The organism is Burkholderia sp. AU16741 (assembly GCF_002223345.1).
In the GTDB taxonomy this organism is placed as follows: Bacteria; Pseudomonadota; Gammaproteobacteria; order Burkholderiales; family Burkholderiaceae; genus Burkholderia; species Burkholderia sola.
Map to the genome: position 1 here is coordinate 510,087 of NZ_NKEZ01000005.1, position 56,504 is coordinate 566,590.

Annotated in this window: 54 protein-coding genes and 1 pseudogene (2 of these 55 cut by a window edge); 22 read left to right on the forward strand and 33 right to left on the reverse strand. The window is 66.3% G+C overall.

The window, feature by feature from the left end:
* Positions 1-1,000 carry the 5' portion of a class I SAM-dependent methyltransferase gene (locus CFB89_RS15590; RefSeq protein WP_089468632.1) on the reverse strand. It extends 191 nt beyond the left edge of the window, so 1,000 of the gene's 1,191 nt are visible here — the first part of the coding sequence; it begins with the start codon at positions 998-1,000; the stop codon falls past the left edge of the window.
* 13 nt (positions 1,001-1,013) lie between these two features.
* On the opposite strand from CFB89_RS15590, the gene CFB89_RS15595 reads away from it, so the two are divergent.
* The 9 genes from CFB89_RS15595 to CFB89_RS15635 all read left to right on the forward strand — a co-directional run bounded on the left by CFB89_RS15595 (position 1,014) and on the right by CFB89_RS15635 (position 8,125).
* Positions 1,014-1,757, forward strand: coding sequence for an SDR family oxidoreductase (locus CFB89_RS15595; RefSeq protein WP_089468633.1), 744 nt, complete (start codon positions 1,014-1,016; stop codon positions 1,755-1,757).
* A gap of 75 nt (positions 1,758-1,832) precedes the next feature.
* Positions 1,833-2,237 (forward strand): dihydroneopterin aldolase, encoded by a 405-nt coding sequence (locus CFB89_RS15600; RefSeq protein ID WP_059576406.1) that lies wholly within the window; start codon positions 1,833-1,835, stop codon positions 2,235-2,237.
* Positions 2,234-3,214, forward strand: coding sequence for a tRNA 2-thiocytidine(32) synthetase TtcA (ttcA, locus tag CFB89_RS15605; protein WP_089468634.1), 981 nt, complete (start codon positions 2,234-2,236; stop codon positions 3,212-3,214). Before CFB89_RS15600 ends, ttcA begins: the two co-directional genes overlap by 4 nt.
* Positions 3,215-3,348: 134 nt before the next feature.
* Complete coding sequence (gene glmU / locus CFB89_RS15610) at positions 3,349-4,710, forward strand: bifunctional UDP-N-acetylglucosamine diphosphorylase/glucosamine-1-phosphate N-acetyltransferase GlmU (RefSeq protein WP_089468635.1); 1,362 nt, start codon at positions 3,349-3,351, stop codon at positions 4,708-4,710.
* A gap of 54 nt (positions 4,711-4,764) precedes the next feature.
* On the forward strand, positions 4,765-6,582 hold the full coding sequence (gene glmS / locus CFB89_RS15615; RefSeq protein WP_089468636.1) for a glutamine--fructose-6-phosphate transaminase (isomerizing): 1,818 nt from the start codon (positions 4,765-4,767) through the stop codon (positions 6,580-6,582).
* A gap of 128 nt (positions 6,583-6,710) precedes the next feature.
* The gene (locus CFB89_RS15620; RefSeq protein ID WP_089468637.1) at positions 6,711-7,076 is read left to right on the forward strand and encodes a type II toxin-antitoxin system RelE/ParE family toxin; all 366 of its coding nucleotides are present in this window, start codon (positions 6,711-6,713) and stop codon (positions 7,074-7,076) included.
* On the forward strand, positions 7,069-7,389 hold the full coding sequence (locus tag CFB89_RS15625; RefSeq protein ID WP_089468638.1) for a DNA-binding transcriptional regulator: 321 nt from the start codon (positions 7,069-7,071) through the stop codon (positions 7,387-7,389). The genes CFB89_RS15620 and CFB89_RS15625 overlap by 8 nt, the downstream gene beginning before the upstream one ends.
* A 71-nt stretch (positions 7,390-7,460) precedes the next feature.
* Positions 7,461-7,907: a hypothetical protein gene (locus CFB89_RS15630; protein WP_089468639.1), complete on the forward strand. Its 447-nt coding sequence runs from the start codon at positions 7,461-7,463 to the stop codon at positions 7,905-7,907.
* Positions 7,907-8,125 (forward strand): hypothetical protein, encoded by a 219-nt coding sequence (locus CFB89_RS15635; RefSeq protein WP_006477594.1) that lies wholly within the window; start codon positions 7,907-7,909, stop codon positions 8,123-8,125. Before CFB89_RS15630 ends, CFB89_RS15635 begins: the two co-directional genes overlap by 1 nt.
* A gap of 127 nt (positions 8,126-8,252) precedes the next feature.
* Here CFB89_RS15635 and CFB89_RS15640 read toward each other — a convergent pair whose 3' ends face one another.
* Positions 8,253-9,089, reverse strand: coding sequence for an FTR1 family protein (locus tag CFB89_RS15640; protein WP_089468640.1), 837 nt, complete (start codon positions 9,087-9,089; stop codon positions 8,253-8,255).
* 12 nt (positions 9,090-9,101) lie between these two features.
* Positions 9,102-9,434, reverse strand: coding sequence for a cupredoxin domain-containing protein (locus CFB89_RS15645; protein ID WP_006488047.1), 333 nt, complete (start codon positions 9,432-9,434; stop codon positions 9,102-9,104).
* A 330-nt stretch (positions 9,435-9,764) separates the two neighbouring features.
* On the opposite strand from CFB89_RS15645, the gene CFB89_RS15655 reads away from it, so the two are divergent.
* Positions 9,765-9,965: a heavy-metal-associated domain-containing protein gene (locus CFB89_RS15655; protein WP_089468642.1), complete on the forward strand. Its 201-nt coding sequence runs from the start codon at positions 9,765-9,767 to the stop codon at positions 9,963-9,965.
* A 59-nt stretch (positions 9,966-10,024) separates the two neighbouring features.
* On the opposite strand, the gene CFB89_RS15660 is transcribed toward CFB89_RS15655, so the two are convergent.
* The gene (locus tag CFB89_RS15660; protein ID WP_089468643.1) at positions 10,025-11,515 is read right to left on the reverse strand and encodes an aldehyde dehydrogenase; all 1,491 of its coding nucleotides are present in this window, start codon (positions 11,513-11,515) and stop codon (positions 10,025-10,027) included.
* 88 nt (positions 11,516-11,603) lie between these two features.
* Positions 11,604-12,155 (reverse strand): cupin domain-containing protein, encoded by a 552-nt coding sequence (locus tag CFB89_RS15665; RefSeq protein ID WP_089468799.1) that lies wholly within the window; start codon positions 12,153-12,155, stop codon positions 11,604-11,606.
* A gap of 455 nt (positions 12,156-12,610) precedes the next feature.
* Between CFB89_RS15665 and CFB89_RS35335 the strand changes: the two genes are divergently transcribed.
* From CFB89_RS35335 to CFB89_RS15720, 11 genes are all read left to right on the forward strand, one after another.
* Positions 12,611-12,793, forward strand: a complete 183-nt coding sequence (locus CFB89_RS35335; RefSeq protein ID WP_006488040.1) for a hypothetical protein — start codon at positions 12,611-12,613, stop codon at positions 12,791-12,793.
* Positions 12,794-13,076: 283 nt separating this feature from the next.
* Positions 13,077-13,862, forward strand: a complete 786-nt coding sequence (locus CFB89_RS15675) for a gamma-glutamyl-gamma-aminobutyrate hydrolase family protein (protein WP_089468644.1) — start codon at positions 13,077-13,079, stop codon at positions 13,860-13,862.
* A 28-nt stretch (positions 13,863-13,890) separates the two neighbouring features.
* The gene (locus CFB89_RS15680) at positions 13,891-15,228 is read left to right on the forward strand and encodes a glutamine synthetase family protein (RefSeq protein ID WP_089468645.1); all 1,338 of its coding nucleotides are present in this window, start codon (positions 13,891-13,893) and stop codon (positions 15,226-15,228) included.
* A gap of 35 nt (positions 15,229-15,263) precedes the next feature.
* Positions 15,264-16,706: an aspartate aminotransferase family protein gene (locus tag CFB89_RS15685; RefSeq protein WP_089468646.1), complete on the forward strand. Its 1,443-nt coding sequence runs from the start codon at positions 15,264-15,266 to the stop codon at positions 16,704-16,706.
* Between the two features lie 62 nt (positions 16,707-16,768).
* Complete coding sequence (locus CFB89_RS15690; RefSeq protein WP_089468647.1) at positions 16,769-17,884, forward strand: polyamine ABC transporter substrate-binding protein; 1,116 nt, start codon at positions 16,769-16,771, stop codon at positions 17,882-17,884.
* 186 nt (positions 17,885-18,070) lie between these two features.
* A complete protein-coding gene (locus tag CFB89_RS15695) occupies positions 18,071-19,225 on the forward strand; it encodes an ABC transporter ATP-binding protein (protein ID WP_089468648.1) in 1,155 nt (384 codons plus the stop codon).
* 10 nt (positions 19,226-19,235) lie between these two features.
* Complete coding sequence (locus tag CFB89_RS15700) at positions 19,236-20,222, forward strand: ABC transporter permease subunit (protein ID WP_089468649.1); 987 nt, start codon at positions 19,236-19,238, stop codon at positions 20,220-20,222.
* A complete protein-coding gene (locus CFB89_RS15705) occupies positions 20,219-21,058 on the forward strand; it encodes an ABC transporter permease subunit (protein WP_089468650.1) in 840 nt (279 codons plus the stop codon). Before CFB89_RS15700 ends, CFB89_RS15705 begins: the two co-directional genes overlap by 4 nt.
* 115 nt (positions 21,059-21,173) lie before the next feature.
* The gene (locus tag CFB89_RS15710) at positions 21,174-22,763 is read left to right on the forward strand and encodes a DUF3138 family protein (RefSeq protein WP_089468651.1); all 1,590 of its coding nucleotides are present in this window, start codon (positions 21,174-21,176) and stop codon (positions 22,761-22,763) included.
* 94 nt (positions 22,764-22,857) lie between these two features.
* Complete coding sequence (locus tag CFB89_RS15715; RefSeq protein ID WP_089468652.1) at positions 22,858-24,162, forward strand: FAD-binding oxidoreductase; 1,305 nt, start codon at positions 22,858-22,860, stop codon at positions 24,160-24,162.
* A gap of 25 nt (positions 24,163-24,187) precedes the next feature.
* On the forward strand, positions 24,188-25,489 hold the full coding sequence (locus CFB89_RS15720) for an FAD-binding oxidoreductase (RefSeq protein WP_089468653.1): 1,302 nt from the start codon (positions 24,188-24,190) through the stop codon (positions 25,487-25,489).
* 125 nt (positions 25,490-25,614) lie between these two features.
* Here the strand turns inward: CFB89_RS15720 and CFB89_RS15725 are convergent, their stop codons facing one another.
* The 9 genes from CFB89_RS15725 to CFB89_RS15765 all read right to left on the reverse strand — a co-directional run bounded on the left by CFB89_RS15725 (position 25,615) and on the right by CFB89_RS15765 (position 33,733).
* Positions 25,615-26,280 (reverse strand): DUF799 domain-containing protein, encoded by a 666-nt coding sequence (locus CFB89_RS15725; RefSeq protein ID WP_089468654.1) that lies wholly within the window; start codon positions 26,278-26,280, stop codon positions 25,615-25,617.
* A 14-nt stretch (positions 26,281-26,294) separates the two neighbouring features.
* Positions 26,295-26,753: a DUF4810 domain-containing protein gene (locus CFB89_RS15730; protein WP_089468655.1), complete on the reverse strand. Its 459-nt coding sequence runs from the start codon at positions 26,751-26,753 to the stop codon at positions 26,295-26,297.
* Between the two features lie 92 nt (positions 26,754-26,845).
* Entirely contained in the window at positions 26,846-27,517 is a 672-nt protein-coding gene (locus tag CFB89_RS15735) for a CsgG/HfaB family protein (protein ID WP_218828347.1), read from the reverse strand.
* Positions 27,518-28,041: 524 nt separating this feature from the next.
* A complete protein-coding gene (gor, locus tag CFB89_RS15740) occupies positions 28,042-29,397 on the reverse strand; it encodes a glutathione-disulfide reductase (protein ID WP_089468657.1) in 1,356 nt (451 codons plus the stop codon).
* Between the two features lie 239 nt (positions 29,398-29,636).
* A complete protein-coding gene (locus CFB89_RS15745) occupies positions 29,637-29,861 on the reverse strand; it encodes a hypothetical protein (RefSeq protein WP_089468800.1) in 225 nt (74 codons plus the stop codon).
* A 373-nt stretch (positions 29,862-30,234) separates the two neighbouring features.
* Positions 30,235-31,356 carry a porin gene (locus CFB89_RS15750; protein WP_011546404.1) on the reverse strand — a complete coding sequence of 374 codons (1,122 nt, stop codon included), beginning with the start codon at positions 31,354-31,356 and terminating at the stop codon, positions 30,235-30,237.
* A 382-nt stretch (positions 31,357-31,738) separates the two neighbouring features.
* Positions 31,739-32,482 carry a YoaK family protein gene (locus CFB89_RS15755; RefSeq protein WP_089468658.1) on the reverse strand — a complete coding sequence of 248 codons (744 nt, stop codon included), beginning with the start codon at positions 32,480-32,482 and terminating at the stop codon, positions 31,739-31,741.
* Between the two features lie 58 nt (positions 32,483-32,540).
* Positions 32,541-33,068, reverse strand: coding sequence for a chromate transporter (locus CFB89_RS15760; RefSeq protein WP_050014278.1), 528 nt, complete (start codon positions 33,066-33,068; stop codon positions 32,541-32,543).
* Complete coding sequence (locus CFB89_RS15765; protein ID WP_089468659.1) at positions 33,065-33,733, reverse strand: chromate transporter; 669 nt, start codon at positions 33,731-33,733, stop codon at positions 33,065-33,067. Before CFB89_RS15765 ends, CFB89_RS15760 begins: the two co-directional genes overlap by 4 nt.
* Positions 33,734-33,829: 96 nt before the next feature.
* Here CFB89_RS15765 and CFB89_RS15770 point away from each other — a divergent pair, with 96 nt between their 5' ends.
* The gene (locus CFB89_RS15770) at positions 33,830-34,714 is read left to right on the forward strand and encodes a transcriptional regulator GcvA (protein ID WP_089468660.1); all 885 of its coding nucleotides are present in this window, start codon (positions 33,830-33,832) and stop codon (positions 34,712-34,714) included.
* Positions 34,715-34,847: 133 nt separating this feature from the next.
* Here CFB89_RS15770 and tssF read toward each other — a convergent pair whose 3' ends face one another.
* The 19 genes and pseudogenes from tssF to flgF form a co-directional block, all read right to left on the reverse strand.
* A complete protein-coding gene (gene tssF, locus CFB89_RS15775) occupies positions 34,848-36,725 on the reverse strand; it encodes a type VI secretion system baseplate subunit TssF (protein ID WP_089468661.1) in 1,878 nt (625 codons plus the stop codon).
* A gap of 4 nt (positions 36,726-36,729) precedes the next feature.
* Positions 36,730-37,869 (reverse strand): hypothetical protein, encoded by a 1,140-nt coding sequence (locus CFB89_RS15780; RefSeq protein WP_089468662.1) that lies wholly within the window; start codon positions 37,867-37,869, stop codon positions 36,730-36,732.
* 11 nt (positions 37,870-37,880) lie between these two features.
* Positions 37,881-38,141, reverse strand: a complete 261-nt coding sequence (locus CFB89_RS15785) for a PAAR domain-containing protein (RefSeq protein WP_089468801.1) — start codon at positions 38,139-38,141, stop codon at positions 37,881-37,883.
* A 69-nt stretch (positions 38,142-38,210) separates the two neighbouring features.
* A complete protein-coding gene (locus CFB89_RS34255) occupies positions 38,211-38,702 on the reverse strand; it encodes a hypothetical protein (protein ID WP_144030112.1) in 492 nt (163 codons plus the stop codon).
* Positions 38,703-38,711: 9 nt separating this feature from the next.
* Positions 38,712-39,782, reverse strand: coding sequence for a DUF6708 domain-containing protein (locus CFB89_RS15790; RefSeq protein WP_256979677.1), 1,071 nt, complete (start codon positions 39,780-39,782; stop codon positions 38,712-38,714).
* An 18-nt stretch (positions 39,783-39,800) separates the two neighbouring features.
* A complete protein-coding gene (locus CFB89_RS15795) occupies positions 39,801-42,041 on the reverse strand; it encodes a T6SS effector BTH_I2691 family protein (protein WP_306427128.1) in 2,241 nt (746 codons plus the stop codon).
* Positions 41,974-42,369 carry a toxin VasX gene (locus tag CFB89_RS35340; RefSeq protein WP_256979679.1) on the reverse strand — a complete coding sequence of 132 codons (396 nt, stop codon included), beginning with the start codon at positions 42,367-42,369 and terminating at the stop codon, positions 41,974-41,976. Before CFB89_RS35340 ends, CFB89_RS15795 begins: the two co-directional genes overlap by 68 nt.
* Positions 42,370-42,409: 40 nt before the next feature.
* On the reverse strand, positions 42,410-43,162 hold the full coding sequence (locus tag CFB89_RS15800; RefSeq protein ID WP_256979680.1) for a DUF4123 domain-containing protein: 753 nt from the start codon (positions 43,160-43,162) through the stop codon (positions 42,410-42,412).
* Positions 43,163-43,173: 11 nt separating this feature from the next.
* The gene (locus CFB89_RS35345) at positions 43,174-43,755 is read right to left on the reverse strand and encodes a DUF2345 domain-containing protein (protein ID WP_256979685.1); all 582 of its coding nucleotides are present in this window, start codon (positions 43,753-43,755) and stop codon (positions 43,174-43,176) included.
* Between the two features lie 78 nt (positions 43,756-43,833).
* Positions 43,834-45,714, reverse strand: a pseudogene (locus CFB89_RS15805) (type VI secretion system Vgr family protein); the annotation flags it as partial.
* Positions 45,715-46,200: 486 nt separating this feature from the next.
* Positions 46,201-47,508: a solute carrier family 23 protein gene (locus tag CFB89_RS15810; protein ID WP_089468664.1), complete on the reverse strand. Its 1,308-nt coding sequence runs from the start codon at positions 47,506-47,508 to the stop codon at positions 46,201-46,203.
* Between the two features lie 271 nt (positions 47,509-47,779).
* On the reverse strand, positions 47,780-49,021 hold the full coding sequence (gene flgL, locus CFB89_RS15815) for a flagellar hook-associated protein FlgL (protein ID WP_089468665.1): 1,242 nt from the start codon (positions 49,019-49,021) through the stop codon (positions 47,780-47,782).
* Between the two features lie 22 nt (positions 49,022-49,043).
* Positions 49,044-51,044 carry a flagellar hook-associated protein FlgK gene (flgK, locus tag CFB89_RS15820; RefSeq protein WP_089468666.1) on the reverse strand — a complete coding sequence of 667 codons (2,001 nt, stop codon included), beginning with the start codon at positions 51,042-51,044 and terminating at the stop codon, positions 49,044-49,046.
* A 193-nt stretch (positions 51,045-51,237) separates the two neighbouring features.
* Positions 51,238-51,993 (reverse strand): flagellar brake protein, encoded by a 756-nt coding sequence (locus CFB89_RS15825; RefSeq protein WP_069621009.1) that lies wholly within the window; start codon positions 51,991-51,993, stop codon positions 51,238-51,240.
* A 218-nt stretch (positions 51,994-52,211) separates the two neighbouring features.
* A complete protein-coding gene (gene flgJ / locus CFB89_RS15830) occupies positions 52,212-53,195 on the reverse strand; it encodes a flagellar assembly peptidoglycan hydrolase FlgJ (RefSeq protein ID WP_089468667.1) in 984 nt (327 codons plus the stop codon).
* The gene (locus tag CFB89_RS15835) at positions 53,196-54,353 is read right to left on the reverse strand and encodes a flagellar basal body P-ring protein FlgI (protein ID WP_089468803.1); all 1,158 of its coding nucleotides are present in this window, start codon (positions 54,351-54,353) and stop codon (positions 53,196-53,198) included.
* Between the two features lie 5 nt (positions 54,354-54,358).
* Positions 54,359-55,048 (reverse strand): flagellar basal body L-ring protein FlgH, encoded by a 690-nt coding sequence (gene flgH / locus CFB89_RS15840; RefSeq protein WP_034208600.1) that lies wholly within the window; start codon positions 55,046-55,048, stop codon positions 54,359-54,361.
* 21 nt (positions 55,049-55,069) lie between these two features.
* On the reverse strand, positions 55,070-55,858 hold the full coding sequence (gene flgG / locus CFB89_RS15845) for a flagellar basal-body rod protein FlgG (protein WP_006477564.1): 789 nt from the start codon (positions 55,856-55,858) through the stop codon (positions 55,070-55,072).
* A 34-nt stretch (positions 55,859-55,892) separates the two neighbouring features.
* Positions 55,893-56,504: the 3' portion of a flagellar basal-body rod protein FlgF gene (gene flgF / locus CFB89_RS15850; RefSeq protein WP_050014265.1), read on the reverse strand. Its footprint extends 147 nt past the window's final position; 612 of the gene's 759 nt are visible here — the last part of the coding sequence; its start codon lies beyond the right edge, outside the window — the gene reads right to left on this strand; its stop codon occupies positions 55,893-55,895.

Sequence of the window (56,504 nt, forward strand, 5' to 3'; positions counted from 1 at the left end):
CGTTCAACAGGAAGCGTGCCTGCGACGTGTAGCCGAGCAGATCGGCGCCGGTCGCGACGCCCGCGTCGTAGATGCCGGTGAATTCGACGTGCGCGGTGATGTCCTGCAGGCCCGGGTACACGAACGGATCGTCGTGCGCGTGGTGCCGGTAGTGGCACATCAGCGTGCCGCGGTCGCGCTGCGGGTGGTAGTACTCGTGCGCCGGAAAACCATAGTCGATCAGCAGCACCGCGCCGCGCGCGAGCATCGTGCAGACGGTGCGCGTGAACGCGAGCGCGGCCTCGTGCGTTTCGGTCACGTAGCCGTCGCCGACGTCGAGCGTCGCGAGCACCGCCGGCAGGCCGGCTGCGCCGACCGGCCGGTCGTCGAACACGAACGCCTGCCGCGCGTCGAGCGCGACGCCGCGCTCGCGCCACGCGCCGTCCGCCTTCGCGAAGAGGCGCACCGGCATCGCGTCGAGCACCTCGTTGCCGACCACGACGCCGTCGAACCGCTCGGGCAGCGCATCGAGCCAGCGCACCTTCGCGGCCAGCGCCGGCACCGCGGCTTCGATCGTGTCGCGCTGCCGTTCGCGCAGTTCGCCGGACAGGTCGACGATCAGGTATTCGTCGAGTTCGACGCCCGTCGCGTCGAGCGCGGCGATCAGGCCGGCCGCGAGCTTGCCGGTGCCGGCGCCGAATTCCATCACGCGACGCGTGCCGCTCGCCGCGAGCGCTTCGGCGATGGGATTCGCGAGCGTCTGCGCGAACAGCGGCGACAGCTCGGGCGCGGTGACGAAGTCGCTGCCGTCGTCGGCGCGGCGCCCGAACTTGCGCGCGCCGCCGCTGTAATAACCGAGGCCCGGCGCATACAGCGCGCGCTCCATGAAGCGGTCGAACGGCAGCCAGCCGCCGGCCGCCGCGATTTCGTCGCGCAGTTGCGCGGCGAGGGTTTCGGACTGCGCGAGCGCGTCGGGGCCGGGAGCAGGTAAACTAGCGGGTTCGTGAGCTTTCGGGTTCATCCCGGCATTGTAAATGACCGTTTCAGCCGATACGTCGACCCCACGCGTGGTGCTCGTCACGGGCGCCCTGGGCAGCGCGGCCGACGCCGCGTCGATCGGCCGCGCGCTCGCGACGGGTTTCGCCCGCCGCGGCTGGGACGTCGCGCTGCAGCGCAGCCCGGGCGCGCCGCGCGCGGCCGCCGATGCGCTCGTCGCCGAAGTCGCCGCGCACGGCCGCCGCGCGGCGGTGCTCGACGCCGATCCGGCCCTGGAAGCCGATGCCGCGGCCCTCGTCGCCGCGTGCGGCGAAGCGCTCGGCCGGCCCGCGTGCGCGGTATTCGTCAGCGCCAGCGCCGGCGCCGACGACGCGCACACGGTCGATGGCGCGTCGCTCGCCGCCGCGCTCGCGCGCAACGTGACCGCACCGCTGGCGCTGGCCCGCGCGCTCGCCGACGCGACACCGGACGCCGCGCGCGACGACGAAACGCTGCGCGCGTGCGCGATTCACGTACTGGATCAGGCCCTGTTTCACCCGGCGCCGGCGCAGTTGTCGCATGCGCTGATGCAGGCCGCGCTGAACCGCGCGACGTCGGCGCTCGCGCTGGCGCTCGCGCCGAAGGTGCGGGTCGCGGCGCTCGTGCGCGGCCACGCGCCGCACGCGGACGACATCGCGGCGGCCGCCTGCTATCTCGCGAGCGCGCCCGGCGTGACGGGCGCGACGCTGACCGTCGACGGCGGCGAGCACCTGGTGCCGCCCGCCGCCGGCCCGAATGAATGAACCGCGCGGGCGCGGCCTGACAGCCGCCGCCCGCGCCGCTTTGCGTGCGCGCACGCCAATTTGACTGGGACGACCATGTTTTCCGCTCTCCTGCACCCCCGCCTCGCGGATTGCCGCAGGCTCTACCTGCGCGACTACGAGGTGCACATCAACATCGGGGCCTTCGAACACGAGAAGCGCGGCGAGCAACGCGTCGTCATCAACATCGACCTGTTCGTGCCGCTCGCGCTGTCCACCCCCGTCGACGACCGGCTGCACGAAGTCGTCGACTACGACCTGATGAAGCAGAGCGTCGCGCAGTGTCTGGCGCGCGGCCACATCCACCTGCAGGAAACGCTGTGCGATTCGATCGCCGCGCACCTGCTGGCGCACGACACCGTGCGCGCGGTACGCGTCCGTACCGAGAAACCGGACGCCTATCCGGACTGCGACGCCGTCGGCGTCGAAGTCTTTCGCATCAAGGACGAGGAGCGCGCATGAACGCCCCCCACATGAACGACACGGCGGCCGACGCCGCCACCGCCGAAACCGGCCGCCCCGCGCTGACGCGCCGCGAGCAGAAGGAAGCGTACGAGAACAACAAGCTGTTCAAGCGGATCGTGCGCCAGGTCGGCCAGGCGATCGGCGATTTCAACATGATCGAGCAGGGCGACAAGGTGATGGTGTGCCTGTCGGGCGGCAAGGACAGCTACGCGATGCTCGACGTGCTGCTGCGCCTGCGCGAGCGCGCGCCGATCGACTTCGACATCGTCGCGGTGAACCTCGACCAGAAGCAGCCGGGCTTCCCCGAGCACGTGCTGCCCGAATACCTGAAGCAGGTCGGCGTGCCGTTCCACATCGAGAACCAGGACACCTACAGCATCGTCAAGCGGCTCGTGCCGGAAGGCAAGACGACCTGCTCGCTGTGCTCGCGGCTGCGCCGCGGGATCCTGTACCGCGTGGCCGGCGAGCTCGGCGCGACCAAGATCGCGCTCGGCCATCACCGCGACGACATCGTGCAGACGCTGCTGCTGAACATGTTCTACGGCGGCAAGCTGAAGGGGATGCCGCCGAAGCTGCAGTCGGACGACGGCAAGAACATCGTGATCCGCCCGCTCGCGTACGTGAAGGAAACCGATCTCGAGAAATACGCGGAGCTGCGCGAATTCCCGATCATCCCGTGCAACCTGTGCGGCAGCCAGCCGAACCTGAAGCGCGCGGAAATGAAGGCGCTGATCCGCGACTGGGACAAACGCTTCCCGGGCCGCGTCGACAACATGTTCAACGCGCTCGCGAAGGTCGTGCCGTCGCACCTGATGGACACGACGCTGTACCCGTTCCAGTCGCTGCGCGCGACGGGCGAGGCCGATCCGCAAGGCGACATCGCGTTCGACGAGGAGCCGTGCGCATCGGGCGACGATGCGGCCGCGCCGGGCGCCGCCCAACCGATCTCGATCGTCCAGTTCGACGACCTGTAAGCAGGGACCGAACACCCGCCGAGACCGGGGCCGGCGGCCTCGTTTCGGCGGTGTCGCCGCGCCGCGACAGGCCCGGAGCGACAAGGGCCGCATGCTAAAATGGACGGCTTCGAACTCTGACCCACGCGCGCGCCATGAATATCGTGATTTTGGCGGCAGGCACCGGCAAGCGCATGCGTTCCGCGCTGCCGAAAGTGCTTCACCCCCTGGCCGGCAGGCCGCTCCTTTCCCACGTCATCGACACCGCGCGCACGCTGCAGCCGTCCCGGCTCGTCGTCGTCGTCGGCCACGGCGCCGAGCAGGTCCAGGCCGCCGTCGCCGCGCCCGACGTCCAGTTCGCGGTGCAGGCCGAGCAGCTCGGCACCGGCCACGCGGTCCGCCAGGCGCTGCCGCTCCTCGATCCCGCGCAACCGACGCTCGTGCTGTACGGCGACGTGCCGCTCACGCGCGCGTCGACGCTGCGGCGCCTGGTCGACGCCGCGCGCGACGGCCGCTACGGGATTCTGACCGTCACGCTCGACGACCCGACCGGCTACGGCCGCATCGTGCGCGACGCGGCCGGCTTCGTCACGCGCATCGTCGAGCAGAAGGATGCGTCGCCGGACGAACTGCGGATCGCCGAGATCAACACCGGCATCATCGTCACGCCGACGGCCCAGCTGTCGATGTGGCTCGGCGCGCTGAAGAACGAAAACGCGCAGGGCGAGTACTACCTGACCGACGTCGTCGAACTCGCGATCGAGGCCGGCTTCGAGGTCGTCACGTCGCAGCCCGACGACGAATGGGAAACGCTCGGCGTGAACAGCAAGGCGCAGCTCGCGGAGCTCGAACGCATTCACCAGCGCAACGTCGCCGATGCGCTGCTCGTCGACGGCGTGACGCTCGCCGATCCGGCGCGCGTCGACGTGCGCGGCACGCTGCGCTGCGGCCGCGACGTGTCGATCGACGTGAACTGCGTGTTCGAAGGCAACGTGACGCTCGCCGACGACGTGACGATCGGCCCGAACTGCGTGATCCGCAACGCATCGATCGGCGCGGGCACGCGTATCGACGCGTTCACGCACATCGACGGCGCCGAGCTCGGCGCGCACACCGTGATCGGCCCGTATGCGCGGTTGCGCCCGGGCGCGCAGCTCGCGGACGAAGCGCACGTCGGCAACTTCGTCGAGGTGAAGAACGCGGTGATCGGCCACGGCTCGAAGGCGAACCACCTCACGTACATCGGCGACGCCGACATCGGCGCGCGCGTGAACATCGGCGCGGGCACGATCACCTGCAACTACGACGGCGCGAACAAGTTCCGCACCGTGATCGAGGACGACGTGTTCGTCGGCTCCGACACGCAGCTCGTCGCGCCCGTGCGCGTGGGCCGCGGCGTGACGATCGCGGCCGGCACGACGATCTGGAAGGACGTCGCCGAAGGCGTCCTCGCGTTGAACGAGAAGACGCAGACCGCGAAGAGCGGCTACGTCCGCCCGGTCAAGAAAAAGAGCTGAACCATTTGCGGGCGCCCGCGCGGCGCCCGCTTCGACTGACAGGATTGACCATTCATGTGCGGCATTGTCGGCGCAGTTGCGCAGCGTAATATCGTTCCGGTGCTGATCGAAGGATTGCGGCGCCTCGAATACCGTGGCTACGACTCGTGCGGCGTCGCCGTGCTCGAGCCGGACGCACCGAAGCGCGCGCGCAGCGTCGCGCGCGTCGCCGATCTCGATGCGCAGGTGCGCGACACGCACCTCGAAGGCGCGACCGGCGTCGCGCACACGCGCTGGGCCACGCACGGCGCGCCGGTCACGCACAACGCGCACCCGATCTTCTCGTCGAACGCGCTCGCGCTCGTGCACAACGGCATCATCGAGAACTTCGAGACGCTGCGCGAAGCGCTGCGCGCGAAGGGCTACGAATTCGTGTCGCAGACCGACACCGAAGTGATCGCGCACCTCGTGCACAGCCTGTATCGCGGCAACCTGTTCGACGCGGTGCGCGAAGCCGTGCAGCAACTGCACGGCGCGTATGCGATCGCGGTGACGCACAAGGACCAGCCGCACACCGTCGTCGGCGCGCGCCAGGGTTCGCCGCTCGTCGTCGGTCACGGCGACGGCGAGAACTTCCTCGCGTCCGACGCGCTCGCGCTGGCCGGCAGCACCGACCGCTTCACGTTCCTCGAGGAAGGCGACGTGTGCGAGCTGTCGCTCGACGGCGTGACGATCGTCGACCGTCACGGCGCCACCGTGCAGCGTGAAATCCGCGTGGTCAGCGCATACGGCGGCGCGGTCGAGCTTGGGCCCTATCGCCACTTCATGCAGAAGGAAATCTTCGAGCAGCCGCGCGCGATCGGCGACACGGTGCCGCAAACCGAAGCCTTCGACGCAACGCTGTTCGGCGATGCGGCACCCGCCGCGTTCGCGGCGATCGACAGCCTGCTGATCCTCGCGTGCGGCACGAGCTACTACTCGGGCCTCACCGCGAAGTACTGGCTCGAATCGATCGCGAAGATCCCGACCCAGGTCGAAATCGCGAGCGAATACCGCTACCGCGAATCGGTGCCGAACCCGCGCCAGCTCGTGCTGGTGATCTCGCAATCGGGCGAGACGGCCGACACGCTCGCCGCGCTCAAGCACGCGCAGTCGCTCGGCCACACGCATACGCTCGCGGTGTGCAACGTCGCGACGAGCGCGATGGTGCGCCTGACCGAAATGCAGTTCCTGACGCACGCGGGCACCGAAATCGGCGTCGCGTCGACCAAGGCGTTCACGACGCAGCTCGTCGCGCTGTTCGTGCTGGCCGCGACGCTCGGCAAACTGCGCGGGCACGTCGACGCCGCGCAGGAAGCGCAATTCCTGAAGGAGCTGCGCCACCTGCCGGCCGCGCTGAACAGCGTGCTCGCGCTCGAGCCGCAGATCATCGCGTGGTCGGATGAATTCGCGCGCAAGGAAAACGCGCTGTTCCTCGGCCGCGGGCTGCACTACCCGATCGCGCTCGAAGGCGCGCTGAAGCTGAAGGAAATCTCGTACATCCACGCCGAGGCCTATCCGGCCGGCGAGTTGAAGCACGGGCCGCTCGCGCTCGTCACGGAAGCGATGCCGGTCGTCACGGTCGCGCCGAACGACACGCTGCTCGAGAAGCTGAAGTCGAACATGCAGGAAGTGCGCGCGCGCGGCGGCGAGCTGTACGTGTTCGCGGATGCCGACACGCAGATCGTCAACGACGACGGCCTGCACGTGATCCGGATGCCGGAGCACTACGGGCAACTGTCGCCGATCCTGCACGTCGTGCCGCTGCAACTGCTCGCGTATCACACCGCGTGTGCGCGCGGCACCGACGTCGACAAGCCGCGCAACCTCGCGAAGTCGGTGACGGTGGAGTAACCAGGCGACGGGATGGCCCCGTGCCGGGTCGTCTCGACCGCGTGCGGGCGCAAGGCAGGCCGTTTGGCCAGGTCGAAATATGTACCACGTAGTGGTATATAATCCTGTGCTAATTCGACCGGTTCGACATGTCTGCTTCCGTACGACGCGTCTTCAAGACGAAGTGGTTTCACAAGGCAGCCGGGAAAGCGGGAATCGCCGACGACGAGCTTTGCCGCGCGGTGCGGGAGCTGGCCCGCGGTCAGGGCGTCGATCTCGGCGGCAACGTCTGGAAGAAGCGCCTCGACGGCAATCGGCAGCGCGGGATCGTGCTGGGCAAGGTCGGGCACACGTGGGTGTTCGTGTTCCTGTTCGCGAAATGCGACCGCGACGACATCGACGCACGCGAACTGCGCGCCTTCAGAAAGCTCGCCGCGGATGTCGGCCGACACACCGACAGCGACATCGCGACGCTGGTTACCCTGAAAGAGTGGGTGGAGATTTGCAATGGCTAAGAGTCGATTCAAGAGCGACGCGACGGAGGCGGTCCACAGCGCCGCGTCGGGCCTTTATCGTGCGCAACTGATCGACAAGAAGACGATGCGCGAATACGACGATCTCTGCATCGAAGCCGCGCCGCAATTCGATCCGGAAGCGATCGCCCGCATCCGCAAGTCGGTCAACGTCAGCCAGAGCGTGTTCGCGCTCTACCTGAACACGACGACATCGACGATCCGCCAATGGGAACAGGGCGACAAGCGGCCGAGCGGCATCGCCGCGCGCATGCTCCAGATCGTCGAGAAACACGGGCTCGAGGTGTTCTCCTGAGCCGGCATTCCCCGAATGCCCCTGCACGGCCCCGGCTGGACGCGCGCCGCAACGAATATGACGGAGAGACAATGGTAAGACTGTTTGGATGCGGATTGCTGGCGCTGACGTTCGCGTCGTCGGGCTGGGCCGCCGAGCACTACGTCGAGGTCTGGAACCCGCCCGAGGCGCGGCAGCCTGCGGCGCGTACGCCAGGTGCCCGCACGGGCGCCGACGCACGCACCGGCAAGAGCGCGGAGAAGCACGCGAGCGCCACGCCGAAACCCACCGCGAAACCGCACAAGCGCCGCGTCGCGCAGGCCGTGAAAGCCGGCGCGCACCGCCCGGCCACGGCCGACACCCCGGCCGCCCCGCGCCCCGTCGCGCAACCCGCACCCGGGCGTCTCACGGTGATGCAGCCTGCCGCACCGGACGCGACGCGCGCACTCACCTTCTCCGACATCCCGCGTCAATACACGCCGGACGGCAACGTGCTGCAGGTCGGCACGCACGGCCGCTCCGCGGAGGTGACTCGATAATGGAAGCGCAGACCTACCACGGCTACCAGATCTGGGGCCACGCGATCCTGCAGCAGGACGAGATCATGCAGCCCGAGCGCTTCGCGGCGAGCGGCACGATCACGCAGAACAACCGGCTCGTCGAGGCGTCGGGCGTGCTCGGCGTGTTCGACACCGAAGACGACGCGCGCGACGCGGGGCTCGAATGGGCGCGCGCGTGGATCGACAACCACAGCTGACCGAACCCGGCAGCGCGCATCCGCGGCCGCCGTCGCCGGCGCTGCGCCGGGGCGTCGCGCGTCGCAAATGAACGAAGGGGCGTCGATGACGCCCCTTCTTTCGTTCGCCCCCGGAAGCCCGGAACACTCACGCCGCGGCGTGCGGCGGCCTCACCGTCTGCCGCGGCCGGCCGACGAGCCGTGCCAGCACGAGGATCGCCACCAGCGTCGCGACGTACGCGGCGATCTGGATGCCTGCCGGCCGCGCCGTATAGCCGATCAGCGTATGCAGCGCCTTGCCGACGATGCTCGATTCCTTGAGCAGCCACGACGTGTCCCAGACCACGTCGCCCCAGGACGGCACGAAGCCGGCGGCCAGCAGGAAGCCGACGCACTGGCTCGCCATGCCCGCGGCGAGCAGCACGATCAGCGCGTTGGTGACGGAGAACAGGCGCTTCAACGGGATCTGCAGCAGGCCCGCATACATCGCGTAGCCGAGCCCGGCGCCGCCGAGCACGCCAAGCAGCCCGCCGGCGATCATCTGCGGCGTCTGCCCGGGCTCGCCCGCCGCGATCCCGTACAGGAACAGCACGGCCTCGGAGCCCTCGCGTAATACCGCGACGCCGACCACGATCGCGAGCCCGGTCAACGGCCGGCTGCCGGCCGCGACCGCGCGGCCGACCTCGCCCATGTGCAGCGCCATTTCCCGGCCGTGGCGGCTCATCCAGATGCAGTGCCACGCGAGCATCAGCGTCGCGACGAACATCACGCCCGCGTTGAAGACTTCCTGCCCCATGCCGGATGCCCATTGCGAGATCACGTCGGCGAACGCCGCGATCAGGCCGGCGCCGACCACGCCGCCGACCAGCCCGCCGCCGACCCACCAGCCGCGCCGCGGCACGCCCTTGGTGGCGGCCATCACAATCGAGACCACCAGCGCAGCCTCGAGCACTTCACGAAAGACGATCAGGGCAGTGGACAGCATGTCGGTATCGGCTTACTTGACGGTCAGGTGCGTCTTCGACTGCGCTTCGTGATACTCGTCGTGGAACTCGTAGGTGCCGGCCTTCAGCGGCCCGACCAGGATCTCGACCGACTTGCCGGCCGGCACGACCTTCTCCGCCTTGAAGTCGTCGCTTTCGAATTCCGCGGGCGTCGCGTCGAGGTTCTTCACGACGAACTTCACCTTCTTGCCGGCAGGGATCGTCACGCCGTCGGGCGAAAACTTGTGGTCCTTCAACGTCAGGTTGACGACGTCGTCGGCCGCGAAAGCGGACGTGGCCGAGGCGCCCAGCAGGGCCAGCGCGAAACCGATAGCGAAACGGGTCATGGGTGTAATGAGCGGAAATATGGAAGGGAATCGATACTAAGATCGATTCGCATTTTCACCTCGGAGTACCCTTACATGGAGCATGGAGATCATGCTCCATCGATCCCGCGTGCGCGTGGCCACGCAAGGCTTCGCCGGATTTCGCCGACAATGTGCAGTCGTCAATCGGGAAAAATTCCGACTGACGCGCCTACACCAATGGCTATTCGTCAGACTTCAGCATGACAAACGACTGATGCGATGTGCATCACCGCATGCGGCGCTTGACCTTCCCACCATGGCAAGCTTCATGCTGAACATACTCATCCACCACCTACCCGGGAGAACACGATGGAATTCGAAGTCCAGGACATGACCTGCGGCGGCTGCGCCAACGCCATCACGCGCGCGGTGACGGCTGCCGACCCCGCCGCGAAGCTCGACATCGACGTCGCGGCGAAGATCGTCAAGGTCGACTCGGCGCAAGGCGCCGAGCGCGTGCAGTCGGTCATCGAGGCCGCCGGCTTCCATCCCGCGCTGCGCACCGCGTAACGCGCGCCGAAGGCCGCGGGCGCAGCGCCGGACGGCGCGCGCCCGCGCCGGGCGGCGTGTCAGCGCAGCCGGATCAGCGTCGACTTCAGTTCGGTGTACTTCTCGAGCGCATGCAGCGACTTGTCGCGGCCGTTGCCCGACTGCTTGTAGCCGCCGAACGGGAAGTTCATGTCGCCGCCCTCGTCGTAGCAGTTCACCCACACGGTGCCCGCACGCAGGCGGCGCGACACGTCGTGCGCGGTCGTCAGGTTCGACGTCCACACGGCCGCGGCCAGCCCGTATTCGGTGTCGTTCGCGATCCGCACGGCCTCGTCGACGTCGTCGAACACGATCACCGACAGCACCGGCCCGAAGATTTCCTCGCGCGCGATCTTCGCGTCGGGCTTCACCTCGAACACCGTCGGCTCCACGTAGAAGCCGCCCGTTTCCGCGTTCACGCGCGCACCGCCCGTGACGAGCCGGCCTTCGCCGCGCCCCGCCTCGATGTAACCGAGCACGCGCTCGAGCTGGATGCCGTCGACGATCGCACCCATCGATACCGACGGATCGAGCGGATTGCCCGGCACGTACGCGCGGGCGGCCGCGACGAGCTTCTCGATGAACGCGTCCTTGATGTCGCGATGCACGAGCAGCCGCGAGCCGGCCGTGCACATCTCGCCCATGTTGTAGAAGATCGCGCCGGCCGCCGTTTGCGCCGCGCGGTCGAGATCGGGGCAATCGGGCAGCACGATGTTCGGCGACTTGCCGCCGAGCTCGAGCCACGCGCGCTTCAGGTTCGACTGCGCCGCGTACTGCATGATCAGCTTGCCGACCGCCGTCGAGCCGGTGAACGCGATGCAGTCGACGTCGCGATGCAGCGCGAGCAGCTTGCCCGGCTCGCCCGCGCCCGGCACGACGTTGAACACGCCGGCCGGCATGCCGGCCTCGAACGCGAGCTGCGCGACGCGGATCGCGGTCAGCGGCGATTTCTCCGACGGCTTCAGCACGACGCTGTTGCCGGCCGCGAGCGCGGGGCCGAATTTCCATGCGGCCATCAGGATCGGGAAATTCCACGGCACGACGGCGGCCACAACGCCGACCGGCTCCCGCGTGACGAGACCGACGAGATGGTGATCGGCCGGCGCGACCTCGCCGCCGACCTTGTCGATCGCCTCGGCGAACCATTCGACGCAGTACGCGGCGCCCGGCACGTCGACCGTCGTCGTGTCGCCGATCGGCTTGCCCGCGTCGAGCGTCTCGAGCAGCGACAGTTCGTCGAGATGCTCGCGCATCAGCGCGGCCCAGCGCAGCAGCACGGCCTTGCGCGCGCGCGGGTTCAGGCCGGCCCATACCCCTGCGTCGAACGCGCGGCGTGCGGCCGCGACCGCGGCGTTCACGTCCGCTTCGCCGCAGTCGGCGACCTTCGCCAGCACGCGGCCGTCGATCGGGCTCACGCAGTCGAACGTCTTGCCGCCGTGCGCGTCGCGCGACGCGCCATCGATGAATGCGCGCCCTTCGATCTCGAGCGACGCCGCCTTGTGTTGCCAGTCAGCCAAAGTCAACTTGTTCATCAGGATGCCTCAATGTGGTGACATTCGCGATGCGGCACGCCGCGCGCGTGGCGCGCCGGCGGCCCGCCGCGAATGCAGTGACGCGCGGTCAGAAGGTTGCCGGCGAATTGGCCGACACGACCTCGCAGATCAGTTCCGCGCTGGGATTGCGAAAACGATGCGGCAAACGGCTTTCGAAGTAGTAGCCGTCTCCGGGGTCGAGCAGCCACGTCGCGCTATCGACGGTCAGCTCGAGCCGGCCCGACACGACGACGCCGCCCTCGTGCCCCGCGTGCACCAGCATCTCGGGCCCGGTGTCGGCGAGCGGCTGGTAGATCTCGCGCAGGATGCACATGTTGCGATCCTTCACGTTCGCGCCGACCAGATGAAACGCGAGCGTCTCGTTGCCGAGGTTCGGCATCTCGTCGCGACGCGACACGACCGCGCGCGATTCGACGAGCTCGAACGTGAAGAACTCCGCGAGACTCATCGGGATGCATTCGAGCAGTTTCTTCAGCGAGCCGACCGACGGGCTCACGCGGCCCTGTTCGATCAGCGAGATCGTGCCGTTGGTGACGCCGGCGCGTTTCGCGAGTTCGCGCTGCGACAGGCCATGCTTGTTGCGCACGAAACGCAGGCGCTCGGCGACTTCGGTGGACATCGATTCGGTTTCGGACACGATAAGTGCGATGACAAAGTGAAACGACGCGGTGGACTGCCGTTGAATATTCTAATCACTTTATGCCGCACATCAGCGGGGAAAACCCTGAAAGGCGTTCGAAATAATGGACGGCGCGTCGATTATTCCTTTTGCGAATCTTTTGTTCGTATTGCTCGGGAAAGCCCTGATGCAGGACCGATAAAAAACATTTGACGCCGTTATTGGCTCGTATATGCTGGCTCTCAGGTCAGCGTCATCAGGCTTTCACAGGCGTCGAAAAGCGTTATCGCAACGCAACAATCGACGCCCGTGAATGTAAATGATGCCGGACCGGCGCCTCGATTATTTTAAACGCCCCGCGCGTCGAAACGATCAGGTGTTCAATACTTTCAACAAACCAGTCGAGTGTAATCGTGAGAGTCCGTGGCCCTCTGGTGAGGTGGGATCGAGGCGATGTGCGAAGTTTGCGCAGCGCCGTTCCCGCTTCCGACGGCAGTTGCGGCTGGCATAGTCCTCGCCTGCTTCACCTGTCGATCTACACCATCCTGTCCCGTCGTTCCGTTCGGCGCCACAACGCCGTTTCCGCACGCGCATTCGTCGCCGTCGATACCGACGAAGTGGCGTCGCTGCTGCCGTAGCGCCTCTCCTTTCTTCACGTCGTTCGTTTTTTCTGTCGATTCGCCAACCGCATCGTCCGTGCGGTGACGGCACGCGTTCGCGCATTCGTTGCCGCGTCGCGTATCGCAATGAAACGAACGACGGCCTGACCGTCGCGCGCAGCGCGGATCGCCACGCCATCCCGTTGCGCCCATTCACCAGCGGCCCCGCGCTCAGCGCCGGGCTGCGGGGTCGTGTCGCGCCCGCGTTTCGCCGCATTCGGGCCGACGCGCGTCACGTCCCTACGGATTACTGATTGACGTCATGGAAAGGAAACCTCTCGTCGGCATCACCGCCGACCTCACCCAGATCGGCGCGCACGCGTCGCATACGGTCGGCGACAAATACGTCGCCGCGATCGTCGACGGCGCGCATGCGCTCGCGATGGTGCTGCCGGCGCTCGGCGAGCGGCAGTCGACCGCCGACGTGCTCGACGCCGTGGACGGCCTGCTGTTTACCGGCAGTTACTCGAACGTCGAGCCGCATCGTTACGGCGGCGAGCCGAGCGAGCCCGGTACGAAGCACGACCCCGCCCGCGACGCGACGACGCTGCCGCTGCTGCGCGCGGCCATCGCCGCGGGCGTGCCCGTGCTGGCCGTGTGCCGCGGCTTCCAGGAGCTGAACGTCGTCTGCGGCGGCACGCTGCACCAGCGCGTACATGAAGTGCCCGGCTTCGCCGACCACCGCGAGGACGACGGCGCGCCGATGGACACGCAATACGGCCCCGCGCACGTCGTGCGCCTGACGCCCGGCGGCAAGCTGCATGCGCTCGCCGGCGGCCGCGACGAAGTGCACGTGAACTCGCTGCACAAGCAGGGCGTCGCGCGGCTCGGCGCCGGCCTCGCCGTCGAGGCCGTCGCGCCGGATGGGCTGATCGAGGCCGTGAGCGTCGTCGACGCCCCGGCGTTCGCGCTGGCCGTGCAGTGGCATCCGGAATGGCGACACGCGCAGGACCCGCTGTCGAGCGCGATCTTCCGCGCGTTCGGCGATGCGTGCCGCGCCCGTCGCGTCGAACGCACCCGCGCCATGGCCGCCGCCGCGCTCGCCTGAGCGCGCCCACCAGACAACGAGAACAGACATGCAAGACATCGAAGACTTTCTGAAGCAGCACCGGATCACCGAGATCGAAGCGATCATTCCCGACATGGCCGGCATCGCGCGCGGCAAGATCACGCCGCGCAACAAGTTCACGTCCGGCGAATCGATGCGCCTGCCGCAGGCCGTGATGGTGCAGACCGTCACCGGCGACTATCCGGAAGACGGCTCGCTCACCGGCGTGACCGATCCCGACATGGTGTGCGTGCCCGACACGTCGACGATCCGGCTGATCCCGTGGGCCGTCGACCCGACCGCGCAGGTGATCCACGACTGCGTGCACTTCGACGGCTCGCCGGTCGAGATCTCGCCGCGCTACGTGCTGCGCCGCGTGCTCGACCTGTACAAGGCGAAGGGCTGGAAGCCGGTCGTGGCGCCGGAGCTCGAGTTCTATCTGGTCGACATGAACAAGGACCCCGACCTGCCGCTGCGTCCGCCCGTCGGTCGCACGGGCCGCCCCGAAACGGGCCGCCAGTCGTATTCGATCGAGGCCGTCAACGAGTTCGACCCGCTGTTCGAGGACATCTACGAATACTGCGAAGCGCAGAACCTCGACATCGACACGCTGATCCACGAAGTCGGCGCCGCGCAGATGGAGATCAACTTCATGCACGGCGACGCGCTGTCGCTGGCCGACCAGGTGTTCCTGTTCAAGCGCACGGTGCGCGAGGCCGCGCTGCGCCACAACATGTACGCGACGTTCATGGCCAAGCCGATGGAAGACGAACCGGGCTCGGCGATGCACGTGCACCAGAGCATCGTCGACGAGGAGACGGGCCAGAACCTGTTCACGTCGCCGGAAACCGGCGGCGCGACGTCGATGTTCTACAACTACCTCGCGGGGTTGCAGAAGTACACGCCGGCGCTGATGCCGATCTTCGCGCCGTACATCAACTCGTATCGCCGCCTGTCGCGCTTCATGGCCGCGCCGATCAACGTGCAGTGGGGTTACGACAACCGCACGGTGGGGTTCCGCATCCCGCACTCGGGGCCGGCCGCGCGCCGCATCGAGAACCGCATCCCGGGCGTCGACTGCAACCCGTACCTCGCGCTCGCGGCGACGCTCGCGGCCGGCTATCTCGGCATGACGCAGCGCCTGGAGCCGACCGAGCCGCTGGTGAGCGACGGCTACAGCCAGCCGTACCAGTTGCCGCGCAACCTCGAGGAAGGGCTGACGCTGATGGCCGCGTGCGAGCCGCTCGGCGAGATCCTCGGGCCCAAGTTCCTGAAGGCGTATTTCGCGCTGAAGGAAACCGAATACGAAGCGTTTTTCCGCGTGATCAGCTCGTGGGAACGCCGCCATTTGCTGCTGCACGTTTAAGCGCGCATCACCGCATACGGAATCACGGAGGAAACATGACTTACCGCAACGAATCTGCCTGGATCCAGCCGGCCGCGCCGACCGCCGCGGCCGCCGCGCCGCGCGCGACGCAGGCACGCACGACCGCCGAATACCGCGCGCTCGACGCCGCGCACCACATTCACCCGTTCTCCGACATGGGCGCGCTCAATCGCGCCGGCAGCCGCGTGATCGTGAAGGCCGACGGCGTCTACCTGTGGGACTCCGACGGCAACAAGGTGATCGACGGGATGGCCGGCCTGTGGTGCGTAAACGTCGGCTACGGCCGCAAGGAACTCGCCGACGCCGCGTATCGCCAGATCCAGGAACTGCCGTTCTACAACACGTTCTTCAAGACCACGCACCCGCCGGTGATCGAGCTTTCCGCGATGCTCGCGGAAGTCACGCCGGCCGGCTTCAACCACTTCTTCTATTGCAACAGCGGCTCGGAAGGCAACGACACCGTGCTGCGCCTCGTGCATCAATACTGGCGCGTGCAGGGCCAGCCGCAGAAGAAATACGTGATCTCGCGCAAGAACGGCTATCACGGCTCGACGATCGCGGGCGGCACGCTCGGCGGGATGGGCTACATGCACGAGCAGATGCCGTCGAAGGTCGAGCACATCGTGCATATCGACCAGCCGTATTTCTTCGGCGAAGCGCAGCCGGGCGAGACGCCGGAAGCATTCGGCCTCGCGCGGGCACAGCAGCTCGAAGCGAAGATCCTCGAACTCGGCGCGGAGAACGTCGCGGCGTTCATCGGCGAGCCGTTCCAGGGCGCGGGCGGCGTGATCTTCCCGCCGTCGACGTACTGGCCGGAAATCCAGCGGATCTGCCGCAAGTACGACATCCTGCTCGTCGCCGACGAAGTGATCGGCGGATTCGGCCGCACCGGCGAATGGTTCGCGCACCAGCACTTCGGCTTCGAACCGGACCTGATCACGATGGCGAAGGGCCTCACGTCGGGCTACGTGCCGATGGGCGCGGTGGGCATTCACGAGCGCGTCGCACGCCCGATCATCGACAACGGCGAATTCAATCACGGCCTCACGTATTCGGGCCACCCGGTGGCGGCGGCCGTCGCGGTCGCGAACCTGAAGCTGCTGCGCGACGAAGGCATCGTCGAGCGCGTGAAGACCGACACCGGCCCGTACTTCCAGGCGCTGATGCGCGAAACCTTCGCGCGTCATCCGATCGTCGGCGAAGTGCACGGCCACGGGATGGTCGCGAGCCTGCAACTGGCCGAAGCGCCGGCCGAACGCCGCCGCTTCGCGAACGGCGGCGACGTCGGCACGATCTGCCGTGACTTCTGCTTCAACGGCAACCTGATCATGCGCGCGACCGGCGACCGGATGCTGCTGTCGCCGCCGCTCGTGATCTCGCGCCAGGAAATCGATGAACTCGTGTCGAAGGCGAAGAAGGCCGTCGATGCGACCGCCCAGCAACTGGGTGTTTCGTAACGGTTTTGCCTACAGGCGTGCGGCGGGCGCCGCACGCCGCCATAACCCAAGGGAATTCCACCATGCGTGCCTGCTATCTTCGCCAAGCCTGTTCCGTTGCCGCCCTCGCCGCCGCGGCAGCGTTCACGTCGGTCGCCAGTCCATCGGTGCATGCCGAAGACCTGAACGTCTACAACTGGTCCGACTACATCGCGCCGGACACGATCCCGAACTTCCAGAAGCAGACGGGCATCCACGTCAAGTACGACAACTACGACAGCGACGACACGCTGCAGGCGAAGCTGCTGGCCGGCAGCTCGGGCTACGACATCGTCGTGCCGACGTCGAACTACATGGCCAAGCAGATCCAGGCCGGCGTGTACCAGAAGCTCGACAAGTCGAAGATCCCGAACCTCGCGAACCTCGACCCGCTGCTGATGAAGATGATCGCGGATGCCGACCCGGGCAACCAGTACGGCGTGCCCTGGGCGTACGGCACGGACGGCATCGGCTACAACGCGCAGGCGGTGAAGAAGGCGCTCGGCGACAAGGCGCCGGTCGACAGCTGGGCGCTGGTGTTCGATCCGGCCAACATGGAGAAGCTGAAGAGTTGCGGCGTGTCGTTCCTCGACCAGGCCGTCGACGTGTTCGCCGCCACGCTGCAGTACATGGGCAAGGACCCGAACAGCAAGAACCCCGGCGACTACCAGGCTGCATTCGAAATCCTGAAGAAAGTCCGTCCGTACATCACCCAGTTCAACTCGTCGGGCTACATCAACGACCTCGCGAACAACGACGTGTGCGTCGCGCTCGGCTGGTCGGGCGACGTCGGCATCGCGCACCGTCGCTCGGCCGAAGCGAAGCGTCCGTACGACATCAAGTTCTCGAATCCGAAGGAAGGCGGCCTGCTGTGGTTCGACGTGATGGTGGTCCCGAAGGACGCGCCGCACCCGGAAGCCGCGATGAAGTGGATCAACTACATTTCCGACCCGAAGGTCAACGCGGCGATCACCAACACGGTGTTCTACCCGACCGCGAACAAGGCCGCGCATCAATTCGTCACGCCGGCCGTCGCGCAGGACCCGACCGTCTACCCGCCCGAAGACGTGCTGAAGAAGATGGTGCTGATGAAGCCGATGCCGGCCGACATCCTGCGCCTCGAGAACCGTCTGTGGGCCCAGTTGAAGACGGGGCACTGATCGCCATGCCCCACGGCGGCGCAGGCATCGCGGTACGCCTGCCCGCCTGAAATTCGCGGACCTTCGTCCGCCCGCGCGCCGCGCGCGCTGTTCCATCCGGCACGAGCCGTTGCTCGCGAGTCGCGTTGCGCGCCTCGCGCGGGGACGCTCGCGCCTGCAATCCGTGAAGAACGAATGGTGACTCCCATGCAATCGATACCCTCTTCCGCCGCTGCACGCCAGACCCAACCGGCCGCCGCGCCCCGTACGCAAAACGACGCGTTCGTGCGCATCGAAAACATCGTGAAGAAATTCGGCGACAGCACGGCCGTCGACAACGTGAACCTGACGATCGCGAAGAACGAGCTGTTCGCGCTGCTCGGCAGCTCGGGCTGCGGCAAGTCCACGCTGCTGCGCATGCTCGCCGGGCTGGAAACGGCGACCTCCGGCAAGATCTTCGTCGACGGCGAGGATCTCGCGTCGCTGCCGCCGTACCGCCGCCCGGTCAACATGATGTTCCAGTCGTACGCGCTGTTCCCGCACATGACGGTCGAATCGAACGTCGCGTTCGGCCTGAAGCAGGAAGGCACGCCGAAAAACGAGATCAGGGAACGCGTGGCCGACGCGCTCGCGCTCGTGCAGATGAGCAAGTACGCGAAGCGCAAGCCGCATCAGCTGTCGGGCGGCCAGCAGCAGCGCGTCGCGCTGGCCCGCTCGCTGGTCAAGCGCCCGAAGCTGCTGCTGCTCGACGAGCCGATGTCCGCGCTCGACAAGAAGATCCGCCAGAAGACCCAGCTCGAACTCGTGAACATCATCGAGAAGGTCGACGTGACCTGCGTGATGGTCACGCACGACCAGGAAGAGGCGATGACGATGGCGAGCCGCCTCGCGGTGATGAGCGAAGGCAAGATCGTGCAGATCGGCTCGCCCGGCGAAGTCTACGAATACCCGAACAGCCGCTTCTCGGCGGAATTCATCGGCTCGACCAACCTGTTCGAGGGGCGCGTGGTCGAGGACGAGCCGGATCACATCTTCGTCGAAAGCGACGACCTCGAGAACCGCATGTACGTGAGCCATGGCGTGACCGGCCCGCTCGGGATGCCGGTCGGTATCTCGGTGCGTCCGGAGCGCGTGCACGTGTCGCGCGAGAAGCCGGGCGCGAGGCACAACTGGGCGCGCGGCGTCGTCACCGACATCGCGTACATGGGCAGCTATTCGCTGTACCACGTGCGTCTGCCGAGCGGCAAGACGGTGGTGTCGAACCTGTCGAGCTCGCACCTGATGAACGACGGCGCGCCGGCGTGGAACGACGACGTGTTCGTGTCGTGGTCGCCGGCCAGCGGCGTCGTGCTGACGCAATGAGGACGCCACGATGAGAACCTCCGCTTCCACGCCTTCCGCACCGGTGCCGACCGGCACGACCGCCGCGCCCCAGGCTAACAAGCGCCGCGGCCGCTTCGCCGCGCTGTCGCGCTTGCTGCCGTCGGGCCGCACCGTCGCGATCGGCGTGCCGTTCCTGTGGCTGGCCGTGTTCTTCGCGCTGCCGTTCGTGCTGGTGCTGAAGATCAGCTTCGCCGACCAGGTGATGGGCATCCCGCCGTACACGTCGCTCGTCGAGTTCAAGGACGGCGTCGTGCACTTCGCGCTGCAGTTGTCGCACTACGCGTTCCTGCTGCAGGACGACCTGTACATCGCGACCTACCTCAGCTCGCTGAAGATGGCCGCCGTGTCGACGGTGCTGTGTTTGCTGATCGGCTATCCGATGGCGTACTACATCGCGCGCTCGGAGCCGAGCCGCCGCAACGTGCTGATGATGGCCGTGATGCTGCCGTTCTGGACGTCGTTCCTGATCCGCGTGTACGCATGGATCGGCATCCTGAAGGACGACGGCCTGCTGAACCACACGCTGATCGCGCTCGGCATCATCCACACGCCGCTGCGGCTCTATCACAGCGATGCGGGCGTCTATATCGGGATGGTCTATTCGTACCTGCCGTTCATGGTGATGCCGCTCTACGCGCACCTCGTGAAGATGGACCTCACGCTGCTCGAAGCCGCGTACGACCTCGGCGCGAAACCGTGGGTCGCGTTCACGCGCATCACGCTGCCGCTGTCGAAGAACGGGATCATCGCCGGCAGCCTGCTGGTGTTCATCCCGGCGGTGGGCGAGTACGTGATTCCCGAGCTGCTCGGCGGCGCCGACACGCTGATGATCGGCCGCGTGATGTGGGATGAATTCTTCAACAACATGGACTGGCCGATGGCGTCCGCGGTGACGGTCGCGATGGTGCTGCTGTTGCTGGTGCCGATGGCGCTGTTCCAGTACTACCAGGTCAAGGAACTGGAGGAAGCGAAATGATCAAGCCGAGCAAACCGCTGTCGACGGGCGTTCTCGCCTTCGGCTTCCTGTTCCTGTACATCCCGATCATCAGCCTCGTCGTGTATTCGTTCAACGAATCGAAGCTGGTGACGGTGTGGTCGGGCTTCTCGCTGAAGTGGTACGCGGCGCTGCTGGACGACGACGAGCTGCTGACCGCCGCATGGCTGTCGCTGAAGATCGGCTTGCTGACGGCCACCGCGTCGGTCGTGATCGGCACGTGGGCCGGCTTCGTGCTCGCGCGCTTCGGCCGCTTCAAGGGCTTCACGCTGTACACGGGGATGATCAACGCGCCGCTGGTGATTCCGGAGGTGATCCAGGGGATCTCGCTGCTGTTGCTGTTCGTCGCGCTGGAACAGATGTTCGGCTGGCCGAAAGGGCGCGGGATGCTGACGATCTGGATCGGTCACGTGATGTTGTGCGTGTCGTACGTGGCGATCATCGTGCAGTCGCGCGTGAAGGAGATGAACAAGTCGCTGGAAGAGGCCGCGCTGGACCTCGGCGCGACGCCGCTCAAGGTGTTCTTCGTGGTGACGCTGCCGCTGATCTCGCAGGCGCTGCTGTCGGGATGGCTGCTGTCGTTCACGCTGTCGATCGACGATCTGGTGCTGTCGGCGTTCCTGTCCGGGCCGGGCTCGACGACGCTGCCGCTGGTGGTGTTCTCGCGCGTGCGGCTGGGCCTGAACCCCGAGATGAATGCGCTGGCGACGCTGTTCATCACGGCCGTGACGATCGGCGTGATCGTCGTGAACCGGATGATGATCGCGCGCGAGCGGCGCCGGATGGCCGACCTGAAGGCCGCGTTCGCGCTGGCGTGACGACCCGCTTTCGCTTCGAAGATAACAAGCAGTGCAGACAAGCATGACGCGCTGCCCCAGGGGGGGCGCGCGATTCGATCCCGTTTTGACAAGCGCACGACTAGGAGAATCCGCAATGAAGAAGAAACTGATCTGCCTGCTGGTGGCCGGCGCGTTGCCGGGCGTCGCGCTGGCCGGTTCCACCTCCGCCGAAATCAAGGCGCTGCAGGCGCAGGTCGCGGCGCTGCAGAAACAGATGAAGGCGATGCAGGCGCAACTCGCCGCGAAGCCGGGCGGCGCGGCGACTGCGACGGCCGGCGCGAGCGGCGGCATGGCCGGCGGCGGCAACGCCGCCGCGGTCGCCGCCGATCCGTCCTCGCCGGATTACGGCAAGGCACGCGCCACGCTGACCAACGACGAGGTCAGCGAAATGAAGCAGCAGATCGCGAACCAGCAACTGAAGGTCGACTCGCTGACCGACGCGGCCACCACGGGCCCGCTCGCCGGCCTGTCGGTCACGGGCTACATCGATCCGACCTACATCTACAACCGCGCGGCCGGCACGTCGTCGTTCCTGTTCGCGAACCACGAGAACGCGTACAACTACTTCAACAGCACGTTCGGCGATCTCTACCTCGACATCAAGAAGACGTTCGGCGTCGGCCCGATGGCGCCGTCGGCCGAAATCACGTTGATGCCGAACCGCGGCAACGGCATCACGCTGCTGCAGAACTCGCGCGGCTCGATCACCGACAACCTGCTGAACACGGCGGTCATCAACGTGCCGATCACCGCCGAGACGACGCTCGTCGCCGGTTTGATCCCGAGCTTCGGCGGCTACGAGGTGCAGCAGTCGAACCAGATGCTCACGCTCACGCACAACCTGCTGTACGATTTCTCCGATCCGGGCAGCTACGTCGGTGTCGGCGCGAACTACACGAAGGGCAACTGGGCGTGGAAGTTCTTCCTCGGCAACGAGCAGTACCGCACGTACGGTTCGGTCACGCAGACGGGCACCAATGCGCTCGGCGACCCGATCACCACCAGCAACAAGGTGCCGACCTTCACCGCGCGCGCGGACTACACGTGGTCGAGCGCGCTCGATATCGGCGGGTCGTTCAACATCGGGCGCCAGACGCTGGCGAGCGCGATCGACTCAACCACGGGCGCCGTCAGCTACGGCCCGGGCGGCGCGGCGCCAAGCGCATACGGTTCGTTCTTCTTCGGCGAACTCGACGCGACCTACACGCTCGCCGACATTCAGTACAACGCCGAAGTGGACTACGGCCGGCAGCAGCATGCGGCGTTCAACGGCGGGCTCGCGCAGTGGTACGGCCTGTCGCTGCTCGCGCACCGCAAGTTCAACGCGCCGGTGGTCGGCCGCATGGGCGTGACGCTGCGCTACGACCTGCTCGCGAACTCGAAGAACGGCGGCGGCGGCGGCGGCATCGCGCTGAACGGCAACGGGATGGACCCGAGCAACGGCTTCGGCGTCGACGCGGACTGCCTCGCGCAATCGAAGGCCGGCGGCGGCCTGGGCTTCGAGTGCAAGGGCGCGGTGCGCCAGGACGTCGCGCTCGACCTGCTGTTCTATCCGACCCAGCAGATAACCGTGAAGGTCGAATACCGGCACGACTGGGCGAACAACAAGGTGTTCCTGCGCAACGACGGGTCGTACGGCAAGTCCAACGACCTGCTCGCGACGCAGTTCATCTATTCGTTCTGATGCGGCACGCGCGGGGCGCCGTGCCGCACGCACGGCGTCCCGCGCCGTTTTCCGGCTGCGCGCTGATTGCAGCCTTGTCGAGGGAGTCGGTTTGATGACGCAGTCTTTCACCCGCCGCGCCGATGCGCTCGCGCGCGACTCGTACTACGAAGCCACGGCCACACGGCCCGTGACCGACGATCCGATCCTCGAGGAGACGATCGACGTCGACGTCTGCGTGATCGGCGCCGGTTTCGCGGGCCTGTCGACGGCGCTCGACTGCCGCGCGCGCGGGCTGTCCGTCGCCGTGATCGATGCGCACCGGCCCGGCTGGGGCGCGTCGGGCCGCAATGGCGGCCAGGCGATCACCGGCTTCGCGAAAGACGAGGTGATCGAGAAGCAGCTCGGCGCCGACGGCGCGCGCGCCGCGTGGTCGCTGTCGCTCGACGGCGTCGCGCTGATCGCCGAGCGCATCGCGCGCTACGGGATCGACTGCGACTTCACGCGCGGCTACCTGACGGTCGCGACGAAGCCGCGCCGCGTCGACGACCTGCGCGCGTGGATGAACGCCGCGACGTCGCGCTGGGGTCATCCGTCGCTCGCGTGGCTCGATACCGGCGAGATCCACGCGCGCATTGCGTCGACGCGCTATCTGGCCGGCGTGCACGATCCGCTGTCGGGCCATCTTCATCCGCTCAAGTATTGCCTCGGCCTCGCCGATGCCGCGCGCCGCGAAGGCGTCGCGCTGTATGCGCACACGCCCGCGCTCGACGTCGTGCGCGGCGCACGGCCCGTCGTGCGCACGCCGTCCGGCGAAGTGCGCTGCCGCTTCGTCGTGTCGTGCTGCAACGCGGGCCCCGGCGGCGTGCTGCCGGCCGCGACCGCCGCACGCATCGCGCCGATCGCGTCGTACATCATCGCGACCGAGCCGCTCGGCCGCACACGCGCCGACGCGCTGATCGCCCGACGCGAAGCCGTGTGCGACAACAACTTCTTCCTCGACTACTTCCGGCTGTCGGCCGACCACCGGATGCTGTTCGGCGGCCGCGCGAATTCGGCCGGCGCGTCGCCCGCCGTGCTCGCCGAAGCGATCCGGCAGCGCATGGTCGGCGTGTTCCCGCAGCTTGGCGACGTGCGCGTCGACCATGCGTGGGGCGGCTTCGTCGACGTCACGCGCAACCGCGCGCCGGACTTCGGCGCGATCGATCCGACCTTCTTCTACGTCCAGGGCTTCAGCGGACACGGCGTCGCGCTCACCGGCATTGCCGGCCGTGCGATCGCCGGCGCGATCGCGGGCGACACCCGCGCGTTCGACCTGTTCGCACGCTTGCGTCACCGGCGCTTTCCCGGCGGCGACGCGTGGCGGCAGCCGGCGCTCGAACTCGGGATGCTGTACCACCGCGTCCGCGAGCTGTTCTGAGCCCTTTCACTCCGTTTTCCTCATCATGCAGACATTCGCCAACCAGCCGCACGTCGCGTCGTACTACGCGGCGACCGCCAACGACACGACCCGCCACGCGCCGCTCGCCGGCACGATCGACGCCGACGTGTGCGTGATCGGCGCGGGCCTCACGGGCCTGTCCGCCGCACTCAACCTCGCCGAGCGCGGCCATTCGGTGACCGTGCTCGAAGCGTCGCGGGTCGGATGGGCGGCGAGCGGCCGCAACGGCGGCCAGTTGATCGGCGGCTTCGCGTGCGACATCGACACGTTCGCGCAGTTCATGCCGGAAGGCGACGTGAAGCGGATCTGGGACATGGGGCTCGAAACGCTGTCGCTCGTGAAGTCGCGCATCGCGCGGCACGACATCGACTGCGCGCTGGTGCCCGGCTACCTGACCGCGGCCAATACCGAGCGCGACGCCGATGCGCTGAAACGGTGGCGCGACGAAGCCGCGAAGCGCTTCGGCTACGACCGCTTCCACTACGTCGAAGCCGACGAACTTGGCGACTACGTGCAATCGGCCCGCTATCGCGGCGGCCTGTACGACCCCGACAGCGGCCACCTTCATCCGCTCAACTACACGCTCGGCCTCGCGCGGGCGGCCACCGAAGCGGGCGTGCGCATCCATGAGGACAGCTGCGTGACGCGCGTGCGCGACGTGTCCGGCGGGCACGTCGTCGAGACGAGCGGCGGCAACGTGCGGGCGCGCTTCGTCGTGCTCGCGTGCAACACCTACGTCGGCACGCTCGCGCCCGCGTTGTCGAGGAAGATCATGCCGGTCGGCACCTACGTGATCGCGACCGAGCCGCTCGGCGAAGCGCGCGCCGCCGCGCTGATGCCCGCGCGCGCGGCGATCTGCGACAGCCGGTTCGTGCTCGACTATTTCCGGCCGGCGCCCGACACGCGGCTCGTGTGGGGCGGCAAGGTCAGCTACTCGACGCGCGAGCCGCGCGAGCTCGCCGCGGCGATGCGCGCGGACATGCTGAAAACGTTCCCGCAGCTCGCGGACGTGAAGGTCGACTATGCGTGGGGCGGCTTCGTCGACATCACGATGAACCGCGCGCCGCATTTCGGCCGCATCACGCCGACGACCTACTTCGCTCAAGGGTTCTCGGGGCACGGCGTGAACACGACCGCGCTCGCGGGCAAGCTGATCGCCGAGGCGATCGACGGGCAGGCGAGCCGCTTCGACCTGTTCGACAAGATCCGGCATCGCGACTTCCCCGGCGGCGAAGCGCTGCGCACGCCGGCGCTGGTGCTCGCGATGGGCTGGTACCGGCTGCTGGACGCGTTCGGCGTGCATTGAGCCCGCCGCACGCACGATACCGACGCACGACGAAAAACGGCCGCGCGTGCGCGCAGCCGTTCGATCGGATCGCGGCGTGCCGGCGCAACGGACACCTGCCGATACCCGCGCGCCGCATGCACCGGTCAGTCCGTGCCGTACTTCGGCGAATGCGGGCCGTACAGCAAGCCGGCCGGCGGCCCGGCCGACAGCAGGCGGCTGCTCGTGAACGCGGCGACGTCGTGACTCTGGTCCATCAACGTGTTCGCGATCTGCTTGACCGCGGCCACCACGAGCATGCCGATCAGGCCGCCGCCGCCGTTGTTGCCGCCTTCGTCGCTGCTCGCGCTCGCGCGGCCCTGCCACAGCACGTCGCCGGTGCGCAGGTCGACGAGCTTCGCCGACGCCGACACCACCGTCGCGCTCGCGAGAATCCGGTAGACGGTGCCGTACTGCGACACCTTCGAATACAGCGCGGCGTCCGCGCCGAAGATCTCGCGCAGCTTCGCGGGCGACGTCTCCTGGATTTCGGCCGCATTGGTCAGGCCGTTCTGCTTGAAGGTCTCGTCCATCACGGCGACCGGCACGACGTAGTAGCCCGACTCGGCGAGCGGCAGCGTCATCTGCGACAGCAGCCCGTAGGTCGCGCCCACGTCGGAGGTTGCGTTGACGGGCGGCAGCACGAGGATCGAGCGCGGCTGGCTCTTCTTGAACGCCGCGTAATCGGGCCGTTTCACCGGCTGCGCGCAGGCGCTCAACAGCGCGACGAGCGACAGCACGGACAGCAGCTTGAATGAGAGGGTCTTGAACATGGCTGGCGCGTCGCTCACTGTTTGGCGGTGGTCGGATCGGCGTTCTTCTGGCCGGCGACCGTCTGGTCGGCAGTCTTCTGGCCGGCGGCCTTCGGGTCAACCGCCTTCGGGTCGGCCGCCTTCTGCGCGCCGCCTTTCTTTTTCAGCAGGAAATCCATGTAGGTCGCGGATTCCGGAAACAGCTGTTTCTCGGCCTGCAGTTCCTGTTCGGCCTGCTGCTCGCTGCCGATGCTCGCGTACAGCATGCCGAGATGCGCATGGAAGCCCGGCGGCGGCATATGGCCCTTGCCGCGAATGTCCTGCAGCGCTTTTTCGAGCGCGTCGATCTGCTCCTGCGGCGACTTCTGCCCCTTGAAGTATTCGTACACCTGCGGCTGATAGCCGGTCCACTGATAGAGCGGCGGCGTGGAGCTCGCGCAGCCGGCGAGCAGCAAGGCGGCGGCCGTCGCCGGCAGCCAGTTACCCCGTTTCATGGTCTTTTCTCTTTTGATGTCGTGGTGAATCGTGCAAGCGGCGCCGGCCCCGGCGCCCGCTGCGGCGGGTTGCGACGCTTACTGCGCGACGCTTACCGCGCGACCTTCAATGCGCCGGCGTCCACCTGCTCCGCCAGATGGTTCACGGCTTCCTGAATCGCGAGGTCCAGCACCTTGCCGTTGAGCGTCGAGTCGTAGCCGGCCGTGCCGCCGAAGCCGATCACCTCGCGGTTCGACAGGCTGAACTCGCCCGCGCCCTGGCTCGATGCGACGACTTCCGACGTCGTCGTGTCGACGATGTTCAGGTTGACCTTCGCGTACGCGACCTGCGTCTTGCCGCGGCCGAGAATGCCGAACAATTGATGATCGCCGACGTCCTTGCGGCCGAACTCGGTCACGTCGCCCGTCACCACGTAGTTCGCGCCCTTCACGGCCTGCGCTTTCTTCATGAAGCCCGCTTCCTGCTTGATCTCCTCGAGGTTCTCGCGATCGAGCACGTTGAAGCGGCGGCTCTGCTGCAGGCGCGTGACGAGGATCGTCTTCGCCTGTCCGCCGAGGCGGTCGATGCCGTCGGAGAAGATGCCGCGCATGTAGCTCGAGCGGTTGTCGAACTTGCCGACGGCGATCGCGACGGGCTTGCCCGCATACGGCTTCTGCGCGCTGCTGACGGCCGGCACGTCGAGCGTGCGCGACGATTCGGTCGCGCAGCCGGACAGCGCCGCGACGACCGCTGCCGCCACGAGGACGGTGCGTCGTGTCTGAATGTTCACTGCTGGTCTCCTTGCGTGGAAAAAATGCCCGATGCGGGCGCGCCGGCTCGCGAACGATCCGGCGCTCGAAACGGCTGCGGCGCGACCTCACGCGTGCGCATCGGCGCGATGCGCGCGTGTGCGGTCAGCGCCGGGCCGGCGATAGCGGTATGTGAAGGCGGGGCGCCCGCAACGGATCGGTTGCGGTACGAAGCGGATGGGCAATGCACGACGCGACAGGCTCGCGCGCGCCGGTTACCCCGTTGTTCTGATTGCTGCGCTGTTGATCGCGCATGATACGGCCCCGTGTGTGATTTTTCGCGATCATACCAAGTCCGCTTGTCGACACGGGGATTCTTGAGAAGAATCGACGACTTTTCGACTCATGGGAGACACGCGATCGATGCCGGCACGCAACCGCATACGGGTATTCAGCCTTGCCGTGAATGCACGATCGATCGGCGCGATACGCGCCCCGGCACGTCGGCCGCACGCGCGCGGGCGCCGCTGCCGACGCGCGTGCGGTTTCGCGGTGTGCGCTAGTCGCCCACCTTCTGCCGCATCGTCACGAACTCTTCGGCCGCGGTCGGATGAATGCCGATCGTGTCGTCGAACTGCGCCTTCGTCGCACCCGCGCGAATCGCGATCGCGATGCCCTGGATGATCTCGCCCGCGTCGCGGCCGACCATGTGCGCGCCGATCACGCGCTGGCTGTCGCGCGCGACGACGAGCTTCATCAGCGTGCGCTCGTCGCGTCCCGACAGCGTGTGGCGCAGCGCCTTGAACGACGTGCGGTAGAGGTCGACGTCGCCCAGCGTGCGGCGCGCATCGGCCTCGGTCAGGCCGACCGTCGCGACCTCCGGCTGGCTGAACACGGCCGACGGCACGTACGCGTGATCGACCGCCACGCGCGAGCCGCCGAACAGCGTGCGCGCGAGCAAGCCGGCGTCGCGCGTCGCGACCGGCGTCAACTGCGGCCGCGACGTGACGTCGCCGATCGCGTGGATCGACGGCACCGACGTCGCCGAATACGCATCGACGGCAATCGCGCCGCGCGCATCGAGCAGGATGCCCGCCTGCTCGAGCCCGATCCCGTCGACGTTCGGCACGCGGCCGGTCGCATACAGCACCTGATCGTACGGCCCGTGCCGCGCGTCGCCGACGTGCACGAACAGCGTGCCGTCGCTCGCACGCTCGATCGATTCGATCACCGCGTGCGGATGAATCGTGACGCCCTGCTTCGTCATCTCGTCGGTCAGGAACTGGCGCACGTCGTCGTCGAAGCCGCGCAGGATCTTTTCGCCGCGATAGAACAGGTCGACGTGGCTGCCGAAGCCGTTGAAGATGCCCGCGAACTCGACCGCGATATAGCCGCCGCCGACCACCGCGATGCGTTTGGGCAGCGTCGCGAGCGACAGCGCCTCGCGCGACGTGATCGCATGTTCGATGCCGGGCCGCGGCGGCAGCGACGGGCGCGAGCCGGTCGCGATCGCGATGTGGCGCGCGCGGATCGTGCGCGCGCCGATCGCGACGGTATGCGCATCGACGAGCGTCGCGCGGCCGGCGTGCATGTCGACGCCCGATTGCCGCAGCAGGCTGATGTAGATGTCGCTCAGCCGGTTGATCTCGCGATCCTTCGCGGCGATCAGCGCGGGCCAGTCGAGCGTGCCGGCGCCGAAGGTCCAGCCGAAGCCCTTCGCGTCGTCGACTTCGTGCGGATAGTGCGATGCGTAGACCAGCAGTTTCTTCGGGATGCAGCCGCGCAGCACGCAGGTGCCGCCGATCTGCTCTTCTTCCGCTATGCCGACACGTGCGCCGTATGACGCGGACATGCGCGCGAGCCGCACGCCGCCCGAGCCGGCGCCGATGACGAACAGGTCGTAGTCGAAATCCATCGCATTCCCTCATCGCAGTTCGGATGGGGTGACGATAGCAAGATTCGGGGATCCGTGCGGCGCGTGGTGCGTGCCGCGCGCCCAATAAAAAACGGCGAGAGACGAGGCCTCTCGCCGGTCAAACCGGCTGGCGGTTGTGCCATGCGTCACCGATCGACCGCATGCCCGACCTGCCGATTGCGCGGCACCGGTCGGCCCGGCGCGCGAAGGGCGCGCCCGCGGCCGACCGGCCGCCATGCTCATGCCTGCGACGTGTCGCTGCCGTCCGTCGCCTGCGTATCGTCCGCCTGCTGCGGCTGCTCTTCCTTCTTCTCGAGCATGCCCTCGATCGCCTCGGCGCCCTTGAAACCGACGACGGCCGCGGCCGCCTTGGTCAGCAAGCCCGCATCCGGATCCAGCTTCTCCGCGCCTTCGACGGCGGCGACTGCGCCGGCGATCTCGCCCACGACGTTCAGGATACCCATCGTCATCCCCTTTCAAGAAAATCGTGAGCGCATCGTCCCACGAAAGAAACCGGCGAACCGCGTTTGTCATCGCCGGATACACAAGTTACGCACCTGGCCGGCCACGCTCGACGAGCACCACCGGAACGACGCGCGCGCACGCCGGACGGCATGCGACGCGCGATGCACGCAGCGTAGCGGAAAGCCCGCGCGGGGAACGTAAAAGTATGTTGTGGCTTGCCGACGGATCGCTTACGGCGCGGGACTTCCGCAATGGAGCGTTCGCCGAATGGTCGGGCGCGCGCATGAAGCGCGCATGACGAAAAAAAGAGGCGCCGCGGCGCCTCTTCGATGTGCGTCGGACGAAGCCGGCGCAGGCATGTTCCGACGTTCGTCAGAAGATATTGCGCAGGCCGATCGCGATGCCCGTCTGGTTGCTGCGGCCAGGCAGCTCGACGTTCGCCGCGCCGTTCGTCTTGTTGAAGTCGACGGTGCCGTAGATTTCGGTGCGCTTGCTCAGCGCGTACTCGGCGATGCCGACGATCGCGTAGCGGTTGCCGCTCGCGAGCGTGCCGTTCGTGGTCATCGCATTGCGCATGTGGTCGTAGTAGAACGCACCCGTCAGCGTCAGCGGCGCGCTGACCTGCCAGCTCACGCCCGCGAACGGACCGTCGTCGATGCGGCCCGTGCCCTTCGCGACCGGAATCGACTGCTGCGCGAGCAGGCTGTCGACGAAACCCGTGTCGTCCTTCGAGCGCAGGTAGCCCGCGTAGATCTTCGCCTTGCTGAACGCGTACACGACGTTCGCGTGATAGATCGTCTGCTTGCGCGCCGAGTTGTCGCTGTTCTGCTGCGCGCCGGCCGCGATGCTGAGCGGGCCCATCACGTATGACAGCGACACGCCCCACGCATTGCCCTTGCCGAGCGAGCCCGGAATCTGGCCCGAGAAGCCGCCGGCGCCGGTCGATTCGTAGTTGGTGCCGGTCGAGTACATCGCCTTCGCCGTCAGGCCCTCGAACTTGCCCGTGTACTTGATCTGGTTGTCCGCATAGAGGCCGCCGCCGAGTGCGACCGGCAGCCACGCGTTTTCGAGGTAGTTGCCGACGGTCAGAGGATCGTAGGTGTCCGACAGCAGGTCGAACAGCGGCGTCTTCTGGCGGCCGAGGGTCACGGTGCCGTACGGGCTCTGCAGGCCGACGTACGCCGCGCGGTTGAACAGGCGGCCGCTGTCGGCGAACGCGCCGTTCTGCAGGTTCACGCCGCTCTCGAGGTTGAACACCGCCTTCAGGCCGCCGCCGAGGTCTTCCGTGCCGTAGATGCCGAAGCGGCTGTTCGTGATCGCGCCGTTGGTCATCGACAGCAGGCCGTCGTTCTTCGCGTTGGCGTTGGTCAGGTAACGGATGCTCGCATCGGCGACGCCCCACAGCGTGACCGAGCTTTGTGCTGCTGCGTACTGGCTGGCGAAGGCCAGCGCCGCGCCCCCTGCGATGACGGCGAGTCGGGTGGTCTGCTTCATGAGCGTTCCTTTTTTAGGTGTCTCCATTCATGGCCAGCCGCGTGCGCAGCCGGGTGGCGATCGCCCACGCTCATGGCGCGCGCGATGTGGGCTGAATCATAAGACGAGTGCGAACGCTGAAAGAAATTGAAATAAGCGGCAATTGCGCGACTGTCGTCCGGGAACAACGGTTCGCGCGGCGCGCCTGTGTCGCGCGGCGGCGGCACGGGGCGCGGCGGCGCAGGCGGGCATGCGCGGCGCTGCAAGGTTCGGTGATGGTGCGGCGTGGTCACGCGGATCGCGGCGACATTGCCGGTGCGATCGTTGCGGGTTGCGGGTTGCGGGTTGCGGGTTGCGGGTTGAAGCTTGCCGCCTGCCCGCCTGCCCGCCTGCCCGCCTGCCCTCAGGCCGTTTGCGTCGCCCCGTCGCTGCCGCCCGCGTCGCCGTTACCGCCCTCGCCGCCCGCATCGCCGTTCCCCGCGCGACGCCACGCGCGCCGCACGATTTCCGCGAACGCGCCGACGAGCAGCAACACGGCGCCCCACAGCGCGACGTCCGGCACGAGCCGCGTCACGAGGCCGCCGACCACCGCGCCGCCCAGGAAACAGAAGCTGATCGTCGCGAGCAGCGCCGAGTCGTGCAGCGCGCCCGCGTCGTAGCGCGGAATCAGCCCGACGAACAACTTCTGCGCGGCGCGCCGCAGGTTGCCGGTCGTCATCACCGACGTGTACGACAGTTCCTCGAGATGGGTGAACGACAGCGTCTGCAGCGTCGCGACGAACGAGATGCCCGGAATCAGCCATGCGCTCGACGCGCCGACCAAGCCGCTCGCGGCCACGCCGAGAAACGCGATTTCGACGATCAGGCTCACGAACGCGGTATGCCGCATCCAGCCGCGTTGCGCGGCGAGGCCGAGCAGGTGCGCGACGAACACCGCGAGCACGAAGCCGCCGAGCGGCGGCACGTGATGCAGCGCGGCGGCCCATTCGCCGGCCGACAGGTTGATGCCGAGCAGCGCGACGTTGCCGGTCATCGTGTTCGCGAACACGTGGCCGTGGCCGACGTACGTGTACGCGTCGAGGTAGCCGCCGGACAGCGTCAGCAATGCGGCGACGGTGAGATTGCGGCTGGCGCCGTCGAGATCCATCGATCCTCCCGTGAAAAGTCGCGCCAGTATCGCGCACGGGAGGCCGGTTGTGCGCCGCTCACTGCCCGATGCCCGTGAGCCCGATCAGCGCGCCGCCCGCGAGCAGCCATAGCGGATGGATGCGCGTGCGCCACGCGAGCACCGCGCATGCGGCCGTGATGCCCCACTGGATCGCGGTGCGGTTCGACGCCTCGGAAATCAGCACCGCGCTCGCCGCGACGAGGCCGGCCGTCACCGGCATCATCCCCTGCTGCACGTAGCGGCGCCACGGCCGGTCGCGAAAGCGCTCCCACGCATGCAGCGCGAGCACGGTGACGATCGACGACGGCCCGAACTTCGCGACCGACGCGACGAGCAGCCCGGCCCAGCCGGCCACGTGCCAGCCGACCAGCGACACGATCATCATGTTCGGCCCCGGCGCCGCCTGGGCCAGCGCGAACAGCGCGGTGAACTCGTGCGCGCTCATCCAGTGGTGCACGTCGACGACCTGCCGCTGCATCTCCGGCAGGATCGTGTTGCCGCCGCCGAACGCGAGCAGCGACAACTGGCTGAAGATCGTCGCGATGGCGATCAGCGTGTCGCTCATGGCCGGCGCTCCTGTTGCGTGTGGGGCGAGTCGTGCGAATCGTGCGCGCCTCGCGCGGCGTTCGGCGCCGGCCGCGGCGTGCCGGCCTCGCGACGGCGCGACGCGAGCCAGATGCTGACGGGCGTGAGCACCAGCATCGTGGTCAGTAGCGGCAGTCGCAGCACCGCGATCGCGACGAACGCGAGCGCCGCGATGCCGGCGGCCGTGCGCGGCGCCCGCAGCAGCGGCGTCGCGACCTTCACGGCCATCGCGACGAGCAGGCCGGCCGCCGCGGCGGCGAGCCCCGCGAACAGGTGCTGCACGTGCGGATCGTTCTGCGTCTTCGCGTACAGCACGCCGAGCGCGACGACGACGAGCGTCGGGCCGGCGATCAGCCCGAGAATCCCGGCGAACGCGCCGGCGACGCCGCGAAAGCGCATGCCGACGGCGACCGACAGGTTGATCACGTTGCCGCCCGGCAGGAACTGGCACAGGCCGAGCAGATCGGTGAATTCGTCGGCGGAGAGCCACTTGCGTTCGTCGACGATCGTGCGCCGCGCGAACGGCAACGCGCCGCCGAACGACATCAGGCCGAGCGACAGGAAGCCGGTGAACAGCTCGGCGAGGCCGACGCTGCGAGGGGGCGCGGCAGGCGGCGGCGAGGCGGGCGGAAAAGCGGATTGCATGGGGCTCCTCATCAAACGGTGAACCGAGGTTACCGCCGTTCAGGATTCCGGCAAAACGATTTTATCGGCGCGCCCTTGTGATCTAGAATCACAAGTATGGCACGCGATCTCCCGCCCTTTTCCGCGCTTCGGGCCTTTGAAGCCGCGGCACGACATGAAAGCTTCAGCGCCGCCGGCGACGAGCTGCATGTGACTCACGGTGCCATCAGCCGGCAGATCGCCGGGTTCGAGGCGTGGCTCGGCAAGCCGGTGTTCCACCGCTACGGCAAGCGCGTGAAGCTCACCGACGAAGGCCGCCGCTACCTGGATACGGTGCGCGCGGCGTTCGACAGCATCGCGCACGCGACCGAGCAGTTGCGCAACACCGGCGCGGCGCGCGTGCTGCGCATCAACGCGCTGCCGACCTTCGCGATGAAATGGCTGCTGCCGCGCCTGTCGCGGTTCCAGCGCGACGTGCCGAACGTCGAGCTGAAACTGTCGACGTCGAACGCGCCGCTCGACACGCTGAACGGCTTCGACGTCGCGATTCGCCGCGGCCCCGGCCACTGGCCGAACTGCACGAGCGGCCACTTCCTCGACGAAAGCGTGATTCCGGTGTGCAGCCCCACGCTGCTCAAGCGCGCGCCGATCACGCGCGCGGACGATCTCGCGCGACACGTGCTGCTGCATTCGGATACGCGGCCGGAAGGCTGGCGCGACTGGTTCGCGGCGGCCGGCGTCGCGATGAAGGGGCGCAAGCGGCAGTCGTTCGACCACTTCTATTTGGCACTGCAGGCGGCCGTCGACGGGCTGGGCGTCGCGCTCGGCCCGCTGCCGCTGATCGACGACGAGCTCGCGAGCGGGCGCCTGGTGATGCCGCTCGACGGGCCGCGCATCGCGACGCGCAGCTACTGGTGGATCGCGCCGGGCGCGCCGGCCGACGATCCGCTCGTCGCGCAGTTCTGTGCGTGGCTGCAGGGGCAGTCGAATACCGGGGCGTAATGCAAGCGACCGGCGGCAAGCGCGCGGCGGCGTGGCGCTGTCGGCCCGGGTCAGACGACATGCGGCCGACCGCTTGGTCCGGGATGAGTCGGACCATCGCGCCGCCTCATGACGAGAATCCCGGCCGATTCGTTCAGATCAGCGGCTGCGTACCAGGCATGGCCGCGCCTCGCGTCAGTTCCCGGCCGGTCTGCGCCGAACGGACCACCAGTTGAACATAACTGTTCGTCGGCCCGTACGGCGCGAAGAACCGTTCGAGCAGTTTCGTGAACACGATCAGGCTGACTTCGCGCAGCGCGGATTCGTCCAGCCACAACATGATTTCGATGCCGCGCACGAACGACGGGAACTGATTATCCAGCGACATCCATTTCATTGCCGGCTTGTAGTCCAGATCGGTAATCGCGTCGATGCAGCGCTGCGCGAGCGGCGTCGTGCGCACCGCGTGGAGCCGCAGGAATGCTTTCAGCCCCGACAACCCGTCTCGTGTCAAGTCCAGCGGATGCGGCGATAACGTCGACAACACGCGCCACAATGCGCCGTTGCCGCGCGGCAGCTCGGCCGTCAATGTCGGTCGGGTGATCAACTGGATCGGACAATCCAGCGCCTTGCTTTCGAGCAGCAAGTCACCCACCGGATTGCCGATCGGCAAGCGTGCCGGCAGGTCACGATTCGTCACCGTCGTCACCACATCGATTTGAGGCAGGTTTGGCCGGACCGATTGTCCGTCCAGGCCGACCAGCGACAGCATCATGGTTTGACGACCGGGCGATCCCGCGTCGCGATCACGAAACGCAACCCAATAGACCGCCGCCGAATCAGCGCGTGGATCGTGATTCAGCGCCTGATACGGTCGCACCAAGGTTCTTGGCCGATCACTGTCGAGCGATACGTCCTCGTCTTTGTCCTTCTTGCGGGATAACTCGCCCAGATAGACCGCGTCGACCGAATACACACCGAGCGGCGAATGCTTCGTCAGTCGCACGGGCTCAACGGGGTAGGCGTCCAGCCCCTTCAACACAATGGGCTGGGCCGGTTGAGAAAAGAGATTCACAACCGGCGTGCAAAACAGCGTGAACGCCGTTGCATCGAGCGACGCAAGCGCCAGCGCAGCGACCGAATCGGAGGGCGTATCGCGCAGTACGACATGCAGTGTCAGTTCTCGCGCGTCAGGGGCGCTTGCTGCACGCCGCACGCGGCCGAAGTCGAGATCGACGAAATCGAACAGCTCGGGAAACGCGAAGTATTCCAGCAAGTAGCGGTAGGTGGTCGCGGTGCGGCTGGTGGTTCGGTCACCCGGCAGCAAGCGATCGTTATCAGCGAAACCGACCGGCTCAAACGGCACCTTCGATATGGCCCGCCAGCGCCCGCATTGATCGACCTCAACATACGTGGCGGCCGCGCGCAGCAGCAAAGCATCCAACAGCGACGAGACAAACGGCCGCTCGCCAGAGAGGTAGACACGTATGGGGCCGTCAGCAATGGCCGCCGTGAACGGACCGGCGGCCGACGTGAAACTGATCGACAGCACGCCAGTCGCGTCGGCGGGCAATCTTACGGCCGACGGAGCCAGCGTCGTCGGTGCATACCATGCGGAGCGGATTTGCAATGGCGAGATGGTCACGTCGTAGGCCGACCGGAATCGCACCGGGGCCGTACGTGCATTCAACTCCACGCCACGCGGCACGACGACAGGCTCGGTCAGTTGACCAACGATCGCCCGTGGTTCGAATCGGGCAATCGCGCACGATGGCACGGTTCGCAGATAGTGCGGGTGGACGACCTCGAGCAGTGCCTCGGTGAATTCGGGATAGTCGTCGGCCAGCTTCGAATCGAGGTGCGCGGCAAGAAACGAAAAGGTCTGAATCAGACGCGTCACATGCGGATCGTCGGTCCGGCCGCTCTGGATGCCGAGCCGAGCCGCGATCTTTGGATAGCGGATCGCAAAATCGCCCAGTGCCCGCGCGAACAACCCGAGTTCGTATTCGTAATGCGACAGCAGGTGATCCATTCAGCTACAGCCCCGGTCGGTCAGGACGCACTAGCGTCGGGCCGACGAAGATAAGTTTGCGCAATGCCGCTTGTGGGCCGTATGGCGGCATCCGGAAGTGCGGCCGCCGCCAGTGGCCGCTTACTTCCCGTTGTACGCTGTCCGATGGGACCGATCCGGCCGCTTCGGCGTCGAGAATCGCGGGGCCGACGACGTGGCGATCGTAGAGCTGTTCGATTTCGGCGAGCCGTTCCGTGCGCTTACGCTTGCCAAGTCCCGGAAAGTGTCGCGGCGCGTTCGAATAAGCGCGATCATGGACGACCTGCGCATCACGTGTGTTGAGGTACAACAACATCTTGATCGCGTAGTCCAAGGCGTCGCGCCAGAACCGCTGAGCGTCAGGCGGATCGGGCGTTCCGTCAGCCGCAGGCCGCTGGAACAGGTCGTCCACCAATTCACTGATCGTCTTGTCGGGGTCTTCCAGCGGCAGCGTAATCGAATCCATCGTCGCACCGTCATCAGGGCCGCCGGCCATGAGCCATGTCGCAAACCCGATCGACCGATCGTTCTTGAAGATCGCGATCGCCTCGATGTCGCCGGCCTGCTTCCAACGCGTGGGTTCGGGAATGATGCAGAGCGTGTCGGTCGGCATCTTGAGCATGCCAATCGGCACGTCCTCTGCGATATAGGCGGCGTCAAGCAGGCGGTGCAGCGGCGGGGTCGGCTCGTAAAACGCCCCGTTGCGTACCTCTAACGCGAGCCACACGGCGCTGTACTGAGCGACCCCGGCAAGTACGTCGGCTGGGCGGCCGTCAGCGCCGTGTGGCAACAGCTCCCGTGTGAAGCGATCGAAATAGCGCGTCAGACGCAGGATGCCATGCGAGCGCAGCATTTCGGTGAGCGTCGGCGACGCCACGCGATCGGTTGCGGCCTGCAGCGCGTCCCACGCGGCGAGCGCCCCTGTGACCCGATAGCGGACCGGTCCAGGCAAGCGAGCGAGTTTCGGATCGGTAACGGCGTCGCCCGAGCGCATCAGCGCAGTCACGAGCCGCTGACGAATGCCGGCGCGCAGCGCTTCACGTTGAGCATCGGATATCAAGACGAGGGTACGTGACGCCGCCCCCGGCAAAGTTACTTTTTCCACCCGACCGACCGAACCGCTCATGCGCGATACCTCTATTCAAGCGACGAGATCAGTCGCGCCCCGCACTCCGTCAGATCGTCGTGAAAGGCGACCGGCGTGCCGTGATGGTCGCGCGTGCTGTTTTGCGGAATGATCCTGAACTGCCCGCCGCACTTTGGACACCATGCCAGGTGATCCTTCAGCGCTACGGGCACGCCTAGTGCCGTCAGATCGTCGCTCGCGGTGATGACTTCGCCGCCGTGCGTCGTCTTATCGTGCAAGCGGATCACACCGCGTCCGTTTTCATCCTTCATCATCCTTTCCGCATCGTTTCCATTGTCATGCTGTCGAACCAGCGAGACCCGATTGGCACTGCATCTTGGTCAATCGTCGCTCTTTGGAGCGACTCCGCTAAAAGTCTTAGGATGCTGAGCATTGGCGCAGACTCGATTCCATCCGGAAAATTCAAACGCGGTCGCGTACCTACCTCCACTGCTTCCATCACGAATCCCATAATTCAACTCAGGCTTCTCCAGATTGAGCGGGCCATAGCCGGCGAAAGAGGGATCATCGGAATGGGCGACATAGATAAAGCGCACTCGACTTGGTTTGCCATCCTGGTTCTTGTAGGTGGCGTATCCACAAATGAACGTGCGCTTGTCGTTCGGCGTTTGACTTATTCCATGCAAATCGGGAGTGCTTTCGTATAAGTCGGAGAACTCGATGTCTCCGTCATCGGACAATGCTGCCCGAACCGCTTTTTCCGCCGCATCGTATTTTGCAGACGCACTTGGCGTGCATCCGACGAACAATGTAAGCGCGGTAGCTAGCGTTGCTACGATTCGCCTTTCTGTCATGCCCGAAACCCTCGTCATCAATCACCGTCAGCTACGGGCAGCCGCGTGCATCATGTTGGCATTGGGATTCTCGAGCCAAGCTGCTGCATACGTTCCACCATCAGGTTCTCCCACCCAGTCTTCGACCCGTGCTTTCGGATCATTCGGGTACTCGCCGCGCTGCTGGGCCAGCACGGTGTCTCCCCATCCGACTGGCGTTCCGGAGCGGGGTTCCGCGTAAAGGTCATCGGGCGCGATCACGGAGATTTGCTCGATCGCAGCGGGCCAGACGGGTTCGCGGCAGGTTGCATTCGCAAGGATTCGCATGACGGTGAAAACCAGAATCAGCGGCATCAGCAACAGACGAATGAAGACCGGCGCACGCATCCCGAAGCTATACAGCGAAAACAGGAACGACTCACGCGGCGTCTCATGCTGCGTGTGAAACAGCATCGGTTTGGGCAAACCGTTCGGACCATCGTTCATATATGCGCACCAGTAGTTCCACTGCGCGAGCGCCATTTCGACCTGCGGCTTGCCGGTCCATTCGCGGCCGATCGAGAACACGTGAGTGACATTGCCGTCGTCGTCGACCGTATAGTGTCGGATGTGGAAGATCGTGCCGAAAGACGTGTCCTCGCGGTGCAAACAGAAAATCGAATCATCTGTCCATGGCACCTCCCAAACGACGTCACCCTCGCCGGGCTTCGCGAAAAATCGGCGTGCACGAATCGCAAAGAGTTTGCGGGCCTCACGGTGAAAACGAATTGGGCGATGGCGTAGACCAAAGAACAGGCCTCTTCCAAGTTTCCAGACTATCGAACCGAAAAGGGCCACGGCCGCAAGCGCTAAGCAGTTCATTATGAAATCGCCGGACTCCCCGTTCGCATGCGTCAGAACATAGACGTATGGCCCGATGCCTATGCACAGGAAAGCGAGCAAGACACCAGTGACAAACCATTGCTTTTCGAGAAAAGACGGCTCGATCACGTCCATGTAGGTTGAATTGACGCTGAACGTCGAACCAAAATCTTGGACACCTGGACCGACGGATCGATTGATCGGCAAGCGATGCGCCAGATCCCAATCCGGCACAGGCCTGCCAGTGCACTTCTTCATGACACGCTCATCCATATTTCAACCTCCTGCGGCCGAGGTGAACGCCTTGAGTTCCGCCTCAAGCGAATCGTAGTGTTCGCCCGTGCCGAATTTGCAGCGTGATACCCAGTCTTTGAGTGCTGATGCCTTGAAAATCGCAATCGCGATACCGACCATAATCGAGAGGATCAAAACAGGCCAGAAGAGGGGCAGACTGAAGAGTGCTGCGGCGGCTGCATATGCCCCAAGAATTCCACTTGCCAAATAAAGCTTGGCGAGATTCTTTTCACCGTTACTCCACGCTTCAGGCATATTCTTGAAAATGTCATAGCCGGCCAAAAAGATGCCTGCGGCCGCGCCGAGTCCACGGCCAAACTTTACGCCAACCTCAGCGCCGCTCTGGGAAACGCCCCACGCCTTCATGAGATACGCTGACAACGGATGCACCGGCGTTTTCACTACGGTTTCCGACGAGTATTCGACGAGAGTTCCCATGATCGCAACAATCGCAGCAAGGCCCTTCATTGTGGTTTCGTTTCGATTGAACTGGTCCCGATCTTTCCAATCTAGGGCAGCAAACGTGATCGTCGCCATCTGAAAGATTACAGTCACCACGCCCAAATTGAACTCGGTCGACGAATTGAGCCATTTCTTTGCTGAGTCCACCCCAGGAACTTTAACGGCCTTGATCGCGCTGGCCTCCAGCTTCCCGTCCCGGACCAGGGCGTCGACGTCCATCTCGTAGGCGACGATATTCGGATCACTCGGTGGTGCCGTCCTCAGGACCTGCTTCCCGACTTGGGTCGCCAACGCGCGCTGTTCGGTCCGGTTGCCATCCAGTTTGACACCCAACTCCCGGGCTTGCTGTAAAGCCCAATCGCGAATGGCAAGCTTGCTGACTTGTGACGGTTTGAGTCGAACACCGGACTGAATCGCCAGACGGATGGTCACGAAGCCGAGTGCAGTCCCCCGTGTGGCCTTCGTGAGTACGCCGACGATCTGATTGGCGGTCGTCACGATGAGCCGATCGCGCAGGTTGGCCGCGTTGCCGAGTTTTTCGATCTTCTTGAATGCTTCCTTGTAGAGATTCAGGAAGTTCTCATACTGGATATCGGAACCGTGCACCTGTGCATCCGCCGCCTTCATCAGCGTGTCCTGATTGAACATCAGGGCGCGCACGTACAGATTACGGATACTCGAAGCCTGGCCGTTCAGCCAGTCATCGAGCACTTTCTTGCAAGCCTCGGTGCCGACAGCGGCACCAATGGCCTGTGCGCACGACTCACTGTACGCGTAGCCGCTCCGAAGATCCTGCGAATCGTGAACACCAGCCATCCATTCGGCGAGCAATTGCGACTTGAGCCAATCCGCATGCGCTTGCACTAGCGGCTGCCATTTCGGCTTAAAGGCGTCGAGCGCTTGCTGATACTCCTCCGGGAAGCGTTTCAACGCCTCTTCATCGAGTACGCTGGTTCGCTTCCCATCGGGACCGATCTTGAATGCTGCGTCCTCCCACGCCTCGTTCGCTGCATCTTCCTGTGTTGCGGAAACGTTCTCGGTCTTTCGGTCTTCCTCCTTCATCGCCTGGTCAAGACTTCCCGTCCTAATCCAGGAGCGCATCACATGGAAAAAACCAATCGCATCCGGCGCGATTGGTGCGCCGACCTTCATATTGACCGCATTGGCGTCTGCGATGGTTTTCGACGTTCCATAGGTCAGTCCGGTAACCGCCTTCGCATTCGCTCGGATTCCGGCTTCAGCGCGTTCGAGCAGTTGCGCCGAAGTCCACTTCCAATACATCTGTTCGTCGAAACCGTTGTTCAGGTTGGGAACCGTCAGTTCCGCGAGATCGTTAGTGAGGCCGACAGGGTCGTTGACCGCGACCACAAAACCTTTCTTGTTCGGAGATTCAGCCATCGCATCACCGATGCGTTTTGCGACATTGCGCTGACGTAGGCGAATCTCGTCCTTGGGCGCGCGGTTGCTAAAGCCAAACGCAGCCTTCATCGCCTGAGCATCCATAGCGAAATGCGCGATCTTGCTCTGGGTGGCTTGAAATTCGCCCGTATCGGTCGCACCCCCGGCCAGCATCGCGGGAACGTTGATGCACTGCATATGCTGCTTGCGCCAAACGGGATCATTGATTTTGTTGTGTACGAGGTCCTTGGTCCATCGCACATTCGACCAGCCAATCCAGAGGTTGGTCGCTTCGTCACTTCCGGGCGTGTGTTCGACGCTCACGCAACGGCCAAACGATTCGAAAGCCAAGTCTCCGTTCATCGCGCAGCCTTGAGTAAGCGCGTTCTCCGCGTCGCCCGGTGGCGGTGTCACGTCCGGGGGGGAAACTCCACATGATCCCGTCGTCAAGAACCATATAGGCGGCCAGCTTCTTCCGCTTCTCGTCGTACGTGTACAGATAGCCAGGGCGCAATGCGCGCAGCGTGTACTTGGCGGTGGCAACGGCCTGAGGAGCGCGCCCGTCGATGCGAAAATTGCCGGACAGATCCGGCGCTTTGGACGCGCCACGTGGACACGCGATCGCGTATCGGACGGGATAGATCAGCAGCGACTGGCGATCGCAAAGCGGACAGCCTTTAGTGGTCGGCATGGGTTGATCCTCGGAATTTCATGGTATGGAGTGACGGCCTTTATTCGGTCAGGAAAGCGTGCCGCATACGTTGAACCGCATCGTTGACAAGCTCATCGGTAGCCATCGCGTCCTGTCCGCCTGCCGAACACAATATCTGATCGAGCGCGGCCGGCAACTGTGCTGCCTGATCGACCGACAGCGCCGGTAGCCGCCGGCGAATCCGGTCGGCGATCTCGCTGCGATTGATGCGTGGCCACTGGTCAGGGCGCGGCCAGCCGAGCGGTTGATCGTCTGGCTGCACAATTTCGGCACCTAGGCCAGCGATGCGCCAGCGATGGCCGGCCCAAGCGAAGCACCATTCGTGGACGGGTCCCAAGAGGGCCAGCAGCTGGGTCGGATCGAACACCTCCAGCGTGAGGCTCAAGACACGCGGATCGTAGTATCGCCAGAACACTGGCTGCCCGTCCTCGCCGGGACCAACCAGATACCGCGCGATGTGTTCCGCAAGCGCATCGGCATCCACGGCGCTGTCTATCCATGCGCAAATTGCGGGCGGTCGTTCAACCTCCGGTTCCTCTTGCCATCGTTCGGTCGCAATCCGTCGCCCCTCCCAATCGAGGGCGGCGAGGTCGATCAACCGTGGCATCAGTTCTTCGCGATGGGCCAGCACGCGTGGGGTGCAGGCACGCATGTCGAACGCGGCCAGATCAGGCACGTGCGCGAGGGTCGCAGGCTCTACCAGCAGGAACCCGGTCGTCATCAGTTCCTGACGATCGGGTGCGGGCTGCATCGGATGCGCAGGCGTTTTCATTCGGTCATCCATCAGGCGAGCGCGATCGACGCTTGGCCAGTTTGTGCGGCACCGTCAGCCAATTGCGAGCACAAGTCCGAACCAGGGAACTGCGCCGGCATGCTCTGCGGGCCCACCGTATCGTGACTGCCCGCATGAACCTTGTTTTCACCGGGCGTATAACCGACGATGCCTTTCGCGCTGACTTCGAGCTGGCTGTTGCCGGCGGTCAAGCGAATGCCCTGCTTGGCGGTGATGTTGATCCAGTCCGTCGTGCTGATGATCGACAATACCTTCTTCGCCAGCAGCTCCAGCTCGTCGTTTTCCGCATGCACCTGCACCTTGCCGCTCGCCGCAATCAGCTTCATGCCCATCTTGTGCACGAACAACGAAAACTTGTCGGATACGCTGGCGAAAAACGATTTGCCTGTCGCAACCGACATGCTTTCCCCGGCCGTGACCGCTACGTGCTGGCCGCCCGTGACGTGCGCCGTTGCAGGCGTCGTGACGGCGATGCCAGCCGCGCCAGCCAGCAGCAGGTGCGCTTCGTTGAGTTCCGGGAATTCGCCCTTGTCGCTGCTGCCCGTCGCACCCGCGCCCTGGATACCCTCCACCTGCGATTTCAGCGCGTCGGCGATCGGTGTCTGGTCCGCGCCGCTGTCCTGCGCCTGATAGTGCTGCGCGAGCTTGCCGAGCTGACCATGTAACGCTTGCGCCTTGCTGAGCCGCGACGCCGGCTCGCTCACATCCGAAAGGTGCCCCTGCGCGGCAGGACGGACCTCGGTGCTGATCACCATACCCTTGCCGGTGCGGATCGCGCCGACCTCATCGGTGCGCAGCTCGAAGCCCTCGCCCCGAGCGTCCTTGCGCCCCTGCCAGTCTTCGATGCGCGTGATCTTGCCCAGCGAAAGCTGGCTCGCCGCATGGTCGGACCGGAGCTGTGCCTGAATGGCGTTCGCCGTGTCGTCGAAAATCAGGTGATTGCTGCGGCCGGACGACGCGTTGCCGTCTGCGCCGTTCAGTTCCCGGCTACGAATGCCCATCAGCGCATTCTCATCCGGCAGCTTCCACGACGGCACGTTGCGCGCGTTCATCACGCGGCCCGTGATAATGGGATGGTCCGGATTGCCGTCGAGCCACTGCACGATCACTTCGGAACCAATGCGGGGCAGCGCCGCCATCCCTTGGCCGCCGCCGGCCCAGCCGCTGGCAACTCGCACCCATGTCGAGTACTTGCCGTCACGATCCCAGTGGAATTGCACCAGCACGCGGCCGTGTTCGTCGGTATGAATGCTCGTGCCCGACTGGCCGACGACGGTCGCTGTCTGCGGTGCGAGGATTTTCGTGTCAACGCTGTTGAAGCCGCGCCCGGGCCGCCACGGCGTCGCCTTGGGAACGCACGTGAACTCGTTGCGGTATTCCGCGAGTACGCCCGTATCCTGCAAATAGTTGTTGGTCGCCACGTGCCGAACCGCGACGATCAGGTATTCATCGTCGCTCTGATCGCGGCTCAGCGCCTAGCCGTAACGATCCGTCAGTCGGAACCAGCGCCCCGGCTGTACGAAGCGATTGTTGCCCTTCGCGTCGAAGTGCCTGATCGTCGCCTCGATTTCCTCCATCCGGCGATTGGCGATCTGGTATCCGTGCTCCATGTTGCGATACCCGTATGCACCGGCATACTCGTTCCATTCGAGATGCGGCAGCGCGGTTTCGGGATTCAACAGACTCGTTTGAACGTGGGTCGGCGTCGGGCTCTTAAAGTCGAAACGGGAGAGTTCCGTATGTGTCGACGTGGTCTGCTGGAACGGCGACCAGCTCAGAATGCTGTCCGACTCCTCCGCACCCATGCCATTGTGAAAGCGGATTTCATGACCCTTGCCGTCGATCGCGGGTGCCGGACGCGTCGGGTCGGAAACGGTCAGTTTGTGCGACGTGGCCGTGTGCTCGTACCAGTACAGATAGCCCGCATGCTCCCAGCGCCGATGAACGTAGTTGTGATCGTCTTCATCGAACTGGCAGGCCATCGTCATGCGCGGATCGTCTTCGCCGACGTGCCATGCCCATTCCGGCAACACGCCGTAGTCCTGAAAAACCGTCGCTGTCTGGTCGTGCAGGTTTTGGTCGAGGAACAGGCGATTGTGCTGGCTGTACTTCAGGTAACGCAACCACGGGCCCGCGTGCGCCTCGTAAAAAACCCAGCCGCCGTCCGTGCGAACGTGCCGAAACGCGAAGATATGACCATTGAAATATCGCTGGCTTCCGTCACCGCGCGCCAGACTGATCGTGACGCGCTTGCCGATGAAATCTTTCGGTGCAAGGTGATCGTTATCCGACAGGATTTCGATCTTGTACGCGAAATCCTTCGATAACGCTTCAACCGCCTCGAATGCATTGGGCAGCAGGATTTTGTAAGGCGCGTTATCGTCCGGAAAGCTTATTTTCACTTGCCGGTTGTGTTGCGGGCCCAGCGCAAGGTCTCTCAGGGCTTGTGCCGTGTTCTGCATTGTTCTTGTCCCTCGATCCGGGCGCGCAATGCTGCCGGGCCGCCCGTGCACCCTGGAATACGCCTGCATCGGGGGGCGGGTCGTGCTCGCGCCCGTCCCGACGTGCAGCGATAAGCTCAGACGTATACCACAAAGCCTCTCGAAGGCACACGGGGAAAACTGTCAGGAATATTGAACGAATGGCGGTCGCGTGTAGTGAAAGCGAATGCCATATGCGCCGACATTGAATTCTTCATTGGGTGGGACACCGACGACCTTGTATCCGATACCGTTACTAATTGTGAAGTTAATAAAAACCGTGGCGCGCGAGAACCGCTGAGATATTTTCACCGACCTGACAGCGTTCGAAATGCAGCGGAGCCAGGCAGCACCACGACGATTTCAACGCAATGTTGCAATCAAGAGCCGGCGCATCCGTTGGCAGCAAATCGGGACCTGTTGGGGATCCCTTTCGATATACCTACACGGCGCAGGCGTCCAAGAGAACGCGCGCACGCCGCATGGGCTTACCGTTCATGTAAGCCCGCAGGCGGCATTGCACCGCCCGCTCCCGAATCACACCACCGGCCCCGGCTCCTTCTCCTTGCGCAGGATCGCGTACAGGATGATCGCGCCGAACGTCGCGGTGCCGATCCCGCCGAGCCCGAAGCCGCCGATCTTCAGCGAGAAGTCGCCGGCGCCGAGCACGAGCGTGACGGCCGCGACGATCAGGTTGCGGTTGTCGGAGAAGTCGACCTTGTTGACGACCCAGATCCGCGCGCCGGTCACCGCGATCAGCCCGAACACGACGATCGACACGCCGCCGAGCACGGGGCCGGGAATCGTCTGGATCACCGCGCCGAACTTCGGCGAAAAGCCCAGCCCGATCGCGATCAGCGCGGCGACCGCGAACACCAGCGTCGAATAGATCCGCGTGACGGCCATCACGCCGATGTTCTCCGCGTAGGTCGTCACGCCCGTGCCGCCGACGCTGCCCGATACGATCGTCGCGAGCCCGTCGCCGATGAACGCGCGGCCGACGTAGCGGTCGAGGTTGGTCCCCGTCATCGCGCTGACGGCCTTGATGTGGCCGAGGTTCTCCGCGACCAGGATCACCGCGATCGGCGCGAGCATCAGCATCGCGTGCGGATCGAACACCGGCGCACGGAAGCTCGGCACGCCGAACCAGGCGGCCTGCGCGACGATCGCGAAATCGATCGGCTTGCCGAGGCCCATCCCGTTGGTCGCGATCGCGTAGATCACGTACGCGATCACGAGCCCGACGAGGATCAAGAGGCGCTGCATCATCCCGCGCGCGAACACGGCGACGCCGCCGACGCACAGCACCGTGACGAGCGCCATCACCGATTCGAAGGTCGAGCCCGACACGCCCTTGACCGCGATCGGCGCGAGGTTCAGCCCGATCACCGCGACCACCGCGCCGGTCACGACGGGCGGCATCAGCGTCTCGATCCAGCGCGTGCCGATCGCCTGCACCAGCGCGCCGAGCGCGACGTATACGACGCCGCACGCGACGATCCCGCCGAGCGCGACCGGAATGTTCGGGTTCGGGCCGCTGCCGCCGTAGCCCGTCACCGCGATCACGAGGCCGATGAACGCGAAGCTCGAGCCGAGATAGCTGGGCACGCGGCCGCCCACCAGCACGAAGAACAGCAGCGTGCCGATGCCCGACATGAAGATGCACAGGTTCGGGTCGAAGCCCATCAGCAGCGGCGCGAGCACGGTCGAACCGAACATCGCGACGACGTGCTGCACGCCCATCGCGACCATCTGCGGCCACGCGAGGCGCTCGTCGGGGCCGACCACGCGCGAGGCCGCGCCGGTCGGTTGGACCCGCCAGCGCGGGAAGTAGGAATCGGACATGGGGAAAGCGCTCCTGTCGGTCGTCGGTCGCCGGCTGCGAAGGATGCGCCGGTCTGGAATCTGGCGCGAGTTTACGGAGCGGAAATGGGGCTGGCAAGCGAACCGGCGGGCGGGGCCGGCCAAACGACAACGCGGCAGGCCGCGCGAGAGAACCGGTGCGCGACCGCGCGGCCCCGGCGAAGCGCCCGTCCGCGCACGATGCGCGGCTGGCGGCGGCAAGCGCCGGCCGCGAAGTAAGCATGCGCTCACATCGCGGCCGGCGCCGCGTGCATCACGGATTGATGTACTGGAACAGCGACAGGTTCTGCAGCTGCACGTACGCCTTCTGCGCGCCGGTCAGCGCGTTCTGCACCTGCAGGTACTGGCTGATCGTCGTGACCATGTTGGTGCTGGTGAGGTCCGTCAGGTTGCTGGTCGTCTGCAGCGACGCGGTCTGGGTAACGGCCTGCATCGCCTTCACTTCCTGCTCGCGGCCGCCGACGGATGCCTGGATCGTCGTCACGTTGCGCATCGTGTTGCCGACCTTGATCGACCCGGTCATCAGCGCGTTCTTCAGCGACACGGCCGCGACAGGGTTGCCGGTCACCGGCATCTTCAGCGCCGCGATCGTCGAGTCGAGCGTCGAGAAGATGTCGGCGCCGCCGCTCGCCTGCGGGCCGGGCGTCACGGCGAACGTATCGCCGGTGCTCGGCGTGCCCGATACGGCCACCGTCATCCCGCTGCCGAGCGCGATCGACGCACCCGACGTGTAGGCCTGCGCGGGCGTCGTGGTCGGCGGCTTGGCCGAGCTGTCGGTCACCGTGTAGGTCGGCGCGGCGGGCGTGCCGCCGAACGTGATCGTGAAATGGTGATCGTTGGTCGCGGCGGACGGGTCCGTCACCGTCACCGCGCCGATCGCGCCGGTGCCGACGTTGCCGGCGCCGGCCGACGGAACCTGCGCGCTGCCGAGCGACGGCACGGACATGAACACCGCCGAACCGGTGTCGCCCTGCGACACGCTGCTCGAATCGGCGATCTGCACCTGGCGCGTGCCCGAGTCGCCGACGTAGCTGATGCTGCCGTTCGGGCTGGCCGTGAACGGCGCCGTCGAATTGTTCAGGCCGGCGAACAGGTAATTGCCGGCACCGTCGTTCGAGTTCGCGAGCGTCACCAGCTGGTCGCGATAGCCTTGCAGCTGCGTCGCGAGCGCCGAGCGGTCGCTGTCGGCCAGCGAGCCGTCGCCGGCACGCACGAGCAGCGTCTGCACGCCGGTCAGCACGCTGCTCACGCTCTGCAGCGCCTGGTCCTCGGCCTGCAGCGACGCGAGCGCGGTCGTCTGGTTGGTCGCGTACTGCGACAGCGTCGCCGACGTCATCGACAGCTGCACGGCCTGCGCCGCGCCGACCGGGTTGTCGGCCGGCGTCTGCAGGCTCGTGCCGCTCGAAATCTGCTGGTACAGCTGCGCGAGCTGCGCCTGCTGATCGTTCATCTGTGAAACGTTCAGCTGGAAGAACTGGGCGCTGGAAATTCGCATCGCTTCTATTCCTCGAATCCGGTCAGTTGAACAGGCCGAGCACGGTCTGGAACAGCGTCGCCGCCGTCTGGATCACTTTCGCGTTCGCCTGGTAAAGCTGCTGGTACTGCATCAGGTTCGCCGCTTCCTCGTTCTGGTTCACGCCCGACACCGACTGCTGCGCGGTCGTGATCTGGCCGACGAGCGAGGTCTGCGCGGCGCTCGACGACTTCAGCTGGCTCGCCGTGTTGCCGATCGCGTTCACGTAGTTCGCATACGCGCCGGTCAGCGTCGTCGTGCCGCCGCCGAGCGCCTTCGCGGTGACGAGCTGCGACAACGCTTGTGCGTTGGAGCCGTCGCTCGTGCCGCCCGCGTACGGTCCGATCGTGAACGTGTCGCCATCCGACGGCGCGCCGGACAGCGTGACGGTCACGCCGTTCATCACGCCCGCCGGAGCCGGCTGCGTGGTGCTGTTGATCGTCAGCTTCGCGCCGGCCGTCGCGTTGTACGGCACGCTGTCGGTCGGGCTCGTGATCGTCACCGAGGTCGGCGGGGTGCCCGCGATCGTCACCGTGGTGCCGGCCGGGAAGCCCGACAGCGACTGCGACGCCGCGTCGTAGGTCAGCTTGGTCGGCGTCGTCGGCACCTGGTAGCCGGCGCTCACCGCGCCTTGCGTGATCTTTGCCGTGCCGATGTTGGTTTTCGATGCCGCAGCGACCACCGGCGACGCGGCCGCGATCGCCGAGCCGCTCGTGGTCGCGAGGCCGAAGCCGGTCAGCGCGCCGCGCGTCGGCAGCACGGTGAACTGGTCGCCGGCATTCATCGCGCCGGACGAGAACGAGAAGTTCAGCCCGCCGAGCGAGACCGGCATCGGACCCGCCTTCTGGTCGACCACCGACCCGCTCGCGCGGTCGGTCAGCGTGTAGTTCGTGCCGTCGTACGACAGCGTGTAGTCGCTCGTCGTCGGCTGCGACGCACTGGCGAACGACACGGACAGCGACGCGTTGCCGGTGTTGCCCTGATTCGAATAGACGGTCGGGTTCGTCACCGTGAACAGGTCGCCGCCCGGCTTGCCCGCCAGATCGACGCCGAGCGCGTTCTGCGCGTTGACCTGCGCGGCGAAGCTGGTCGCGAGCGCGCCGAGCTGCGCCTGGGCCGGGTCGAGCGTCTGACGGCGGAACGCGAGCAGGCCGCCGAGCGTGCCGCCCGACAGCGACGCATCCGGCAGCGCCTGGTTCGGCCCCTGCGGATTCGCGCCGGCGATGCCCTGCGACACGACGGTGAGCTCGCTCGGATCGGACGGCGACGTGACGGTCGCAAGCTGGTAGCTCTTGTCGGCGACGACGAGCGGCTGGCCGCCCGCGAGGAATACGCTGTAGCCGCTGTCGTTGCGCACGACCTGCACGCCGGCGAGGGTCGACAGGTTCGACACCGCGAGATCGCGCTGGTCCATCAGCTGGTTCGGCGGCTGCCCCTGGCTGCTCGCCGCCGAGATCTGCTGGTTCAGCTGCGCGATCTGCGCGGTGTACGTGTTGATCTGCGACACGGTGCTGGTGAGCTGCGTGTTCACGCTCTGGCGCAACGCGTCGTATTGCTGGCCCGCCGCCTTCAGCTGGTCGCCGAGAATCTGCGCGTTGCTGATCGCGGTCTGCCGCACCGACGGATCGGACGCATTGTTCGCGACGTTCTGCAGCCCGGTGAAATAGCTCGTGATCGCGGTCGAGATGCCGGCCGTCGGGCTGCCGACGTAGTTGTTCAGCTGCGCGACGAGCGAATACCACGTCGACAGCGCGCCGCCCTGCGTCTGCGCGCCGTTCAGCTGGTCGCTCAGGTACTGGCTGTACTGCCGCTGCACGGTGACGGTGTTCACGCCCTGCGGCATGTAGCCGCTGCTGGTGTACTGCCCGCTCGCCTCGGCATAGACCGGGCGTTCGACCGAATAGCCCGGCGTCGCGGCGTTGCTGATGTTCTGGCCGGTCGTCGTGAGGCCCCAGAGCGCGGCATTCAGGCCGCTGACGCCGAGGTTCATGAGTGTGTTGGACATGCGCGATCCTGATGAGCCGGCCGCGCTGCGGCCGCCGGGTTGCGTGACTCCCGGTATAACGGCCGCGGATTGAAAAAATTGAGGAAAAAATGCACGCGCGGCGCACGGGCGTGCGTCGCCGCTGGAAGCGCCCGGCGCAAGGCGCCGGCGGTGCTGCGCGGGCGGCCCGCGGGGGGCGCCGGCCGGATGCGCGTCAGGCCCGCGCGAGCGAGCGGCGCTTCATTTCGAGCTGCGTGATCAGCCGTTGCAGCGTGTTCTCCGCGCTGCCCGGCAGCGACATGTAGCGAAAGCCGAGCTGGTAGCGGCGCGACCCGTTCGGCATCTGCGTCGAACGCTGCGACACCAGTTGCAGGTCGAGCGACAGCTTGCCGTGGCCGGTCAGCTCGAGCTCGACGTCCGGCAGCAGCGTGCCGACCTCGAGCGCCTCGACGCGCTCATCCGCCGTGCGCAGCCCCACGCCGCCGAGCGACAGGTTGTGCACCTCGAACAGGAAGCTTTCGCCGTCCGGCAGCTTGCCGCGGCACAGGAACGGATCGACGATCGGCGCGTCGACGCGGAAATATTCGCGGCGCTGGATGCACACCAGCACGTCGGGGAAATCGGCGACGAACGCGGGCAGCCCCTCGTAACGCGTCTCGCGCGGCGTGCCCGTGGTGAATTCGACGCGCACGCCCTCCGGCGCGGCCGCGAACGTGCAGTGCGACGCGCCGAGGATGCCGGCGTTCTGCTCGGACAGCGCGCCCCAGTCGAACGTGAACGTCCGCGCGCCGACGTCGACCTCGAGCAGACGCGTGACGAGCTGGCCGCCCGGGTACTGGACCGTCAGGAAATCGCCGCGGTTCACCAGGTTGCGCAACTGCACGCCGATTTCCAGCGGATTGCGGCGGGCATAGTCGGGCCCGGAGTGGCCTGCATCCAGGCTGGGGTCCGTCGACGTTTCGATATTCATGGCTAGCCGGTCTTTCTTGTCATGGGCGCCCGGGGCAACCGGTGCGCAATAAAACCGGGCCAGAACGGGGGCCCGGTCGCAGGTCTCTCACACTTAGCGGCAGTGCTGACCGAAAGTTTAGATCGAAACGGCGATTTATTTCTCGCAAACGTTGAAACCGCGCGCGGCAAGGTGCCGGGCGCGGTCCGAGGGGGGCCAACCGGTGGCGGGCGCGGCCGTCAGCCGATCTGCTGCATGATCGAGATCAGCTTTTTCGCGTAATTCGGGTCGGTGGCGTAGCCGGCCTTCTGCATCCCGTGCGCGAAGCCTTCGACGCTGCGGCTCGCGCTCAGCACACCCGCGTAGCGCGGGTTGTTCTTCAGCAGGTTCGCGTAATCGGTCATCGCGTGCTCGTACGAGTCGTACGCACGGAACTTCGCGACCACGCGGCGCGGCGTGCCGTTCACGTATTCGGTGGTCAGCGCCGACACGGTGCGGCCGGTCCAGCCCTTGTTCGCCTTGATGCCGAACACGTTGTAGCTGGTCGAGCCGTCCGTCGCGCGGATCTCGCGCTTGCCCCAGCCCGATTCGAGCGCGGCCTGGCCGACGATGAAACGCGCCGGGATGCCGGTCGTCGCACTGGCCGCCTGCGCGGGGCCCGCGAGCCGGTCGACGAACGCGTCCGCGCCCTGCACGCCGCGCGCGCCCTTGAGCGGCGGCGTCAGCGCGCTGTCGGCCGAGTAGCCGCGCGCGCCGGCAAGGCCGCCGTTGTTCGCCGCGTTCGCATAGGCCTTCGCCATCGCGTTCATCGCGGCGAGGCTGCCTTCGTTGCCGGCCGTGCCGAGGCCGCCGGCGCCCATGCCGCCCGCGCCGACGTCGGCTGCCGTGTCGCTGCCCGCGCCGGCGCCCGCATTGCGCAGCAACTGCTTCATCAGCGCATCGGCGACGCCGATTCCGTGCTTCGACATCTGCTGCGCGAGCTGCTGGTCGAGCATCGACGTGTACATCTTCGACGTATGCGAATCGAACAGCCCGCCGTCGGGCGACGCGTCGCGCATGCTCTTGAGCATCATCTGCGTGAACATCGCGTCGAACTGGCCGGCGACCGCCTTCGCGCCGGCCTGCGGCGATTGCTTCGCCTGCGCGCGCAGCGCGTCGAAACCCTGCACGTCGAGCGCGAAGCGCTGCGTGAGGTCGTTTGCGTTGGGGAGCGTGGCTGCCATTTAGATCACCTCCAGGTCGGCGCGCAGCGCGCCGGCCGCCTTCATCGCCTGCAGGATCGACATCAGGTCCGCGGGCGTCGCGCCGAGCGTGTTCAGCGCCTTCACGACGTCGGCGAGATTCGCGCCGGCCGTCACCATCTTCAGCGCGCCGTTGTCCTGCTTCAGCTGGATCTGCGACTGCTGCGCGACCACCGTCTGCCCGTTCGAGAACGGCCCCGGCTGCGACACCACCGGCTGCGTGTTGACGACCACCGACAGGTTGCCGTGCGCGACCGCGCAGCTTTGCAGCGTGACCATCTGGTTCATCACGATCGAGCCGGTGCGCGCGTTCAGGATCACCTTCGCCGCGGCCTTGTCCGGGCTCACGTCGAGGTTCTCCAGGCGCGCCATGAACGCGACCTGCTGCGCGGAATCGGCCGGCGCGGCGAGCTGGATCGTGCGGCCGTCGAGCGCCGTCGCGGTGCCCGGGCCGAAGCTCGCGTTGACCGCGGACACGATCCGCTGCGCGGTGCCGTAGTCCATGTCGTTCAGTTGCAGCTGCAGCACGCCGTTCATCTGCGCGACCGCGTTCGGCACCGAACGCTCGACGATCGCGCCGCCGACGATCCGGCCGGCCGCGAGCTGGTTCACCTGCACGCGGCTGCCGTTCGCGCTGGCGCCCGCGCCGCCCACCGCCATGTTGCCCTGCGCGAGCGCGTACACCTGGCCGTCCGCGCCCTTCAGCGGCGTGAGCAGCAGCGTGCCGCCGCGCAGGCTCTTCGCGTTGCCGAGCGACGACACGGTCACGTCGAGCGCCTCGCCCGGCCGCGCGAACGGCGGCAGCGTGGCCGTCACCATCACGGCCGCGACGTTCTTCAACTGCATGTTGTTCAGCGACGACGGGCCGCCGTTGGCCGAACCGTTGTTGATCGAGATGCCGAGGTTCGCGAGCATGTTCGCGAGCGTCTGCGTCGTAAACGGCGTCTGCATCGTCTGGTCGCCGGTGCCGTCGAGGCCGACGACGAGGCCATAGCCGATCAGCGGGTTGTCGCGCACGCCCTGGATCTGCGCGAGATCCTTCAGGCGTTCCGCGTGCGCGGGCGCGGCGCCGAGCGCGCACGCGGCCAGCACGCACGCGAGTGCACGAAACGACAGGCGGAGGAAAAGAGGCAGCTGCATCGTCATCACCACGGCGCGATGTTGAGGAAGAAGCGCTGCAGCCAGCCCATCGTCTCGGCTTCGTTGATGTAGCCCTTCGACGAGTATTCGATCTTCGCGTCGGCGACCTGCGTCGAGTAGACGGAGTTCGCGCCGGAAATCGTGTTCGGGTTGACGACCCCCGAGAAGCGCACGAATTCGTTGCCCTGGTTGATCAGCATCTGCTTCTCGCCGCTGACCACGAGGTTGCCGTTCGGCAGCACGTTGGTGACGGTCACGGTGATCGTGCCGTTGAACGTGTTCGCCGCGCTCGCGCCGCCGGTGGCCGCGAACTTGTTCGCGCCGGTCGCCGACAGGTTCGCCTTCGCGAACAGCCCGCCGAGGAAGCCGGCCGTCGGCACGTTGAAGTCGGTGTTGCCCTGCCGGTTCGTGTTCGCGCCCGACGACTTGGTCGCGTTGATGTTCTCCGCGATCATGATCGTCAGGATGTCGCCGACGTTGCGCGGGCGCTGATCCTCGAACAGCGGCCGCCCCGCGTAGCCGGGGTTGTAGATCGAGCCGGGCGCCTGCATCGACATCGGCATCGGCGGCTGCGCCGTCATCGGCTGCTGGATGATCGGATCGCGCGGAATCTGCGCGCAACCGGCGAGCGCCGCCACCGCGACCGCGCAGGCGGCGCGGACGGTGGCTGACGAGGGGAGGCGAACCTGCTTCATGGCTGCGACGGGACGTTCCGGTTAGCTCTTCATCTGCGTGACGGTCTGCAGCATCTGGTCGGACGTCGTCACGGCCTTGCTGTTGATCTCGTAGGCACGCTGCGTCTGGATCATGTTGACGAGTTCCTGCACGACGTTCACGTTCGACGCCTCGACGTAGCCCTGGTTGAGCACGCCCGCGCCGTTCAGCCCCGGCTGCGACACGTTCGGCGCACCCGACGACGTCGTTTCCGCGAACAGGTTCTCGCCCTTCGCCTCGAGGCCGGTCGGGTTGATGAAGGTCGCGATCTGCAGCGAGCCGATCTGCACCGCGTTGCTCGAGCCCGGCTGCGTGACCGACACGACGCCGTCCTTGCCGATCGTCAGCGACTGCGCGTTCTGCGGCACGGTGATCGCCGGCAGCACCTGGTAGCCGCTCGACGTGACGAGCTGGCCCTGCGCGTTGGTCTGGAACGAGCCGTCGCGCGTGTACGCGTTGGTGCCGTCCGGCATCAGCACCTGGAAGAAGCCCGCGCCGTTGATCGCGACGTCCTTCGAGTTGCCGGTCTGCGTGAGGCCGCCCTGCGTGTACAGGCGCTCGGTCGCGACCTGCTGCACGCCGGTGCCGAGCTGCAGGCCCGACGGCAGCTCGGTCTGCTGCGTCGAGTTCGCGCCGGGCTGGCGGATGGTCTGGTACAGCAGATCCTCGAACACCGCGCGCGACGCCTTGAAGCCGTTCGTGCTGGTGTTCGCGAGGTTGTTCGAAATCACGTCCATCTGCGCCTGCTGCGCATTCATGCCGGTCGCGGCGATGTAGAGCGAACGATTCACTTGTCAGGTCTCCTGCGTGGGCTGGCGCGGGCGCTCAGCTGAAGTTGAGCAGCTGGTTGGCCGTCTGCTCGTTCTGGTCGGCCGTCTGGATCAGCTTCGACTGCAGCTGAAACGCCCGTGCGTTGTCGATCATCGCGACCATCGCGGTCACCGGGTTCACGTTGCTGCCTTCGATCGAATTCGGCGTGACGACCACGTTCGGATCGGCGTCGGCCGGATTGCCGTCGGCGGTGCGGAACAGCCCGTCGTTGCCGCGCGTGAGGGTGGCCGGATCCGGATTGACGAGCTTCATCTGATCGACGATCGCGACCGCGGTCGGCGGGTCGCCCGGCATCAGCGCGGACACCGTGCCGTCCTTGCCGATCGTCACTTCCGCGTTCGGCGGCACCGAGATCGGGCCGCCGTTGCCGACCACCGGCAGGTTGCTCGCGTTGACGAGCTGGCCGTTCTCGTCGACGTGCAGGTTGCCGGCGCGCGTGTACGCCTCGCCGCCGTCGGCCGTCTGCACCGACAGCCAGCCCGCGCCCTGCACCGCGACGTCGAGCGGATTGCCGGTGCGCGTGATCGGACCCGGCGCGTAATCGGCGCCGGGCGTCGACGCGAGCACGTAGGTGCGCGTCGTCGTCGGGTCGATGTTGCTGCCGTC

What these genes read in the sequence shown, in the direction of transcription:
- CFB89_RS15595 (WP_089468633.1), top strand. Translation starts at nt 1,014, where the DNA reads ATGACCGTTTCAGCCGATACGTCGACCCCACGCGTGGTGCTCGTCACG.
- CFB89_RS15600 (WP_059576406.1), top strand. Translation starts at nt 1,833, where the DNA reads ATGTTTTCCGCTCTCCTGCACCCCCGCCTCGCGGATTGCCGCAGGCTC.
- ttcA (WP_089468634.1), top strand. Translation starts at nt 2,234, where the DNA reads ATGAACGCCCCCCACATGAACGACACGGCGGCCGACGCCGCCACCGCC.
- glmU (WP_089468635.1), top strand. Translation starts at nt 3,349, where the DNA reads ATGAATATCGTGATTTTGGCGGCAGGCACCGGCAAGCGCATGCGTTCC.
- glmS (WP_089468636.1), top strand. Translation starts at nt 4,765, where the DNA reads ATGTGCGGCATTGTCGGCGCAGTTGCGCAGCGTAATATCGTTCCGGTG.
- CFB89_RS15620 (WP_089468637.1), top strand. Translation starts at nt 6,711, where the DNA reads ATGTCTGCTTCCGTACGACGCGTCTTCAAGACGAAGTGGTTTCACAAG.
- CFB89_RS15625 (WP_089468638.1), top strand. Translation starts at nt 7,069, where the DNA reads ATGGCTAAGAGTCGATTCAAGAGCGACGCGACGGAGGCGGTCCACAGC.
- CFB89_RS15630 (WP_089468639.1), top strand. Translation starts at nt 7,461, where the DNA reads ATGGTAAGACTGTTTGGATGCGGATTGCTGGCGCTGACGTTCGCGTCG.
- CFB89_RS15635 (WP_006477594.1), top strand. Translation starts at nt 7,907, where the DNA reads ATGGAAGCGCAGACCTACCACGGCTACCAGATCTGGGGCCACGCGATC.
- CFB89_RS15640 (WP_089468640.1), bottom strand. Translation starts at nt 9,089, where the DNA reads ATGCTGTCCACTGCCCTGATCGTCTTTCGTGAAGTGCTCGAGGCTGCG.
- CFB89_RS15645 (WP_006488047.1), bottom strand. Translation starts at nt 9,434, where the DNA reads ATGACCCGTTTCGCTATCGGTTTCGCGCTGGCCCTGCTGGGCGCCTCG.
- CFB89_RS15655 (WP_089468642.1), top strand. Translation starts at nt 9,765, where the DNA reads ATGGAATTCGAAGTCCAGGACATGACCTGCGGCGGCTGCGCCAACGCC.
- CFB89_RS15660 (WP_089468643.1), bottom strand. Translation starts at nt 11,515, where the DNA reads ATGAACAAGTTGACTTTGGCTGACTGGCAACACAAGGCGGCGTCGCTC.
- CFB89_RS15665 (WP_089468799.1), bottom strand. Translation starts at nt 12,155, where the DNA reads ATGTCCACCGAAGTCGCCGAGCGCCTGCGTTTCGTGCGCAACAAGCAT.
- CFB89_RS15675 (WP_089468644.1), top strand. Translation starts at nt 13,077, where the DNA reads ATGGAAAGGAAACCTCTCGTCGGCATCACCGCCGACCTCACCCAGATC.
- CFB89_RS15680 (WP_089468645.1), top strand. Translation starts at nt 13,891, where the DNA reads ATGCAAGACATCGAAGACTTTCTGAAGCAGCACCGGATCACCGAGATC.
- CFB89_RS15685 (WP_089468646.1), top strand. Translation starts at nt 15,264, where the DNA reads ATGACTTACCGCAACGAATCTGCCTGGATCCAGCCGGCCGCGCCGACC.
- CFB89_RS15690 (WP_089468647.1), top strand. Translation starts at nt 16,769, where the DNA reads ATGCGTGCCTGCTATCTTCGCCAAGCCTGTTCCGTTGCCGCCCTCGCC.
- CFB89_RS15695 (WP_089468648.1), top strand. Translation starts at nt 18,071, where the DNA reads ATGCAATCGATACCCTCTTCCGCCGCTGCACGCCAGACCCAACCGGCC.
- CFB89_RS15700 (WP_089468649.1), top strand. Translation starts at nt 19,236, where the DNA reads ATGAGAACCTCCGCTTCCACGCCTTCCGCACCGGTGCCGACCGGCACG.
- CFB89_RS15705 (WP_089468650.1), top strand. Translation starts at nt 20,219, where the DNA reads ATGATCAAGCCGAGCAAACCGCTGTCGACGGGCGTTCTCGCCTTCGGC.
- CFB89_RS15710 (WP_089468651.1), top strand. Translation starts at nt 21,174, where the DNA reads ATGAAGAAGAAACTGATCTGCCTGCTGGTGGCCGGCGCGTTGCCGGGC.
- CFB89_RS15715 (WP_089468652.1), top strand. Translation starts at nt 22,858, where the DNA reads ATGACGCAGTCTTTCACCCGCCGCGCCGATGCGCTCGCGCGCGACTCG.
- CFB89_RS15720 (WP_089468653.1), top strand. Translation starts at nt 24,188, where the DNA reads ATGCAGACATTCGCCAACCAGCCGCACGTCGCGTCGTACTACGCGGCG.
- CFB89_RS15725 (WP_089468654.1), bottom strand. Translation starts at nt 26,280, where the DNA reads ATGTTCAAGACCCTCTCATTCAAGCTGCTGTCCGTGCTGTCGCTCGTC.
- CFB89_RS15730 (WP_089468655.1), bottom strand. Translation starts at nt 26,753, where the DNA reads ATGAAACGGGGTAACTGGCTGCCGGCGACGGCCGCCGCCTTGCTGCTC.
- gor (WP_089468657.1), bottom strand. Translation starts at nt 29,397, where the DNA reads ATGGATTTCGACTACGACCTGTTCGTCATCGGCGCCGGCTCGGGCGGC.
- CFB89_RS15745 (WP_089468800.1), bottom strand. Translation starts at nt 29,861, where the DNA reads ATGGGTATCCTGAACGTCGTGGGCGAGATCGCCGGCGCAGTCGCCGCC.
- CFB89_RS15750 (WP_011546404.1), bottom strand. Translation starts at nt 31,356, where the DNA reads ATGAAGCAGACCACCCGACTCGCCGTCATCGCAGGGGGCGCGGCGCTG.
- CFB89_RS15755 (WP_089468658.1), bottom strand. Translation starts at nt 32,482, where the DNA reads ATGGATCTCGACGGCGCCAGCCGCAATCTCACCGTCGCCGCATTGCTG.
- CFB89_RS15760 (WP_050014278.1), bottom strand. Translation starts at nt 33,068, where the DNA reads ATGAGCGACACGCTGATCGCCATCGCGACGATCTTCAGCCAGTTGTCG.
- CFB89_RS15765 (WP_089468659.1), bottom strand. Translation starts at nt 33,733, where the DNA reads ATGCAATCCGCTTTTCCGCCCGCCTCGCCGCCGCCTGCCGCGCCCCCT.
- CFB89_RS15770 (WP_089468660.1), top strand. Translation starts at nt 33,830, where the DNA reads ATGGCACGCGATCTCCCGCCCTTTTCCGCGCTTCGGGCCTTTGAAGCC.
- tssF (WP_089468661.1), bottom strand. Translation starts at nt 36,725, where the DNA reads ATGGATCACCTGCTGTCGCATTACGAATACGAACTCGGGTTGTTCGCG.
- CFB89_RS15780 (WP_089468662.1), bottom strand. Translation starts at nt 37,869, where the DNA reads ATGAGCGGTTCGGTCGGTCGGGTGGAAAAAGTAACTTTGCCGGGGGCG.
- CFB89_RS15785 (WP_089468801.1), bottom strand. Translation starts at nt 38,141, where the DNA reads ATGAAGGATGAAAACGGACGCGGTGTGATCCGCTTGCACGATAAGACG.
- CFB89_RS34255 (WP_144030112.1), bottom strand. Translation starts at nt 38,702, where the DNA reads ATGACGAGGGTTTCGGGCATGACAGAAAGGCGAATCGTAGCAACGCTA.
- CFB89_RS15790 (WP_256979677.1), bottom strand. Translation starts at nt 39,782, where the DNA reads ATGAAGAAGTGCACTGGCAGGCCTGTGCCGGATTGGGATCTGGCGCAT.
- CFB89_RS15795 (WP_306427128.1), bottom strand. Translation starts at nt 42,041, where the DNA reads ATGAACGGAGACTTGGCTTTCGAATCGTTTGGCCGTTGCGTGAGCGTC.
- CFB89_RS35340 (WP_256979679.1), bottom strand. Translation starts at nt 42,369, where the DNA reads ATGCCGACCACTAAAGGCTGTCCGCTTTGCGATCGCCAGTCGCTGCTG.
- CFB89_RS15800 (WP_256979680.1), bottom strand. Translation starts at nt 43,162, where the DNA reads ATGAAAACGCCTGCGCATCCGATGCAGCCCGCACCCGATCGTCAGGAA.
- CFB89_RS15810 (WP_089468664.1), bottom strand. Translation starts at nt 47,508, where the DNA reads ATGTCCGATTCCTACTTCCCGCGCTGGCGGGTCCAACCGACCGGCGCG.
- flgL (WP_089468665.1), bottom strand. Translation starts at nt 49,021, where the DNA reads ATGCGAATTTCCAGCGCCCAGTTCTTCCAGCTGAACGTTTCACAGATG.
- flgK (WP_089468666.1), bottom strand. Translation starts at nt 51,044, where the DNA reads ATGTCCAACACACTCATGAACCTCGGCGTCAGCGGCCTGAATGCCGCG.
- CFB89_RS15825 (WP_069621009.1), bottom strand. Translation starts at nt 51,993, where the DNA reads ATGAATATCGAAACGTCGACGGACCCCAGCCTGGATGCAGGCCACTCC.
- flgJ (WP_089468667.1), bottom strand. Translation starts at nt 53,195, where the DNA reads ATGGCAGCCACGCTCCCCAACGCAAACGACCTCACGCAGCGCTTCGCG.
- CFB89_RS15835 (WP_089468803.1), bottom strand. Translation starts at nt 54,353, where the DNA reads ATGCAGCTGCCTCTTTTCCTCCGCCTGTCGTTTCGTGCACTCGCGTGC.
- flgH (WP_034208600.1), bottom strand. Translation starts at nt 55,048, where the DNA reads ATGAAGCAGGTTCGCCTCCCCTCGTCAGCCACCGTCCGCGCCGCCTGC.